The organism is Pseudolysinimonas sp. (assembly GCF_051954455.1).
Classification (GTDB): Bacteria; Actinomycetota; Actinomycetes; order Actinomycetales; family Microbacteriaceae; genus Pseudolysinimonas.
Genome location: NZ_JBQCHS010000003.1, coordinates 1 through 55521, shown reverse-complemented (window position 1 = coordinate 55521; position 55521 = coordinate 1). Strand labels below are relative to the sequence as shown.

Sequence of the window (55521 nt, the reverse complement as noted above, 5' to 3'; positions counted from 1 at the left end):
GCGGCGATCGCCGAGACCGTCGCGCAGATCCCGTTCGTCCAGGACTGCATGGCGAGCAACGATCCCGCCTGCCAACCCGATCTCCAGACCTTCGCCCTGGCGACCGCGAAACGCACCGGCGCGTCCTACGTCGTCCTGATCGACACGCAGCGCATCCGGCACACCCACCCGGTGCCGGGCCTCATCGGTCAGAAGGTGAGCGAGCCCATCGTGGCCTTGGACGGCAAGGTCCACCTCGGCACGGACAACGGCGCGACCGGCGTGAACGCCAACGCGCGCGTGCCGCTCTACTCGTCGGCCCGGGTGCTGATCGGGGAGGTCTCCGTCGGCATCACCGAGGTCTCGGTGTCTCGTCAATTGAGCGAGCAGCTGCCGGGATACGCGCTCTGGTTCGCGGTGATGTTCGCCATCGGGACGATCGCTTCGTTCGCTTTCGCCCGGTTCCTCAAACGACGCACCTTCGGCCTCGAACTGGACGAGATCGCACGACTCCTCCAAGAACGGGAGGCCACCCTGCACGGCATCCGCGAGGGAGTGGTCGCCGTCGACCCGTCAGGTCGATTGACCGTCGTGAACGACGAGGCCGAGCGACTGCTGACCCTCCCGGCGGGCGCCACCGGTCGGCGCGTCCACGACGTGGTTCCCGCCGGCGCGGTTCGGGACATCCTCGACGGATCGGATCCGCTCGTCGATGAGCTCCTGATGACGTCCGACCGCTGGATGATCGTCAACCGGATGCCGGTCATCCTCGACCGCCGCCCGCATGGGGTGGTCGTCACCGTCCAGGACCGGACGATGCTCGAGAGCCTGACGCGTGAGCTCGCCGGGGAGCGCAGCTTCACAGAATCGCTGCGCGCCCAGCAGCACGAGTTCTCCAATCGGCTGCACGCCATCGCCGGCCTCCTGGAACTGGGGCAGGCCGACGAAGCGCTCCGTTTCGTCCACGAGATCAGCGGCACGGCCGCCGACCTCGACAAGACGTTGCGTGAGCACATCGCGTCGCCCCAGATCGTCGGGCTGCTTCTCGGGAAGGCCGCGGAGGCCGGGGAGCGCGGGATCACGCTCTCCGTGGATCCCGACAGCCGACTTGGGCGCGCGCCCCACCACGTGCAGGCGCTCACGACCGTTCTCGGCAACCTGATCGACAACGCCTTCGACGCGCTCGCCGACACCGACGCCCCCCGGATCGTCGACCTCGATCTGGTGGAGACGCCCCAGTCGGTGTACGTGCGCGTCTCGGACAACGGACCGGGTGTGGATCCGGATGACGCCCCCCACGTGTTCCGCAACGGGTTCACCACCAAGCGGGGCTCGCGCGTGCGTCACAGCGGGCTGGGCCTCCACCTCGTGCGGACGACGGTCGAGCGCCTCGGCGGCACCGTCGAGCTCTCCGGCGGCACCGGCGCCACCTTCACCGTCGTGATCCCGACGAGCGACGAGGCCTCGCGGTGAACCGGCCCGAACTGACGGTGCTCGTCGTCGACGACGACTTCCGCGTCGCGGCGGTCCATCAGGCGTTCGTGGAGCGCGTCCCGGGCTTCCGGGTGGTCGGGCTCGCTCATACCGCGAAGCAGGCGCGGGAGCTCGCGGCGACGTTTCGACCGGACGTGGTCCTGATGGACGTGTACCTTCCCGACGGCGATGGGCTGAACGTCGTCCGGGACCTGCTCGCCTCGGCATACCCGCCGATCGCGCTCGTCATCTCGGCCGCGAACGACGTCGAGTCCGTCCGTACGGCTCTCCGTCTGGGTGCCGCGCACTATCTGGTGAAGCCGTTCACGTCCGCCGCGCTGGCTCAACGACTCCTCTCGATCGCCGAAGCGCACGGACATCTCGCGTCCTGGCCCGAGGATGCGACGCAGGACAACGTCGACGCGGTCTGGGGCCGCCTCCGCACTCCGTCGGAACGACCCGACATCGGACCATCGGGGCTGGCTCCGACCCTCCGGCTCGTGCTGGATGCGGTCGCGAGCAGCGACGGCATCTCGGCGTCGGAGATCGCCGCCGAGGTCGGTGTCAGTCGCGCAACGGCGCAGCGCTATCTCGCACAGCTGGAGTTGAGCGGTCTGGTGGACCTGCGGCTGCGCTACGGCGCCACCGGACGGCCCGAGCATCGCTACACGGCGCGGCGGGGCTGAGCGCCGGACCGCTCCCCGCATCCCGCCGGATCGAGTCAGGGCCGTCGCCCTCGCGACGCGGCCCGCGCTTCGAGGTCGATATTCGGAGCGGAGCCGCTCGCCGGATGCCCCCGCGCCCGCATTCTCGGCGATCCCACGAGTTCCGAATCAATTTCAATCCGATTCCGACCCGACGGCGAACTCCCACCACGGAGTCGATCGACAAGTCAATCTCCACACCGAGAAGAGGACACACTCACCATGAATAAGATGTCTCGCACCATCGCCGGCGTCGCCGCCGCGGCGCTCCTGGTCGGAGGCGTCGGCTTCTCCGCCGTCGCCGCCAACGCGGCGCCCGCGCAGCACTCCGCCGCCAGCAAGTCGATCCCGGCGCCCGCCGCCGCGGTGCCGCAGCTGTACGGCGGCAACACCGCCGTCGCGCTCGACAAGGGCTTCACCGACGCGCTGACCCAGCTCGGCCTGACCCCGGGTGTGACCGGCACGGCGACCCTGAACAACGGCTCGGTCGCCTTCCCGATCACCGGCGGCAGCGTCGTGTACTGGAACCCGAAGTCGAAGTACCGCCCGTACGTGCAGGGCATCATCGAGCACGACGGATCCGGCCTCTCGCTCACGGCGGGCGGCACCACGGTCGACCTGAGCAACTTCACCATCAACCCGGGCAACTCGAAGCTCTACGGTGACGTCTCGGTCAACGGCAAGGTCGCGGCCACGCAGGCCTACCTGTTCGACCTTCACGGCCAGACGCTGAAGCCGCTCAAGGTGGACGGCAACAACGCCATCCTCACCGGCACCACGGTGCACATCTCGCCCGACGCGGCCGCCCTGCTGAACAAGACGTTCAACACGGACAAGGTCCCGAGCGAGCTGCTCGTGGGCGTCGCGACCATCACGGCGCAGATCGCCCAGTAATCCGATCCGCGAGGGGGTCGTGACGCATCGCGTCGCGGCTCCCTCGCGGTCTCCGCATCGAAGGGGGTAATGCGATGACGAGCACGGAGCTCGCGGTGATCGGCGGCTCGGGTCTCGTCCGGCTGTTCGACGGGCCGGCGGAGCGCGTCGACGTCCACACCCCCTACGGATCCGTCACCGCGACGGTCGGCGAGTTCGCCGGACGCCGCACGGCCTTCCTCCCCCGCCACGGCGACGGCCACACCGTCGCCCCGCACCTCATCGCCTACCGCGCCAACATCTGGGCTCTCGCCTCGCTCGGGGTGCGCGTCATTCTCTCCAGCTCGGCGGTCGGGAGCCTCACCCCCGACCTCCCGCCCGGCACCCTCGCGCTCACCGACCAGATCATCGATCGCACCACCGGGCGCGCCTCCACCTTCTTCGACCGCGGCGAGGTCCACCACCTGCCCGCCGCCGATCCGTTCGACCCCGCGCTGCACGTCCTCGCCCTCGAGGCGCTGCGCGCCGCCGGCGAGGACGTCCGCCCCTCCGCCACCGTGGTCGTCATCGACGGACCGCGGTTCGCCACCCGCGCCGAGTCGCGCTGGCACGCGGCGATGGGCGGCGAGCTCGTCAACATGACCATGGCCCCCGAGGTGTTCCTCGCGTCGGAGCTCGGCCTCGGCACGGTCAACCTGGCCTTCGTCACCGACATGGACGCCGGGATCGACAGCGGCGACCCGGACGCCGCCAGCCAGTCGCTCGTCTTCGAGCGGCTCGCCGCCGCGCAGCCGCGCATCGTCGCAGCGCTCGCCACCATCGCCGGCGCGATCCCGCCCGGCCACCGCGCCCCGCAGCACATCCCCGCGGACGCGATCGCCACCGTCCTCGGGAGGACCTCATGACCCGGATGCTCATCACCGGCGGCGGCGGCTTCATCGGCGGCGCGATCGTCGCCGAGGCGCTCGCCGCCGGGCACGAGGTGCGGGTTCTCGACTCGTTCCGGCGCGACGTGCACGACGGGGTCGCCCCCGTCGACGAGCGGGCCGAGCTCGTCGTCGGCGACGTGCGCGACGCCGAGACGGTCGACCGGGCCCTCGGCGGCGTCGACGTCGTCGTGCACGAGGCGGCCAAGGTCGGGCTCGGCGTCGACTTCTCGGACGCGCCCGACTACACGGGCAGCAACGTGCACGGCACCGCGGTGCTGCTCGCCGCGCTGGCCGCGCACCACGTCGAGCGGCTCGTGCTCGCGTCGTCGATGGTGGTCTACGGCGAGGGCGCGTTCACGGGGCGCTCGGGCCGCACCCGCCCCCTCGCGCGCCAGCCCGACGACCTCGCCGCCGGCCGGTTCGACCCGGTCGGGGAGAACGGCGAGCGCCTCGAGCCCGCGCTGATCGACGAGGACGACCCGGTCGATCCGCGCAACGTCTACGCCCTCACCAAGCTCGCGCAGGAGCATCTCGCCGCCGCGTGGGCCCGCTCGTCCGGCGGCCGCGCGATCGCGCTGCGGTACCACAACGTCTACGGGCCGCTCATGCCGCGCGACACCCCCTACGCCGGGGTCGCGTCGCTGTTCCGCTCCGCGCTCGCGCGCGGGGAGGCGCCGCGGGTGTTCGAGGACGGCGCGCAGCGACGCGACTTCGTGCACGTGCGCGACGTGGCCGGCGCGAACCTCGCGGCCATCGCGGCGACCGAGCGCGCGGATGCCGGGTCGTTCCGGGCCTACAACGTCGGCAGCGGCACGGTCCACACCATCCTCGACGTCGCCTCCGCTCTCAGCCGGGAGACGGGTGGCCCGGCACCGATGGTGACCGGTGAGTACCGCCTGGGCGATGTCCGCCATATCACCGCGTCGTCGGCGCGTGCGGCGCGCGAGCTCGGCTGGACCGCGCGGATCGGCTTCGACGACGGAATGCGCGAGTTCGCCGCGGCCCCGCTCCGCGGCGCGAGTGCGGCGGCGACGCGATGAGCGCCGCGCGCGTCGATCTCGTGCTCCCCTGCCTGAACGAGGCGGAGGCGCTCCCCGGCGTCCTCGCCTCCGTGCCGCCCGGGATCCGCCCGATCGTCGTCGACAACGGCTCGACCGACGGCTCGCGCGACATCGCCCGGAGCCTCGGTGCCGAGGTCGTGACGGAGACCCGACGCGGCTTCGGTGCCGCGGCGCACGCGGGCCTCGTCGCCGCGACGGCGCCGCTCGTCGCGTTCTGCGACGCCGACGGGTCGATGGATCCGCGCGAGCTCCTCCCGATGGCCGAGCTCGTCGAGACCGGCCGGGCCGACCTCGTCATGGCGCGGCGCCGCCCCCAGGGCGCGGGATCGTGGCCCCTGCACGCCCGGCTCGGCAACGCCGTCCTCGCCGGCCAGCTCTCCCGCCGCATCGGCGTGCGGCTGCACGACTTGGGGCCGATGCGCGTCGCGCGGCGCGACGCCCTCCTCGGCCTCGACCTGCAGGACCGCCGCAGCGGCTACCCGCTCGAGATGGTCCTCAAGGCCGGCGCCGCCGGCTGGCGCATCGTCGAGTGCGACGGCTCGTACGTACCGCGCATCGGCAGGTCCAAGGTGACCGGGACGGTCCGCGGGACCGTCACCGCGGTCCTCGACATGAGCCGCCGGCTCCGGGAGGCATGATGACCGACCTCGTGGTGATCGCCAAGGAGTGCCTGCCGGGGCGGGTCAAGACCCGTCTCCACCCGCCGTTCTCGCTCGAGGAGGCGGCGGAGCTCGCCGCCGCGAGCCTCGACGACACGCTTGACACGCTGGCCGACCTGCCGTTCGAACGCCGGATCATCGCCTTCGACGGCACGACCCCGCCGCCGCTCGCCCGCGGCTGGGAGGTCGTGCCGCAGTGCGCGGGCGGGCTCGACGAGCGTCTCGCCGCGGTCTTCGACGCGATCGACGGTCCGACCGTCCTCGTCGGGATGGACACCCCGCAGGTCGAAGCCGGCGTGCTCTCCGCCGCGCTGCCCGACTGGCCGGACGACACCGACGCCGTGTTCGGCCCGGCGGTCGACGGCGGGTTCTGGGCGCTGGGGATGCGGGAGGCGCGCGGCGACCTGATCCGCGGCGTGCCGATGTCGCAGAGCGACACCGGGGTCCGGCAGCTCGCGCGGCTGACCGCCGCGGGACTGCGCGTGCGGCTCCTGCCGCCGCTCCTCGACGTCGACGACATCGGATCGGCGCGTCGCGTCGCCGAGGCGGCTCCCGACGGCCGCTTCGCCGCCACCCTGCGCCGGTTCGACCGGCCCGCTCTGGTGGGTGCGGCATGAGCCAGCTGATCGCCTCCTTCGGCGCCGGCGGCGGCGAGCCTTACGCGCGCGCCCTCGAGGCGCAGGGGGGCACCCTCTACCTTCACGCCCTCGACGGCAGCGTCGCGGCGATGGACGTCGCGCGCTGGAGCGCCGACGCCGACGCGACCGACCTGCGGCTGCTGCGGATGATGCGCGGCCCTGTCCTCGACATCGGCTGCGGCCCCGGACGCATGGTCAAGGCGTCGCTCGAGCTGGGCCGGCAGGCGCTCGGCATCGACGTCTCCCCCACCGTGGTGCGCCGCGCCCGCGCGGCGGGGCTGCCCGTGCTCGAGCTCTCGGTCTTCGACGAGCTGCCCGACGAGGGCGCCTGGCGCACCGTGCTCCTCATCGACGGCAACATCGGCATCGGCGGGGACCCCGCGGCCCTGCTCCGGCGATGCCGCGAGCTCCTGCACCCCCGGGGCGAGATCGTGGTGGAGACGCACCCGAGCGCGGGCCGCGAGCGGGCGTTCCAGGGCTCCGTGACGGGCGACGACGGACGTCGGAGCGGCGTCTTCCCCTGGGCCGAGATCGGCGCCGTGCCGCTCGCGCGGGTCGCGCGCGAGAAGGGGCTGCGGACCGTTCAGTCCTGGTCGGCGGACGGCCGGACCTTCTGCCGCCTGCGGATCAGCCGGTAGGCCACGAGCGCCGCGGCCGTCAGCGCGGCGACCACGATCCACATCGCGCCGAGCCGCATCCCGTAGTCGGGCGTCAGCAGCGTCGCCGTCCCCTTCCCGAGGCTCTGCGACACGATCTCGGGCACCACGATCAGCGTGAACACCGAGCCGACGACGATCCCGCCCTGCACGATCGCGATCGCCCCGGTGCCGACCCGGCGCCCGGCGATCCGCCGCATCGCCAGGTCGACGGCGAAGACGCCCGGGGCGATGAGGGCGTCGTGGATCACGACGGCCGCCGCCAGCCAGCTCGCGAGGCCGAGGATCCTCACCCACGCGACCGTGTCGACGAGGATCCACGCCCCGAGGACCGCGATCGCGATCCCGGCGAGCACGAGGACGACGCGCCAGATGCGCATTCCGCGGGTCATGAGCGGGTCACCTCGATCGTGCCGAGCCACTTCGTCTGGAGGGCGCCCGGTCGCGCCGGGGCGATGATCCGCGCCGGGTAGCCGTGGTCCATGTCGAGGACCTCGCCGTTGAGGTGCAGCGCGACCAGGGTCCGGTCGTCGTCGATGAACTGCGCCGACATCTCCGAGCGCCGCGAGCTGCCGCGGACCTCCATGCTGCTGATCCGCACCCCCTCGCCCGGCCGGCGCCCGACCTCGGCGAGCAGATCCTTGAGCCGTACGCCCCGCCACGACGCCATCTGGCTCCACCCCTCGACGCAGGCGATCGGCAGGTCGACCGCGTGCTGGGGCATCGCGAGCAGCTCGTCGTAGCGGAACAGGCGCTCGACGCCGCTGCTCCCCCGGACGGCGAGCCGCCAGTCGTCGCCGACGAGGTCGTCGGTGATCTTCGCCGCGGCCGCGGTGCGGTTCACCGGCAGACCGCTCGGGCCGATCCCCGTGGTCCGCGGCGCGAAGACGTTCAGCGGCGCGAGGGCGCGGAAGGACTGGCCCGCGGTCAGGCCCACGACGCCGGCCACCCCGGCGATCGTCGTGATGAGGAACGCGCGGCGCGAGACGCGCGGCTCGGCGGTCGGCGTCGCGTCGATCCAGCGGATCACCCGACCCGTCACGCCGCGCGGCGCGTCGCCCGGCGCGACCGAGTCGCGGGGCACCCGCGCGCCGTCGTCCGACTCCTCCATGACCGGCCGGGGCTCCCCGGCCGCGTCGACCGTGCGATGCTTCGTCCAGTGCTCGGCGATGAGGGGGAGCTTGAAGCCGATGTGGATCACGAGCGAGCCGATGATGACGTACGCAAGCGCGTAATGCGTCTGCCGGAACGGGAACGGCCAGGGGTACCACTCGTAGGTGTTGAGGAGGCCGGTGACGATCTGCACGAGCGATGCGGCGACGAAGACGGCGATCGAGGCCCGCTCCACGAGATCGATCGGACCCCGCACGGGCGGGAAGACGAACAGTCGCGGGTAGACGACGTAGAGCTTGCCGAGCAGCAGGGGGAAGCAGGCGATCCCCGCCGCGACGTGGATCCCCTGCGTCCACGCGTACAGGGTGGCCGGGCTCGTCGGGAAGACCATGCCCGGGATCGGGTTCTGCAGGAAGTGGCTGTAGAGCCCGGTGCCGAAGCAGATCAGGAACGCCGCGCCGAGCAGCCGCCCCACCACCACGGCCAGCCGCGGGTGCCGCGGCGGCGACTGCAGCGCACGCCGCATCTCGTACAACAGCCGGCGCACGGGCCCTCCCTCGGTCGAGAGGTGTTCGGAGCCCCCACCCGTCGGGCTTGCTGCTCCGAACCCCCCGCATGACTCCGCCCTCGCGCCGCGCTGTGGTCCCCGTCGTGCTCGCGGGCGCGACGGTCGCCGCCATGACCGCGGTGACGGCGGTGATGGTCGGCGGATTCGGCTACCTCCAGCCGGCGACGCGGCCGACGTTCGCGGTCGCGATCGGGCTCCTGTGGGCGCTGTTCGCGCTCGCGGTGGTGCTGCTGCGGGCCGCACCGGTGCGCGCGGCGATGGTCGTGATCCTCGTCGGATCGGCGGCGATCGGCGGCGCGGCGATGGCCGGCCCGCCGGACACGAGCACCGACTCCGCCCGATACGCCTGGGACGGGATCGTGCAGAACGCCGGCATCTCGCCGTACGCGCACGTGCCGCAGTCCGACGTCCTGTCAGGGCTGCGGACCGACTGGCTCTTCCCGCAGCCGACGACCGGTCCGGACGGCAGCCCGCGCTGCACGCTGCCCCGCACGCACCTGATCACGACCGAGCCGTCCGGCGACGCGCTGTGCACCGCCATCAATCGCGCCGGCGTCCCGACCATCTACCCCGCCGGCGCCGAGCTCTTCTTCGCGGGGGTGCGCGCGGTGACCGGGTCCGGGCCCGCGTACTGGCCGCTGCAGTTGACCGGACTGCTCCTCATGACCGGCGTCACCGTGATGCTGCTCCTCGGGCTCCGCCGACGCGGCCTCGACCCGCGCTGGGCGGCGCTGTGGGCCCTGTGCCCGCTCGTCGCGTCGGAGACCGTCACCAACTCGCACATCGACGCGCTGGGGGCGCTGTTCGCGCTCGCCGCCGCGTTCTTCGTCTCGGCGGGCCGGCGCTGGCGCGGCGGGATCCTCCTCGGCGCCGCGATCGCGGTGAAGCTGATCCCGGTGCTCGCGGCACCGGCGCTGCTCCGCCGGCAGCCGTGGAAGGTCGTGATCTCCGCGGTCGCGACCTTCGCGGTCCTCTACATCCCGTACGTGCTGCTCAGCGGGGTCGCCGTGCTCGGCTACCTCCCCGGCTACCTCTCGGAGGAGGGCTACGACGACGGCAGCCGATTCGTGCTGCTGTCGACCGTGTTCCCCGGGCGGACCACGATCATCGTCGCGGCCGTGCTGCTCGCGATCGTGGCCGTGCTCGTCGTCGTGTTCGCCGACCCCGCCCGCCCGTGGCTCGGACAGGTGGTCATGATCGGGGCGACCCTCGTGATCGTCAGCCCCCGCTACCCCTGGTACGCCCTGCTGCTCATCCCGTTCGTCGCGATGTCGGGGCGCTGGGAGTGGATGCTCGTGCCGCTCGCGCTGAGCGTCCGGGTCGTCGCGACGCAGGCCGCGGCGTCGCGCGTCGCCCTGCTGATCGCGGTGCTGGGGATCGTCGTGGGCGCCCTCGTGCGTCGGCGGGGAGACCGGGATTCTGCGCGACCAGCCGAGGGCGGCGAACCGCGCCGCTACAGGCTCTCGCTCTCGCGACCGCCGACGAGACGCGAGACGTAGGGCGTCGCGGGAGCCGCGCGCAGCACCGCGAGCGACCCGCGCTGGGTCACGCGGCCGGCCTCGAGCACGACGACGTCGTCGGCGAGCGCCTCCAGGTCGCGCCGGCTGTGCGTCACCACCACGACCGGGATGTCGAGCCCCCGCAGGCGCTCCCCGAGCTCCCGCCGGAGCCCGTCGCGGAGCTCGACGTCGAGCGCGGCCATGGGCTCGTCGAGCAGCAGCACGTCCGGCTCGGCCGCGAGGGCGCGGGCGACGGCGACGCGCTGCGCCTGCCCGCCCGACAGCTCGTGCGGGTAGCGGTCGGCCAGGTCGGCGAGGCCGAGCAGCTGGAGCAGCTCCGCGGCGCGGACGCGCGCCCGGCGGCGGCCGATCCGCAGGCGCTGGGCGAAGGCGACGTTGTCGCGCACGTCGAGATGCCGGAACAGCAGGAGGTCCTGGAAGACGACGCCGACGCCGCGCCGCTCGGGCGGCAGCCCCATGAGCTCGCGCGGGCCGACGCGGAGCGAGCCGTCGGCGGGCACCAGCCCCGCCATCGCCCCGAGGATCGACGACTTGCCCGCGCCGTTCGGCCCGACGAGACCCAGCGGACGGCCGGGCCGGACGTCGAACGCGGCCGCGATGCGTGCCGCGCCCCGCTCGAGCGCGAGGTCGGCGACGAGTGCGGCGCTCATCCTCGCACCCCCGGCAGCCAGCGATCGCGCAGGGCGAGGAGCACCGCCACGGAGACGACGAGCAGCACGAGCGCGAGGGCGATGGCCTCGTCGGGGTCGGACTCCAGTGCGAGGTAGCTCGCGATCGGGAGGGTGCGGGTCACGCCCGGGAAGCTGCCGGCGAAGGTGATCGTCGCGCCGAACTCGCCGAGCGCGCGCGCGAAGCAGAGCACCGCGCCCGCCGCGATGCCGGGGGCCACCGCCGGCGCCGTCACCAGCCGGAGAACCTGGAACGGTGACGCGCCCAGAGTGGCGGCCGCGTCCTCCGCCCGCCGGTCTGAGGCGCGCAGCGCCCCCTCGACCGCGAACACCAGGAAGGGCATCGCCACGAAGGTCTGCGCGATCACGACGGCCGGCGTGGTGAACGGCAGCGTGACGCCGAGGGCGGCGAGGGGGCGGCCGAGAACGCCGTTGCGCCCGAGGAGCATCAGGAGCGCGATGCCACCGACGACGGGCGGCAGGACAAGCGGGATCGTCACGGCCGCGCGCAGCAGCCGCCGGGGCATCGTGGGCCACGCCTCGGCACGCGCGAGGACGATCGCCAGCGGCACGCCGAGCACGAGCGACAGCGCCGTCGAGACCGCGCCGGTCGAGAGCGACAGCCAGAGCGCCTGTCCGACCTCGGGGCGCGCGACCAGCGCACCGAGCGATCCCCACGGGGCGCGGAGGAGGACGGCGACGAGCGGCAGCACCAGCAGCGCAAGGCCCAGTGCGGCCAGGGCCCCGACGACGAGCGGGGGGCGCCGGCGGCGCAGCGGACGCCGGCCGCGGCTACGGGGCGGGGCCGAAGCCGGCATCCCTCAGCGCCTTCGTTCCGACCGGACTGCGGACGTAGGCGACGAACGCCCGCGCCGCGGCGGGGTTCGGCGCCTTCTCGAGCACGGCGATCGGGTAGTCGTTGACGACCGCCGTCGCCTCCGGCACATCGACCGTCGCGACCTCCCCGTGGGCGGACCGGGCGTCGGTCACGTAGACGAGCCCGGCGTCGGCCTCGTCGAGCTCGACCTTCGACAGCACCTGCTTGACGTCCTGCTCCAGGCTCACGGGCCGGACGGCGACGCCCGCCTTCTGGAGGAGCGTCTGCGCGGCGGACCCGCAGGGCACGGTCATGTCGCAGAGCACCACCTTGAGGCCGGGCCTCGACAGGTCCGCGAGCGACTCCACGTGCGCGGGATTCCCCTTCGGCACCACGAGCTCGAGCACGTTGGTGGCGAACACGGTCGGCCGCGCGGCGAGCCCCGCCTTCGTGACGGTCATCATCGGCGCGCCCGCCGCGGAGGCGAACACGTCGACGGGCGCGCCCTGCACGATCTGCTGGGCGAGCGCCCCGCTGCCGCCGTAGGTCGTCGAGACGGTGACGCCCGGGTGCCGCTTCTCGAACCCGGCGCCGAGGGCGTCGAAGGTCTCGGTGAGCGAGGCCGCGGCGAGGACGGTCACCGTCCCGGAGAGCGGCGCGGCGGTGCGGCTCGACGACGGGGGCGGGCCCCCGGTGGAGCACCCCGCGAGAGCCAGGAGCGCGGCGGCGGCGAGCGCGGCGGATCGGGCGATGCGGATGGTCAGACCTCCCCCGGCAGGTCGACGACGACGGTCGTCGCCTTGACGGTCGCGGAGGCGAGCATGCCCGGCTCGAGGCCGAGCTCGTCGGCGGCCTCGCGGGTCATGAGCGACACCACGCGGAACGGCCCCGCCTGCAGGTCGACCTGCGCCATGACACCGTCCTTCGTCACGGCGGTCACGAGCCCGACGAAGCGGTTGCGCGCGGAGGTGCGTGCCGCGGGGAAGGCCTCGGCCATCGCCGCGCGCGTCGGGTTCTCGACGAGGAGAGGGAGCAGGTCGACCCCGTCGACGGTGTGATGCGACCCGTCCTTGCGGATGCGCAGCCGGCCGCTGTCGCCCCATCGGCGGACGGTGTCGTCGCTGACCCCGAGCAGGGCGGCGGCCTGGGCGATGCGGAACTCGGCCATTCACGCCCCCTCCTGCCGCGTCCGCGGCGCTTCCAGCTCACTTTATCCGTGGATGCGGCGAGCGCGTTCCGGGTCCGCGCGGAAGAATCGAGTGCGTGCCGGTCGACCCGCAGTCCCCCCGATTCCTGCGTCAGCGGACGCTGACCGGATTCGGCGACACGGCGCAGGCGCGCCTGGCCGCCGCGCACGTGGTCGTCATCGGTGCCGGCGGGCTCGGCAGCGCGGTCCTCCCCGCGCTCGCGGCGGCGGGCGTCGGCCGGATCACGATCGTCGACGACGACCTCGTGGAGGCCTCCAACCTCCATCGTCAGACGATCCACGGCGTCGCCGACGTCGGCCGGTCGAAGGCGGAGTCGGCCGCCGCGTCCCTGGCGCTGCTCGCCCCGGAGGCCGAGGTGCGCGTCTTCGTGGGGCGGTTCGACGCCGCCGGCGCGGCGGATCTGCTCGACGGTGCCGACCTGCTGGTCGACGGGAGCGACACCTCCGCCACCCGCTACCTGGCCGACGACGCGGCGGCCGAGGCGGGGATCCCGCTCGTGTGGGGGTCCGCGCTCGGGTGGGCCGGTCAGGTCGGGGTCTCCTCGGAGGCGGCGGGCATCGGCTATCGCGACCTCTACCCGCACGAGGATCCGGCCGACGATCTCAGCTGCGAGATCGTCGGCGTGCTGCCCACGGTGTGCGCAGTGATCGGCGGCCTCATGGCGACGGAGGCGCTCAAGCTGCTCTCCGGTCTCGGCGACCCGCTCGTCGGGCGGGCGCAGATGTACGACGCGCGCACCGGGTCGATCCGGGAGGTCGTCTACCGCCGTGCAGGCGCACGCCCGACCGCGGCGGTGCGACACGAGGCCGCCGCCGGCGACGGCGGGGACGACGTCGATCCGGCGCAGCTCGAGGCGGTCCTGGTGCGCGACGGTGCGCTCCTGCTCGACGTGCGCGAGCCGGAGGAGGCGGTCGACGCGCCGCTGGCCGGCTCGGTGCTGATCCCCCTCGGCGAGCTGGAGCGGCGCGCCGGCGAGCTGAGCCCGGAGCGCCCGATCGTGGTGGCGTGCCAGCGCGGCATCCGGTCGCGGCGGGCCGTCGAGCTGCTCCGGGCCGGCGGATTCCGGGCGCGCCAGCTCGCGGGCGGCGTCGACGCCCTGCGCCGGAGCGGCCGCTGATGGCCCGGACGCCGGTCGAGGTCCACGCGGCACGGGTCGCCGCCGCCCTCGCGCCGCTGCGCCGCCGCGGCTCCGAGCTCCTCCCCCTCGCGGACGCGCTCGGCCGGGTGACCGCCGCGGCCGTCGCGTCCCCGATCGATCTGCCGCCGTTCCGCAATTCGCAGATGGACGGATTCGCGGCCCGCGCCGCCGAGCTGCCGGGCGAGCTGCCGATCGCCGACGCGATCCCCGCCGCCCCCGGCACCCCCGCGGCCCTCGCGCCGGGCACCGTCGCCCGCATCATGACGGGCGCCCCCGTCCCCGGGGGTGCGGACGCCGTGATCCCGGTCGAGGAGGCGCACGTCGCGGGCGACCGGGCGGACCTCCCCGCCGCGCAGGCCGGCCGCTACATCCGCGAACGCGGGTCGGACCTGCCGGCCGGCGCCGCGATCCTCCCGGCGTCGACCCGACTGGGTTCGCGCCACCTCGCCGCGCTCGCCGCCGCGGGGCTCGCGGAGGTCGACGTCCTCACCCGGGTCCGGATCGCCGTCGTCAGCACCGGCAGCGAGCTCGTCGAGCCGGGCGCCGAGCTCGGCCCGGGCCGGATCCCCGACGCCAACGGCGTCGCCCTCGAGGCCGCCGCCCGCGCCGCCGGCGCCGAGGTGGCGCACCGCGGCCGCGTCGCCGACGCCCCGGACGACCTCGTCGCGCTGCTCGACGCCGCCGTCGCGGCCGGCGCCGAGCTGATCGTGACGAGCGGCGGCATCTCGATGGGCGACTACGAGGTCGTGCGCGAGGTGCTCGAGCCGCGCGGGGCCGTCGTCGACGTGCTCGCGATGCAGCCGGGCGGGCCGCAGGCGCTCGGCGCATGGGCGGGCGTGCCCGTGGTCTGCTTCCCCGGCAACCCGGTGTCCAGCCAGCTGAGCTTCGAGATCCTGCTGGCGCCGACCCTCCGCGAGATCGCCGGGATCCCCGCGCCGCGACGGGGGCCGGCGCCGCTCGCCCACGACCTCGTGTCCGTCGCGGGCCGGCGGCAGTACCTGCGCGGGCGCCGCCGCGACGACGGCGCGGTGGAGACGGTGGCCGGCCCGGGCTCGCACCTGGTCGCCGCGCTCGCGGCCTCCGACGTCCTGATCGTGATCCCGGAGGAGACGACCGCGGTGCGCGCCGGTGAGAGTGTGGAGACATGGGATTTGTGAGCGGCCGGGAATCGGCGAGCGGCCCGGAATCGGCGAGTCGGCTGACGCACCTCGATGACGAGGGCCGCGCCCGGATGGTCGACGTCGGCGCGAAGCCCGTCACGCGCCGCGTCGCGGTCGCGGAGGGCGTGCTCGAGACCACGGCCGAGGTGATCGCGCTCATCCGCGACGGCCGGATGCCGAAGGGCGACGTGCTGGCGACCGCGCGGATCGCCGGCATCGGCGGCGCCAAGCGCACGAGCGAGCTCATCCCGCTCGCCCACCTGCTGCCGTTGGACCAGGTCGTCGTCGACCTCGCGCTCGAGGACGCATCGGTGCGGATCCGCGCCGAGGTCGCGGTGACCGCGCGGACCGGCGTCGAGATGGAGGCGCTCACCGCCGTCGCGGTGGCCGGGCTCGCCCTGCACGACATGGTCAAGGCGGTCGACCCGGACTGCGTGCTCGGCGGCATCCGGCTGGTGTCGAAGACGGGCGGCAAGAGCGACCGATCGGCGGCCGTGGACGCCGGCGCCGCGATCGTCGTCGTCGCGTCCACCCGGGCGGCCTCGGGCGAGCGCGAGGACGCGACGGGCCCCCTGATCGCCGACTGGCTCGCGGAGCGCGGGCTCCGGGCGGAGGTCGTCGTCACCCCCGACGCCGACGTCCTCGCCGCGCTCCGGGCCGCCGTCGCCCGGCGCCCGGCCGTGATCCTCACGACGGGCGGGACGGGGCCGTCGCCGACCGACCGCACCCCGGAGTCCACGCGCGCCGTCGTCGATCGGGAGCTGCCCGGCGTGGCCGAGGCGATCCGGGCGGCCGGGCGCACGTCGGTCCCGACCGCCGACCTCTCCCGCGCCACCGCGGGGCTCGCCGGGCGCACGGTGGTCGTGAACCTGCCCGGCTCCCGCGGCGGCGTCCGCGACGGGCTCGGGGTGCTCGCGGAGCTGCTGCCGCACCTCCTCGATCAGGTGGAGGGCGGCGACCATGGCTGAATCGCTCGCCCGGCTCGTCGACGGGCCGATCGACCGGGCCGAGCTCGAGGCGTTCGCCGCGACCGACGCGGACGGCGCCGTCGTCGTCTTCGAGGGCGTCATCCGCGACCACGACCACGGCTCGGCGGTCACCGCGCTCGACTACTCGGCGCACCCGGACGCGGAGCGCTTCCTCCGCGACATCTGCGCGCGCGTCGCGAGCGGGAGCGGCCTCCGCGTCGCCGCCGCGCACCGGATCGGGCACCTCGTCGTCGGCGACGTGGCGCTCGTCGCGGTCGTCGCCGCCGCCCATCGCGCGGAGGCGTTCGCGACCTGCGCGGAGCTCGTCGACGCGATCAAGTCGGGGGCGCCGATCTGGAAGCGGCAGCTGCTCGCCGACGGTGCGACGGAGTGGGTCGGGCTCTAGCCGCGGCTCATCCGCCCGCGAACGGCGGGAGGACGTCGACGCGGGCGTCGAGGGCGACGTCGCGATCCCGGGTGACCACCCCGTCCACGAGCAGCGACCCGCGGTCGAGCACGTGCGCCATGACGTCGCCGTAGCGCCGGACGAGCTCGTCCCGCAGCTCCCCCGCGGTCGCGGCGGTGATCGGCTCCTCCGCGCGTCCGGCCGCGTCGGCGGCCGCCGCGAAGTAGCGCACGAGGACCTCAGCCACCGATCGCCCCCATCGTGCGGACCGGGCGGCGGTAGCCGGGGTCGTCGACGCCGTGGCCGCGGGGCTTGCCCCACATGGCGCGCCGCCACGCCGCCTCGAGCTCGTCGTCGCTGCCGCCGGAGCGCAGCAGGCCGCGCAGGTCGGTCTCGTCGTCGGCGAACAAACAAGAGCGGACGGTGCCCTCGGCGGTCACCCGCGTGCGGTCGCAGGCCGCGCAGAAGCTCCGGGTCATGGAGGCGATGACGCCCACGGTGCCGGGGCCGCCGTCGACCCGCCAGAGCTCGGCGGGCGCGCCCGGGTCGTCGCGACCGGCGGGCTCCAGTGCGAACCGGGTGCCGAGCACGTCGAGGAGCTCCTGGGCCGGGACCATCGCGTCGACGGTCCAGACCCCGTCGGCGTCGAGCGGCATCTGCTCGATGAAGCGGAGCCGGACGTCGCGATCGAGCGCCCACGCGAGCAGCTCCGGCGCGTCGTCGAGCGTCTCGCGCATGAGGACCGCGTTGACCTTGACCGGGGTGAGCCCGGCGGCGAGCGCGGCGTCGATCCCGGCGAGCACCGCGGGCAGGCGGTCGCGGCGGGAGAGCGCGGCGAAGTGCTCGCGGTCGATCGTGTCGAGCGACACGTTCACGCGGGTGAGCCCGGCGTCGACGAGCGCGGCCGCGCGGCGGTCGAGCCCGATGCCGTTCGTCGTGAGCGCGAGCGGGATGCCCGGCGCGGCCTCGGCGCTCCGCCGGACCACCTCCACCAGGTCCCCGCGGGTGAGGGGCTCCCCGCCCGTGAAGCGCACCTCGGTGAGGCCGAGGCGGTGCACGGCGATCCCGACGAGCCGGGCGACCTCGCTCGCGCTCAGCAGCTCGTCGCGCGGGATGACGGGCAGGCCCTCCGCCGGCATGCAGTAGGTGCAGCGCAGCGAGCACGCCGTGGTGAGCGAGATCCGCAGATCGCGCGCGATGCGCCCGAACCGGTCGCTCAGCCCGCCCATCCCCACACCCTACGTTCGGAGCCGGCGCCCGGCCGGCTCAGACCCGGATCCGCCGGGTGTCGTAGCCGGTCGCGCCGTCCGGCAGCACGTCGGCGATCGCCGCGGTCTGCACCTCGCCGTCGGCGCCGATCGCCCGGACCGCGAGCACGTGATCCCCGGGCTCCGGGCGCCAGCGCAGCCGCCACTGCACCCAGGTGTCGGCGGAGATCGCCGTCGCCAGCTCGGCCGGCAGCCAGGGCCCGTCGTCGACCCGGACCTCGACGGCCTCGACCCCGACGTGCTGGTGCCAGGCCACCCCGGCGGCGAGGTACCCGTCGCCGTCGGGGCGCGCCACGTCGATGCGCGACTCCAGCTTGACCGGCCCGCGCTCGGCCCATCCCTGACCGGTCCAGTAGGCCGTCGCGCGGTCGAACCGGGTGACCTCCAGCTTCACGACCCACTTCGTCGCGGACACGTACCCGTACAGACCCGGCACGACCATCCGGACCGGGAAGCCGTGCTCGAGCGGCAGGGGTTCCCCGTTCATGCCCACGGCGAGGATCGCGGCGCGGTCGGGGTCGGTCAGGGCCTCGAGCGGAGTCCCGGCCGTGAAGCCGTCCTGGCTGGTCGAGAGCACCATGTCGGCGTCCGGGGACGGCTGGGCGCGTGCGAGCAGGTGCCGGATCGGATACCCGAGCCAGCGCGCGTTGCCGATCAGGTCGCCGCCGACCTCGTTCGACACGCAGACGAGCGTGGTGTCGCTCTCCTCGAGCGGCAGCGCCAGCAGCTCGGCCCAGCTGACCGTGATCTCGCGTCGCACCATGCCCGTGATGCGGAGCGTCCATCGGGCGGGGTCGATCTGCGGGATCTGCAGGGCCGTGTCGATGCGGTAGAACGCGGAGTTCGGTGTGACGACGGGCGCCAGTCCCCGGATGCGGAGGTCGGCCTCGGCGGGAGGCGCCGGGAGCGCGGTGGCAGGCCGCGGCAGACGCAGCGCCGCCCGGGCCGCGACGACCGTGCGGCTCCCCGCGGTGAGGACGAGGCCGCCGACGCCGGCCGCCGCGCCGAGCACCGCGATGCCCGCGGCGCGCAGGAGGAAGCCGCGGCGCGTGGGACCGGTGAGGGCGGCGGGCCCTTCGCGGCGCTCCTCGCCCGACTCCTCACCGGGCTCCCGGCCGGTCTCGGCCCGCGGGATGGCGACGACGAGGGTGCGCAGCAGACCGATGACGACGATCGCCGACACCACCGCAGGCGCCGCGTCCAGCGGCCCGGCCGCGTGCCGGGTGAGCGCCGCGACCACGGCGATCAGCCCGAGCGCGGCGACGACGATCGTGCCGACGGGCGGCCGCCGGACCTCGAGCACGCCCGCGAGCACCGAGAGCGCGGCGACGACGACGCCGACCGCGATGAGCAGAGCGGGCTTGTCGCCCGTGCCGAACACGTCGATGACGAGGTGCTTCGCCCAGCCGGGCGCGAGGTCGACGAGGGCCGAGCCCACGGCCACCACCGGTCCCGCCGTCGGCGCGACGAGAGCGGCGACGAGCTGTCCCGCCCCCACCGCGGCTCCGGCGGAGACCACGCCGGCGACGGCGCCGCTCAGCTGACGGCGGGCGGACGCGGACGGCACCTCCGGAGGATATGCCGCGGAGCCGTGCGGTCGCTCAGGCGGAGGGGCGGAGCGCCCGGATCCCGCGCACGTCGAGGCGCGACTCCCGGATGTCGAGCATCACCACCGTGCAGTGCGGGCACCGGGCGACGCCGCCGCGGTCGTCGAGCGTCACCACGAGCTCCGCGATCACGCTCTCCGCGCCGCAGCCCGCGCACTCCGCCCGCATCGTCGTCGGGTCACCGGCGAGCAGATCGCCGAGCACGCCCGCGAGCGCATTGCCGTCGAGGTCGGTCATCAGCTGCCTCCGAATCGCTCGGTGCGGATGTCGCCGGCGGCGTGGCCGAGCTCCTGCAGCCACGCGGCGACCTGCTCGACGAACCCGGTCGGTCCGCAGACGAAGACCCGCGGCCGCTCCTCCGCCGGGACGGCCACGGCCTCCAGGCGCTCCCGGGTCAGTCGGCCGGGCGCGGCCTCGTCGACGCTCAGGGCGCGCCGCGTATAGACGTAGTCGACCCGCAGCGGCGAGGCCGCAGCTGCCGCGGCGAGCTCGTCGCGGTAGAACACGTCGTCCGGGGTCCGCACGGAGTAGAGCAGCCGGAACGGGGCGCCGTCGCCCGCCGTCGCGTGGGCGCGCGCCATCGCGACGAGCGGGACCACGCCCGACCCGCCGCCGACGAGCTGCACGGGCCGCGGGTCGCCGGGCCGCCAGACGAAGTAGCCGCCGAGCGGACCGTGCACCTCGAGCTGATCACCGGGGAGGACGTCGTCGACCAGGTACGGCGACACCTCCCCGTCCGGCACCCGGTCGACCGCGAGCTCGATGCGGGATCCCGGGCCGGCCGAGGCGATCGAGTAGGACCGCGTGGCCTGGTACCCGTCCGGCGCGGTCAGCCGGACGTCGAGGTGCTGCCCCGCGTCGTTCCCGGGCCAGTCCGGGACCTCGATCACGAGCCGACGCGCCGTCGCGGTCTCCGGCCGCGCGTCGACGACGGTGCCGACGCGCCAGGCCGCCGTCACGAGTAGCGCTCCTCCGTCCAGGGGTCGCCGTGCAGGTGGTAGCCGTTCTGCTCCCAGAACCCGGGCTCGTCGTCCTCCATCATCCGGAGGCCGTGGATCCACTTCGCGCTCTTCCAGAAGTACAGGTGCGGCACCAGCAGGCGGGCCGGGCCGCCGTGCTCGGGCTCCAGCGGCTCGCCGTCGGCCTCGACCGCGATCCACGCCTGCCCGTCCAGCAGCTCGTCGAGCGGAACGTTGGTCGTGTACCCGCCGTAGCTGTGGGCCATCACGAAGTCCCGCGTCGTCTCGACCTCGGCGAAGACCGCATCGAGCGGCACGCCGCGCCACGCCATCCCGAGCTTCGACCAGTGGGTCACGCAGTGGATGTCGACCGTGACGTCCTCGACGCCGAGGGCGAGCAGCTCGTCCCAGCTCCAGGTGTGCTCCGCGGTCTCGGTCACGACGCGGAGCCGCCAGTCCTCCGTGTCGATCTCGGGGGTCGGGCCGGCCGACAGCACCGGCCAGTCGCCCACCAGGGTCTGGCCGGGCGGGAGGTGGGGGTCGGCATCCCGGCGGCGGCCGGTGAATCCGCGGGTCACGATCGCCATGCGCCGACCGTAGCGCGAGCGCGGGACGGTGTCGACGGCGGGCGGCACCCGGCGGCCGCTCAGCTGCGCCGTCGGCGCCGCCGGCCGTCGGCGCGGGGCAGACGGACGACGATGCGGGTGCCGTCCGGGCCGGTCTCGGCGACCGCGACCGAGCCGCCCGCGCGCTCGACGCCGTCGCGGACGAGGGCGAGCCCGATCCCGAATCCGGGGCGCGCCCCCGCCTCGGTGCCGCGGGCGAAGCGCTCGAACACCGCGGCCGGATCGATTCCCCGGATGCCGGGGCCGTGGTCACGGACCGAGAGCACCGCGGCGGCCCCCTCGACGTGGACGTCCACCTCGACGAGAGAGCCGTCGGACGAGAACTTGAGAGCGTTGTCCACCAGGGCGACGACGCAGCGGTGGACCGTGGCGCTGGGCATCTCGACGACGGGATCGCCGGTGCTCGTCAGCGAGATCTCGATCCCCCGATCCGCCGCGAGCAGCCGGAGGGACTCGACGGCGAGCGCCACCGTCGGCACGAGCGGCACCGGATCCGCCGCGACCGGACCCTGCTCGGCGGCATCGAGGAGGTCGTTGACGATCCGGACCAGGGTCGCCGTGTCGCGCCTCAGCTCGACGACGACGGTCGCCGACGGATCGCCCTCCGGCAGCCCGCGCTGGAGCTTCTGCAGTCGCGCGTCGAGCACCGCCAGAGGGGTGCGGAGCTCGTGGCTCGCGTTCGCGACGAAGGCGCGCTGCGAACGCAACGCGTCGCCGAGCGGCCGGACGGCCCGTCGGGTCGCGAACCGGCTCAGCACCGCGGCGAGGATCACGGCGATCGCGCCGATGACGACCGCGGCCTCGATGAGGTCGAGCCCGCCGATGTCGATCGTCGCCTCCCGGTGGCTGAGCAGACGGGCGGGCTCGATGTGGTCGAGGACGAACGCGAACGCCGCGACCACCACGCCGGCGACCAGAATCGTCGCCGCCAGGGTGATCTGCCACCCCACGCTGCGCGACGCCCGGCGGACCGCCCGCTCGTCCGGGTCCGGCGACGGCCGCCTCACAGCTGCCCCAGGCGGTAGCCCTGCCCGCGCACGGTCGTGATGATGTCGGGGTCGGTCTTCCGCCGCACGTAGTGCACGTAGGTGTCGACGTTGCCGGGCAGGTCGCCCGCGTCGAACACGGCGCGCAGGATCTGCTCGCGCGTGAAGGTGCGCTGCGGATGGGTCGCGAAGAGCCGCAGGAGCTCGTTCTCGCGCCCGGTGAGGATCCGGCGGCCGTCGTACGGGGAGTAGACGCTGCGGCTCTCGGGGAAGAACTCCCAGGCGCCGATGCGGAGCATCGCCCCCTCCCCCGAGAGCACCCGGCGGATCGAGCGGAGGCGGGCGAACAGCTCGTCGAACTCGAACGGCTTCACGAGGTAGTCGTTCGCGCCCGCGTCGAGGCCGCGCACCTTGTCGGGGACCGCGCCGAGCGCCGTGAGCATCAGCACGGGGGTCGTGACACCCCGGGCGCGGAGGGACTCCACGACGTCGACGCCGTCCGCCCCCGGGAGCCGACGGTCGATGACGAGCGCGTCGAACGGCTCGTCCCGCGCCGTCTCGAAGCCGGTCCGCGCGTCGGAGCGGAGCGTGACGGCGTAGACCTCCTCGAGGACGTCGCGCAGGAGCGGGCCGAGCTCGCCGTCGTCCTCGACCAGGAGGAGCCGTGGTCGCGTGTCGGTCATGAGGGCCTCCCTGCGCACATCCTGGTGCGTGTCGGTCTAGGACTCCGCCACCGACGCCCGGAGAGCCGGCGCGCTCCGGCGGTACCGGACCTGCATCCACGCGATCCCGACCACGATGAGCACCGCCCCGATGCCGCTGATGACGGGGGTTCCGAGCGCGAGCCCACCGCGCGCGCGGTCGACCGCGAGCCAGTCCGCGAACGATGCGCCCAGGGGCCGGGTGAGGACGTAGGCCCACCAGAACGCGGCGGTGGCCGGCAGGTGCAGGCGGTAGGCGACTCCCGGGATCGCGAACAGGACGGCGAAGACGATCCCCGATCCGAGGTAGCCGAGTCGGAACGTCGTGGCCGTGAGATCGCCGAGGGCCGTCCCGAGGGCGAAGGTCGCGAGGACGGTGGCCCAGTAGAACAGCTCCCGCCGTCCGGTGGTGATCGAGTGCACCGAGATCGTCCCCTCGACCCGGCGCCAGAGCACGAACACCACGACGAGCGCGGCCGCGAAGGCGGTGGTCGAGACGAGGTAGGGCACGCCGATCACGATGTGGGTCACGTCCGCGACCATCGTCCCGAACACGGCGACCATGCTGACGAACAGCCAGTAGCGCCACGGCACGTACCGCCGGGCCGTGAACTGGACGAGGAAGCAGGCGACGAAGACGACGGCCGCCGCGAGGACCACCGGCACCGGGTCGAGCGTCTTCACCAGGAAGTCGGAGGCGGTCTCGCCGACCCCGGTGGTCAGGAGCTTCACGACCCAGAACAGTGCGGTGAGCTCCGGGACGCGGAGGAGACGGTCGGACGCGCGGATCACGATCGGGACGCCGCCGAGACGGCCGCCCGTGAGCGCGCGCGGCGGACCAGGGCGGTGATCAGGATCGGGGCGACCGAGACGACGACGATGCCCAGCGTGATCCACTCGACGTTGCCGGCGACCCAGGGGATCGAGCCGAGGAAGTAGCCGGCGGCGCCGAGGAGGGCCGCCCAGACGACGGCGCCGACGGCGTTCCAGACCGAGAAGAGCCCGTGCGGAACCGTGGAGGCCCCGATCGCGGGCGAGATGTAGGTCCGGACGATCGGCACGAAACGGGCGAGCACGATCGCGCCGCGCCCCCAGCGGGCGAAGAACCGATCGGCCTCCTCGAGGTAGCGCGTCTTGAACAGCCGCGCATCCGGCCGGAAGAGCCGGCGCCCGAAGCGGCGGCCGATCGCGAAGCCCAGCTCCGCACCCAGCACGGCGGCGACGGCCGCGATCGCGATGACCGCGAACCACGGCACGTGGAGCGGGGCCGCGATCAGCGCCGCCGCGAACACGAGGCTGTCGCCCGGCAGGAACGGGAACAGCAGACCGTTCTCGACGAAGACCATCGCCCCGATGGCGACGAGGGCGATCGGACCGATCGACACGAGGAGGGAGGTGAAACTCACGCATCGACCCTCGACGACGCGTTCAGATCCGCCGCCAAGATTCCTCGCAGACGCCCGTCGCGACGGGTCTACCGCGGGCGCACCGGCCGCATGCGGAGCGGCCGCAGGAACGCCACCAGCACCGCCGCCGTGATCGCCCCGGCGCACATGATCGCCGCCAGCACCACGATCTGGAACCGCCCCGCCTCCAGCGGCGAGACGCCGCCGAAGATGGCCCCCACGAAGGCACCAGGCAGCGTGACCAGCCCGGTGGTCTTCGTCTGATCGACGGTGGGGATGAGCGCGCCGTAGACCGCGTCGCGCGCGATCCGCCGCGTCGCCTCACGCGGTGTCGCGCCGAGAGCGAACCACCCCTCGATCTCGTCCCAGCCGTCGTCGGCCAGTTCGAGCAGGCGGCGGCCCGAGATCGTGGCGATGCTCATGGCGTTGCCGATCACGATCCCGCCGATCGCGAGGGCGTAGCGGGCGGTGAGGTCGAGCGAGCCCGTCGCGAAGACCACCCCGAGCGCCACGAGGACACCCGCGCCCATGGCGACGCCCACCGGTCCGAGCCGCGCTCTCCCCCCGAGGCGCCGGGCCGAGACCGACACCGCCACCCCGAACATGACGAGGAGCGCGAGCGCGACCCAGCGCGGGTCGGTGATGACGCCCGACAGGATGACGCTCAGCAGCGCCAGCTGCACGAGGCCGCGGAGGATGGCCAGCAGCGGGGCCCACGGGTGCGGCGACCGCGTGGCGATCAGCACGCCGAGGGTCACGACCATCAGCACGACCACCCCGACGAGCGTCCGCACCAGCGTCGCGACATCCACGCCGCGAGACTAGATCAGCGGCCCCCGGGAGAATGACGTCGTGACCCTGACAACCGACCGCGCGCGCCGGCTCCGCACCACCGGCTTCGTGCTCGAGTTCATCACCCTGGGCTGGAACGTCGTCGGCGTCGTCGTGCTCGCGGCCCTCGCCCTGCGGAGCTCGTCGACCGCGCTCGCCGGATTCGGGCTCGACTCGCTCATCGAGATCGGCGCGAGTCTGGTGGTGGTGTGGGAGCTGTCGGGATCGGGCGAGCGACGCCGCCGCATCGCCGAGCGCGCCATCGGGGTCGCGTTCGTGCTGCTCGCGGTCTACCTCCTCGTGCAGTCCGCGATCGCGCTCGCGACCGCGCACCGCCCCGACGGGAGCGTCGGCGGCATCATCTGGACGGCGGTCACCGCGGTCCTGATGTTCGCGCTCGCCGGCCTCAAGGCGCGGACCGGACGGGAGCTGGACAACCCGGTGCTCCGCGCCGAGGGCCGGGTCACGCTCGTCGACGGGATCCTCGCGGTCGCCGTGCTGCTCGGGGTGCTGCTCGACACCGTGCTCGGCTGGTGGTGGGCCGACGCCGTCGCGGGGCTGGTCATCGTCTTCTACGCGGCGCGGGAGGCGCTCCACCTGCTCCGGTCGCCACGCGCCTGATCGAGGTCAGGCGTCGACCGCGAGGCGCAGGCCCGGCGTGCCGATGATCCCGCCGTCGCGGTCGACGGCGAGCACCTCGATCGGCAGCGCCGCCGTCAGCTCGTCGCACGTCGCACGACCTCCCGCGAGGATCGCGGTCGCGACGACGTCGGCCGTCACGATGTCGTCGGCGACGACCGTGACCTGATCGAGGTCCGGCCGCGGGCCCCACACGTGCTCGCCGCGCTCCGCGACACCCGAGGTCGCGACCGCCCGGTGCGGTGCCGCGAGCTCGACGGCCGTCAGCAGCCGGGTGCGATCGGCGGGGTCCGCGATCCCGATCGCCTCGCGATGCCCGGTCGCCCGCCGAACGAGGATGTCGCCGCCGCAGCCGAGCGCCCACGAGGCGAGGGCGCCGTCGAGCACGTCGCCGGCGTCCCGGATCGCGAGCGCCTTGACGATCCCGGAGAGGTCGATCACGCCGTCGGGGCGGTGCGGCGTGAACGCGCCGCGGGTGAGCTCCCGCCACTCGATCGATCGCACGTAGGCGTCGAGGAGCTCGGGGCTCGCCTCGGGGAGACCGAGCCGGCCGTCCGCGATCCGGCGGAGCTCGCTCTTCGGCCGGTACAGGCTGAACCGCTCGTCGTACGCGGCGAACACGCCCTCGACCGCGGCGCGCACCCCCGTGTCGATCCCGCCGTCGGCGTGGATCGACACCGTGGTGCCCATGGTCGTGAAGACGTGCGCGGACATCTACGCGGCCTGGTCGAGCGCCGACTGCAGCGACGTGAGGTAGCCCTCGCTCGTGTAGGTGGCGCCGGAGATCATGCTGACCTTCGCGGACTGCGCCTGCAGCACCTCCTGCTTGAGCATGGGCGCGGCCTGGCTGTTGATGCGCTGCGACCGGCCGTCGTAGGCCTGCAGGGTCGGGGTGGTCACGTCGGTGATCTTCCCACCGGAGACGGTGACGGCGACCTGGATCTCGCCGTACTGGGTCTGCACCGACTTGCCGGTGTAGCTGCCGTCCTTGAGGCCCGATCCCGACGACGACGCGCTCGAGGAGGAGGAAGAGGACGACGACCCCGACGTCCCGGTGCCGGACGAGACCCCGCTCGCGCCGCCGCTCGCGGTGCCGGAGGTGGCGGTCGTCGCCGTCGGGTGACCGAGCGCCGCGGCGCCGATCTGCCAGCCGACGACGAGGACGGCGACGGAGGCGAGCACGCCCCCCAGGGTTCCGCGGACGCTCACAGCTCGAACCTCTCCCGATGGATGTGGGCCGCGGACGCTCCGCGGCGGTGGGCCTCGTGCTCCACGGCCTCCGACCACGCGTCGGGACCGCAGATGTAGACCTCGGATTCGGCGAGCGCCGGGAAGGCGGTCGCCATCGAGACGCCCCGACGCACGTCGGTGGCGGAGAGCCAGCTCGACCGGGCCGTCGCGCGGTGGCCGATCGACACCCATGCGCTCCATCCCCGGGCCGCGCACAGGTCGTGCACCTCGTCCCAGAGGAACAGCGACGCGGGATCCGTCGCGCGGACGATGACCGACACCTGGCCGGGGCCGGCGTCCAGCCGCTCGAGCAGCGCCCGCGCCGGCGTCACGCCGATACCCGCCGCGAACACGGCCACGCGCTCCCGCCCGCGCGCGGCGTCGGTGAAGATGCCGTACGGGCCCTCGAACGAGACGGGCGTCCCGGGGCGGAGCGCCGCCGCCAGACGGCGCGTGCCGTCGCCGGCCTCGCGAACCGTGATGCGCGCCGTGCGCTGCGTGGGCGCCGACGACAGCGAGAGCGGATGCGCGTGCCACCAGGTGCGGCCGGTCCAGAAGCGCCAGGTGAAGAACTGGCCGCCCTGTGCGCCGAGCCGGTCGAGACCGCGGCCGCGGAGGTGGATCGAGACCGCGTCGGGCGCGATCCGCTCGACGCGATCCACGACGACCCGATGGCGCAGGCTCTGCACCACCGGCTCGACGAACCGGAACGCCACGACGGCACCGAGCGCGACGACGTAGAGCGCGATCCAGTAGACGCGCTGGGGCGTGCTGGCCGCGAAGACCGTGCCCTGGCTGAACTGGTGCGGGAGCGCGGTCAGGACCGCCGCATAGGAGAGCAGGTGGATGACGTGCCACACCTCGTACCGCAGCTTCCGGCGCACGGCGACGAGGGACGTCACGATGACGGCGACGAAGAGCCCGATCGCGACGTACGCGAGGGGCATGTCCTGCGCCCCGATCAGCGAGGTGGTCTCCGCGATGATGTTCGTCCGGTCGGTCCAGGCGTAGCCGAGGGTCAGCAGGACGCCATGGGCGAGCAGCAGGTAGAAGGCCGGCTTGCCGAGTTGCCGGTGCACCGCGAGCGCGCGGTCGTGGCCGATGGTGCGGTCGATCGCCGGGATGCGGGCGGCGAGCAGCAGCATGACGAGCACGAGGTCGCTGCCGATCAGGCCCGCGACGATGCCGCCCGCCGTCAGAACGGCGCCCACTCCGTTCAGCGCGACCCCGTGCGTGAGGTACATCGCGACGGCCAGGGACGCGCTGAGCCACGCGCCGACGGTCAGGAGGTCGGCGCGGCGGAGCCGGCGGCGGTGACGCGCGGCGCGCTCGGCGGCCCGGGCGGCGGGGGGCGCCGACGGGGCGGGGGCGGTGAGCACGGTGGCCATGACGACATGGTCGTCAGGCCGCCTTGGCCATCCCTATGAGCGAAGCGCCCGCGAGACGAGAGGCTTCACATCTGCGGGATGCGCACCTCGACGGCGAATCCCGGATGCCGGTTCTCGGCGCGCACCGACCCTCCGGCCGCTCGCGCGAGGGCCGCCACGAGCGCGAGGCCGAGGCCGCTGCCCTCGCGGCGCCGATCCTCGTCGGGCCGCGAGAAGCGCTCGAAGGCGACGGGCAGGAAGTCGTCGGGCACCCCGGGGCCGTCGTCCTCGACGCGCAGCAGGAGCTCCCCGTCGCCGTCGGCGACGACGACCGTGACGACCCCGTCGTCGCCCACCGCGCGGGCGGCGTTGGAGAGCAGGTTGTCGACGATGCGCGACACCGAGATCGCGCCGATCGCGTACCTCGCGCCCGGCGCCGCGACGGCGACCCGGTCCTCGATGCGCACTCGGCGGTCCGCGACGAGGGTGCGGGCTCGGTCGACGGCGTCGAGGGCCTCGGCGGCCACCGCCTCCCCGTCGGCGCTCTCGGCGGCCGTATCCGCGTCGTCGAGCCGCGACAGCTCGAGCAGGTTGGTCGCCAGCTCGCCGAGGCGCCGGGCGGACCGCTCGGCGGACGCGAGTCCGGATGCCAGCTGCGCCGGGTCGTCGCGGTGCCGGCGCGTCAGCTCGAGCTCGGCCTCGAGGCCGGCGAGCGGGGTCCGGAGCTCGTGCGCGGCGTCCGACACCATCCGGCGCTCGCGTCGCGCCGCGGAGCGGACCCGCGAGACCAGGTCGTTGAGCGTCGCCGCGAGCCGCGCGAGCTCGTCGTCGTTGCCGCCGACCGGGAGGAGGTCGTCGTCCTGCAGCGTCTCGGCGTGACGGCGCAGCTCCTCCACCGGGCGCAGCGCGCCCCGCACGAGGACGGTCGAGGCGAGGACGAGCACGGCGAGCAGACCGATGCCCATGAGCACGAAGACGACGTCGATCCCCTCGACCGCCGACCGGCTGCTCGAGACGTCGCGGGCGGCCCAGAGCGACCAGTCGCCCTGCGACGTCCGCACCACCCGGCCGACGACGACGTAGGACCGCCCCTCGTCGTCGTCGAGGGTGAACGGCACGGAGGACGGCGTCCTCGGCAGCGCCTGCCGGACGTCGTGCGGCGCCGTGTCGCGCACCTCGCGTCCCGACGGGTCGCGGATCACGATGAGCAGGCCGTTGGAGACCGAGTCCGGCTGCTCGCCCGGGTTGCGCTGGAGGTCGACCGCGAACGGCGCCAGGTCGGTCTGCGCGAGCTGCACCGCGCTGTCGAACAGCAGCCGCGTGATCTCGACCCGGGCGACGATGAGCGCGACGGCGACGACGATCGCTCCGACGACCGCGGTGCCGAGCACGAGCCGGGTGCGGATCCGGAGACGGCTCACGGCGTGCTCTCCACGATGCGGTACCCCTGCCCGCGCACCGTCTCGATCGCGGCGGTCGCGTGCGCCGCCTCCAGCTTGCGGCGCACGTAGCGCACGTACTGATCCACGATGTTCGCGTCGATGTGGCGCGTGCCCCAGACCTCGTCGAGGATCTCGGGACGGGTGACCACCTCGGGCGCCCTCGTGAGCAGCACGCGCAGCAGGCCGTTCTCGCGGATCGTCAGCAGGACCGGGTGACCGGCGACCTCGAGCCGCCCCGAGGCGAGGTCGAGCGCCACGTCGCCGAGCTCGAGACGCGTGCGCGGCCGGCTGCCGTGCCGGCGCAGGAGGGCGCGGATGCGGGCGCTGAACTCGGGCAGCGCGAACGGCTTGGTGAGATAGTCGTCCGCCCCGGAGTCGAGCCCCTTCACGCGGTCGTCGATCGCGTCGCGGGCCGTGAGCATGAGGATCGGGAAGGTCAGCTCCCTCGCGCGGATCTGGCGGCACACCTCGAAGCCGCTGGCCCCCGGCAGCATCACGTCGACGGCGGCCGCGTCGAACTCCGTCTCGCCGACCGCGATGAGCGCGCGGATCCCGTCCTCGCAGACCACCGGCTCGTGCCCGTCGTCGCGGAGCGCCCGCGCGACGACCTGCGCCATCGTCGGGTCGTCCTCCACGACGAGCACGCGCGCCACGATCAGGCCCCGAGACCCGCCGTGCCGAGCAGGCGGCCGACGAGGAACGTCGCGGCGAGCGCCAGAGCCCCGCCGATCACCACGCGGAGGGTGGCCCGGAGGGGGCGACTGCCGCCGATGCGGGCGCTGATCGCGCCGGTGAGCACGAGGGCGACGAGGACGGCGGCGAAGCAGACCGGGATCCGCGCCGCCTCGGGGGGCAGGAGGATCGCGACCATCGGCAGGATCGCGCCGATCAGGAAGGCGAGGGCCGAGGCCGCCGCGGCGGCCCACGGGTTGGCGACGTCGTCCTGATCGATGTTGAGCTCGACCTCGAGGTGGGCGGCGAGCGCGTCGTGCGCCGTGAGCTCCTCGGCGACGGTGCGCGCCGTCTCTTCGCTCAGGCCCTTCGCGCGGTAGAGCTCGGTGAGCTCCGCGAGCTCCTGCTCCGGCATCGCGGCGAGCTCGCCGCGCTCCTTCTCGATGAGCGCGTGGGTGGTGTCGCGCGAGCTGCTGACCGAGACGTACTCGCCGAGCGCCATCGAGATCGCCCCGCCGACGAGGGCCGCCGATCCGGCGGCGATGATGGCGGGCAGCGACGTCGTAGCCCCGGCGACGCCGACGACGACGGCTGCGACCGAGACGATGCCGTCGTTCGCGCCGAGGACGCCGGCGCGGAGCCGGTTCAGGCGGTCGGCGGTGCCCCGCGCGTGCGGCTCATCGGCGTGGACGGGAGGAGAGGTGGTCATGATCGTGACAGTACGTGCGGGAGGCCGATTAAGGACAGCCGAAGCAGTGTGAGGTCTCACATCCTCGGCCGCGCGCCGACGGAGGGCTCAGCCGGTCGGTGCGGTACCGCCCGGGCCCGTCGGGCCGGGGCCGCCCCCACCCCCGCCGGGGGCGCCGCCGCCGGGGCCACCGCCACCGGGGTCCCCGCCACCCGGACCGCCGCCACCCGGACCACCGCCCCCGTTGCCACCGCCGTTGCCGTTCCCGCCGCCGGGTCCGGCCGGCGGCGTCGCCCCGCCGCCCGAGCCGCCTCCGCTGCTCGGCGGGGCCTGACGCTGCCCGACGAGCGTGGGATCCGGTGACGGGAACGCACCGCCCGCGAAGCCCGGCTGCGCGTCGATCGCCCGCGCGAGTCCGCGGAAGATCAGGTTGCGCAGACTCGCCGCGAGGGTGCCGCCGACCGAGATCTTGCGCAGCTGCTGCGGCTCGACGCCGCCGCCCGGCCCGATGATGTTGCCGACCCAGAGCGCGGTCGATGCCGCCGTCGAGGAGCCGACGGTCCAGGTCTGATGCGACGAGTCGGTCGTGCCCGTCTTGCCCATGTACGTCGTGCCGTCCTGGGGATTGGCGAGCACCGCGGTCCCGCCCTTCGTGAACACCTGCTGCATGGCGTACGCCGCGGTGTGCACGACCTCCGGCGTCAGCAGCGGGGACGCCGCGCATTTCGCGTCCTGCCCCGGGAGACGCGCACCGTCGCGGGTGACGACCGCGTCGACGATGGTCGGCGAGCAGAACGTGCCGCCGGCCGCGATCGCCGCGTACGCCGCCGCCTGGGTGATCGGGGCGATCGTCTGACAGGCGCCGATGACACAGGCGGGGAGCGTCTTCAGCGGGTCGGCGGCGTCGCCGCGCGAGTTGTGCACCCCGAGCGACTCGGCGATCGCCTTCGTCGAGCACTGGTCGATCCGCTGCGCCATCTGCATGAAGACCGTGTTGACCGACCGGGCGGTGCCCTGCGTCACGGTCATCGGTCCGACCTCGTTCGCCTCGTCGTTCGTGACCTTGAAGCCGGCGCCGACGTTGGGCGAGCACGACGCGAGGAACCGGCTCTGCTGGTACTGCGTGACGCTCGCGTTGACGACGTCGTTGAGGTGGTGCCCGGCCGCGAGGTAGGCGAGGAGCGTGTAGGGCTTGAAGCTGGAGCCCGGCTGGTATCCGCCTCCGCCGCCGTGCGCCGCGTCCTCCGCGAGGTTGATGGCCGTCGTCGGGCGGGTGCGCGCCAGGTCGTACGCGCTCAGGGCGGTGTCGGTCGGACGGTTGTCGAAGTCCTTGTTCTGGACCTCCATGAGGATCCGGCCCGTGCCCGGCTGGACCGTCGCGGCTGCGGCGCCGAGCGCGAAGCGCGACTCGGTCGGCGGGGCGATGCCCTTGATCGTCGCGTTGCCGGCGTCCTGCATCGCCGGCTGGATGGAGACGTAGACCTTGTAGCCGCCCTCGCGCCAGTGGGCCTGGGCCTCCTTGGGGGTGCTGCCGATCGAGGCCACCTCGCCGTTCCGCACGCTCGTGTCGACGAGGTCGCAGATGAACTGGTAGCCGGGCGTCGCGTACAGGCAGCCCTGCGCGGGCGACGACGGCTTGACGTACCGCGCGTCGACCTTCGTGGCGAGCGCCGCTCGCTCCTCGGCGGGGGTGATGTAGCCCTCGTCGCGCATGAAACCGAGGATCACGTCGCGCCGCTCCTGATTGGCGGCATAGTTCGCGGGGGTGCTCAGGTTGCGCGTGCTCGGGTTCTGCACGATCGCGATGATGCTCGCCGCCTGCGCGATGGTGAGGTCGGCCGCCGACACGCTGAAGTACTGGTGCGCCGCCGCCTCCACCCCGTAGGTGTTGCCGCCCATCCCCACGATGTTGAGGTAGGCGGCGAGGATCTGCTGCTTGGAATACTTCTTCTCGAGCCCGATCGCGAGCTTCATCTCCTGGACCTTGCGGCCGAGGTCCGGGGCGATCACGGCCTGCATGTCGGCCGCGCGCTGCTTCGGGCTCACCCCGGGCCGGTTCGCGGCCTCCTGCAGGCGCAGCTGCCGGACGAGCTGCATCGTGATCGTCGAGGCGCCGCTGCTCGAGGTCCCGGCGGCCTGACCGACGGCCGCACGGGCGACGGACGGGACGTCGATGCCGCCGTGATCGTAGAAGCGGCGGTCCTCCCCGGCGATCGCCGCCTCCCGGACGTTGTCGCCCATCCGATCCAGCGGCACCGACTGGCGGTTCTGGTCGTAGAGCGTGGCGATGTGGAGGTCGGAGCCGTCGGCCTTCTTCGCCAGGATCTCGTTGGCCTCGTACTGCGGCGTGAGCTCGATGTAGTCGGGGAGCGCGTCGAAGGCGCCGACCGCGCTGTTCGTGGTGACGCCGGCTACCGCGACGGTGGGACCGATCATCACGGCGACGAGGGCGCCCGCGAGAGCGCTCAGGCCGATGAGGCCCGCGGCCGCCCCGAGGCCCTCGACGAGCGCCCGGACGGGACCGCGGCCAGCGCTCATCGCGGTGGCTCGATGAGGGCGGACGGCGCGAGCGGTGCCGTGAGGGGCATGGTGAGCGCGAGGGTCTCCTCGGGGCCGCCGCCATCCGCCGCGGGCGCGGCGGGAGCCGGGGTCCAGGCGGTCGGGATGGTGCCGAGCTCCGCGATCACGGCCGTCGCGGTGGGGCGCGCCTCGGCGGCCCTGTCGGTCATCGCGCGGAGCAGCGACCTCCACCGCCCGTCGAGCGAGCGCGGGATGTCGGGATCGCGGGTGAGGCGCGCGACCGCCGACTCCATCGCCGTGCCCGGGTACTCGCGCTGGCCGGTGAGGCACTCGAGCAGCACGAGGCCGAGCGAGTAGACGTCGGCCGACGGTCCGACGCGCTCGCCCCGGGCCTGCTCCGGGCTCATGTAGCGGGCCGTGCCGATGACGACGCCGGTCGCCGTGATGCGGGTGTCGTCGACGAGCCGGGCGATGCCGAGGTCCGTGAGCTTCGCCGAGACGCCGGTCGCCTCGGTGCCGGTGAGGAGGATGTTGCTGGGCGACACGTCGCGGTGCACCACGCCGCGATCGTGGATGTAGGCGAGGGCTGCCGCGATCTGGCGGCCGATCTCCGCGGCCGCATCCGGTCGGATCGCGCCCCGGTCGAGCAGGGATCGCAGGTCGCTCCCGTCGACGTACTCCAGCACGAGCGCGCCGCGGCCGTCGGCGCTCGGCACGGCGTCGAAGAGGGTCACGAGGTTCGGGTGGGACAGTCCCGCGAGCAGTCGCACCTCGGCCTCTTGACGGCGGAGGTCGTCGGCCGAGTCGCCGTCGCGGAAGATCTTGACCGCCACGCGACGGCCGAGCAGCTCGTCCCAGGCGAGGAAGACGTCGGCCATGCCGCCGCTGCCGAGCCGCGACTCGAGCCGGTAGCGATCGGCGACGGGAGCGGAGCCCGCGTCCGACCACGAGAGCGTCACGTCGGTCCTCCCCTCGCTCATCACCCGACCGGTGGGGGCCCGTGATCCCCGATCGGCCGACCCTCCGGTCCGATTCACGGTAATGAGCAGCTGTGAGGACCTTCTCATGCCGAAGGTCCCACGGCGTCGATCCATGCCTCTGACGCGCTCGCCGCACACGCAGAGGCCCGGAATCACGCGATGCTGAGCGCCACCTGAATGATCGTCATCGGCGCTCGCGCCCGAACGAGGGGCGGTGACGCCGCCGATCGGCCCCGGATAATGGCCGCATGTCGTCCGCCTCCGCTGCGGTGCGCCGACCGGGCTGGTCGGTGCGCTCACGGATCCTCGCGACGATCCTCGCGGCCGCGCTGATGGGGCTCGTCGCCGCCGGCGTCGTGTCATACGAGCTGCAGCGGGCTCGGATGGTCAGCGACGTCGACGCGCGCCTGTCGTCGGAGCTCGCGGAGGCCCGTCGTCTGGTCGCCGCGCAGCACGGCATCGCCTCCACCGGGCAGGCGCTGCGGCGGGTGCTCTCCATCGCGGTCCCTCCGGAGGACGGGGGCACCGTCGGCATCCTCGACGGGAGGACCGCCTACACCTCCGGGGTCTCGGAGGCGGTGCGACCCGAGCGGCTGCCGGGCTTCGCTGCCCGCGTGTTCCGCGAGACGGCCGACGGCTCCGTCCGCCAAGGCACCTACCTGCACGACGGGGTCCCCTACCGCTACCTCGCCGTTCCCGTCACCGTGGCGGCGGATCCCGCGCGCGGTGTCTTCGCCGTCGTCATCGACCAGAGCCGGCGGCTCGCTCCCCTCGACTCGACCTTCCGCGTCTACGCGATCATCTCGCTGGGGGCCCTTCTCGTCATCGGCGTCCTCGGCTGGCTCGTGGCCGGCCGGCTCCTCGCCCCCATCCGCGGACTCAACCGGATGGCCCAGCGCATCACGGCGGACGACCTCGGCGAGCGGATCCCGGTGACCGGCGACGATGACGTGTCGACCCTGACGGGCACCGTCAACTCGATGCTCGACCGCATCCAGGAGGGCGTGGAGCAGCGCCGGGCCCTGCTGGAGGACGTGCGGCACGAGCTCAAGGCCCCGCTCAGCGTGATCCGCGGCGAGCTCGAACTGCTGGTCGCGGGCGACGAACAGATCGTCGCCGACGCGCGCCGCATCGGCATCGAGGAGGTCGACCGGATGACGGCGCTCGTCGACGGCCTGACCGACCTCACCGACGTGCAGACCTCGGTGTTCCAGCCGGCGACCGTCGACCTCGGGGCGCTCACCGACGACATGTTGGCGCGTTGCTCCGCGCTCGGCGGGCGGCCGTGGCGGATCTCGACCCGAGCGGCCGCGAGCTGGACCCTCGACCGCGAGCGCATCATCCAGGCCTGGCTCCAGCTCGCGCAGAACGCCGACAAGTACTCGCCGGCGGGCCGGCCGATCGAGCTCGGCAGCTCCGTCACCGACGGCGAGGCGTGGATGTGGGTGGCCGACCAGGGCACACCGATCCCGCTCGAGGAGCGTGCGGCCGTCTTCGAGCGCTTCGTGCGCGGCCGCGGCTCGGCCTCCTCGAACGGCTCCGGCCTCGGGCTCGCCATCGTCTCGGCCATCGCCGCCGCGCACGGCGGCCGGGTCGAACTCGAGGCGGACACCGGCGGCAACACCTTCTCGCTCGTCATCCCCGCCGGAACGGAGACGCCATGACCTCGATCCTCATCGCGGAGGACGACGACCGCCTCGCCGCGCTCCTGCTGCGCTCGCTCGGCGGAGCCGGATTCCTCACCGAGCGCGTCGCGGACGGCCTCGCGGCTCGCACCGCGATGCTCTCGGGGCGGTTCGACCTGGTGCTGCTGGATGTCGGGCTCCCGCTCATGAGCGGGCTCGAGGTGCTCGCGGACGTGCGCCCGAGCATGCCGGAGCTGGCGATCATCCTGGTGACGGCCGACAACATCCCGTCGCACATCGTCGGCGGCCTCAACACCGGGGCCGACGACTACGTCACCAAGCCGATCCGGTTCGACGAGCTGCTCGCCCGGATCAACGCGCGGCTGCGGCTCGCGCGCGTGCACGAGAACCGGGTGACCTCGGGTGGCATGACGCTCGACCTCGTGGCCCGCGCGGTCACGACCCCGCGCGGGCTCGTCGACCTGCCCACGCGCGAGTTCGAGCTGCTCGAGTACCTGATGCGGCGCCCGGAGCGCGTGGTCGGGCGCGGAGAGCTCATGCGCGAGATCTGGGGCTACGAGACGGAGCGGAGCTCGAACGTCGTCGACGTCTACGTGGGCTACCTGCGGCAGAAGCTCGGCGCCGACGCGATCGAGACGGTGCGCGGCGCCGGATACCGCATTCGGAGCTGACTACTGCGAGTCGTCGTCGCCGGACGTCGACGACTTCCCGTTGCCCTTGCCGGCGTTGCCCTTGCCGGCGCCATTGTGCTTGCCGTTGTCACCGGGTCCGACCGGCTGGGCCGGGGCGGGGTCGACCATGACGGGGGTCGTCGGGCCGGTGGGGCTGGACTCCGCGGGCGAGGTCGCCGTGGGGGCCGAAGGCGCCTGCGACGCGGTCGCGGTCGGCGCCGACGCGGAGTCGGCGGGCGAGGCGGGCGTCGTGTCGGATGCGGTGCCCGCATTCGTGGGCATCGGCGCACTCGTGTCCGCCGCGGCGGGCTCCGGGCCGGAGGATCCGGTCGGCGTCGTCGCGGCGGCGCGCGCCTGATCGGCGCGGACCTCGATCGGCTGCTCGCCGAGCTTCAGCCCCGCCTGGTCGGTCGGCTGACCGACGACGACCACCGCGGCCGCCGTCGCGATCGCCAGCGCGGCGATCGCGGTCGACACGGCTCCGTACTTCACGCGGGTCATCCTCTCATCGCCCACGCGTCACCTCCTGGGTCTTGACAGACGGCGATCACATGCGGGCGAGCCGCGCACGGAGGAAGGTGTAGCCGCCGAACAGGATCAGGCCGATGCCGACCACGACGAGCAGCAGGACGCCGAACGGCAGCGCTGTGAGGGCGCGCAGCGCGCCGTCGAGACCGCTCGCCTCCCCCGGATCGAGCTTGACCGCCGCGACGACGAACAGCACCCCGACGATGGCGACGGCGATGCCCTTCGCGACGTACCCGACGGTGCCGAGCACGACGACGAGACGCCGGCCGAGGCCGTCGCCGACCGGATCGAGGTCCTCGAGGAAGCCGCGCCGCACGCCCTTCACCACGAGTCCGACCCCGACCGCCGCGGCCGCGATCCCGACGAGCCCGAGCAGCACCTGCCCACCCGGCAGCTGCAGGATCGTCGAGCTCGCCGCCTGCGTCGAGGTGCGGGCGTCGCTCCGGCTGCCCAGCGCGAACGTGAGCGCGGTGACGCCGAGGGCGGCGTAGGCCACGGCCTTGGCCAGCGACTCCGCGCTCCGCGCCCACCGCGAGCGGAGCCGGGAGCCGACGCCGGGGACGGCCTCCGCCACGAGCCACACGGCGAGCGCGAAGAAGCCCACGACGAGCGCCCAGATCACGACCATCCCCCCGGGCAGCGCGGCGACCTGCGCGATCGCGCCGGTCTGATCCGACTCGGCCGGGTCGTTCAGGGCCACCCGGATCGCGAGGTAGCCGATCAGCACGTGCACGACCGCGCTCGCGCCGTAGCCGATGCGCGCGAGCGCGTGGAGCGCCCGGGAGTCCCCCGCCGTCTCGGCCGCGCGCCGCGCGGTCCGCTGCGCCGACATCAGGTGCCGTCCCGCTGCGGAGCGGACATCGCGCCCGGGAGGGGCTCGTCGGCCACCCGGACGGTGCGTCGCGTGTCGATCGCGATGACGATCCCGACGATGACGAGCGACAGGGCGAGCGACCCCGTCACGTCGGAGAACCAGTGGTAGCCGAGGTAGAGCCGGCTGAACACCTGGGAGAGGATCGCGACCACCGCGACGCCCGTGAAGAGCGCCGTGACGGGTGGCCGCGAGATCCGGCTCGCGAGGAGGAAGGCCGTGAGCAGGAAGAAGTCCGACATCCCGAGCACATGACCGGACGGGAACGAGAAGGTGTGGTCGGCCCCGAACAGCATCGTGGCGACCGGCGGCCGCGGGTGCCGCACGATCGGCGCCAGCACCTGGGCGAGGACGACGCCCGAGGTCATCCCGCAGAACAGGAGGATCGGGCGCCAGAGGTGCCGGGTCAGCGCGATCCACACGATAAGCACGACGGCCACGAGGATGGGCATCCCGATGGGACCGAACACGACCGCGAGCACGATCATCACGGGTGTGGTGCTCGCCTCGCGGAGGGTGAGGAACCAGCGCTCGACCGGCCGGTCGAGCAGCTCCGGCCCGGAGTGGGTGGTCACCCCGACGAGGAGCACCGTGGACCCGACCGCGCCCACGACGATGAGGAGGCCGGAGAGCCGGTAGAGCGAACGGCGCTGCTCGGGTGACCGGCGGCGGACCTCGACGATGAACCGCTCGCGCCACGGCGTCGGCCGCTCGAGGGCGGTGGCGGCGGTCATCCGTCCTCCCGGGGCACGCGGACGACGAGGCCGCCGTGCTCGACCTCGGCGACGAAGCCGACCGCATCCCCCATCGGGTCGCCGTCGAGCTCGATCCGCTCGGGCGCCCCGAGCTTCACCTCGAGCGAGGACGCACGGACGTAGTTGACCGCGTCGACCTCCGAGCCGGTGCGCCGGCGGCCGCCGATCCGGGCCAGCACGCCGTTCTGCCACAGCACCTTGCGGAACGCCTGGAGCCAGCCGCGCAGGTTCGAGGGCTTGATGAAGACCGCGTCGAGGATCCCGTCGTCGACCGCTGCGGTGGGGAGCAGGAGCACGTTCGCGGTGAGGGTGCCGCAGTTGCCCACGATCGCGGTGTGGGCGTAGACCCGGCGCGGCCGGCCGCCGTCGACGCGGTACCACATGTTGATCCGGTTGCTGTGGCGGAGGGTGGTGACGAGAGCGCGGGCGTAGGCGACCCAGCCGAAGCGCGCCTTCAGCTCCTCGTCGGTCGAGGACAGCATGTCGGCGTCGAGGCCGACCCCCGCCATGACCAGGAACGCGCGGGTCTCCTCCGAGCCGTCGGGGCGTCGGATGCGGGCGCGGGCGAGGTCGATGCGCCGGTCCTCCCCCTCGAACGCCGCCGTGACGGCGTGCTCGGCGTCGTCGAGGGTCAGGTCGAGGTTGCGCGCGAGCAGATTGCCGGTGCCGCTCGGAAGGAGTCCGAGCGCCGCCGACGATCCGGCGACGACCTCGGCGACCTCGCGGATCGTCCCGTCGCCGCCGGCGGCGATGACGAGGTCCGCACCGGCGTCGACGGCCTGCTGGGCGGGACCACGACCGGGGTCGTCGACGGTGGTGGCGAACCACAGGGTCTCGCTCCGGCCGGCGCGCGCCGCGATGCGGTCGACGACCTCGCGCAGCGCGTCGAGGTCGACCTTCACCGGGTTGTAGACGACGGCGGCCGCGCGGCCGGTCGGGCTGGCGGGACCGGCGCCGTGGGGTCGGGCGTCGATCGCTTCGTCGAGGGTCATGGCCTGCCGTCGGGGTCGTGAGTCACGGGCACCCGACGGTAGTGGGACGGGATGAGGCGAATCTCACGCAGGTGCGGCGGCGGCCCCGCGGAACGCCGGCGACCGGCCGCGGACACCTCGATCCGGCCGGAATTCCGGCGACCTGAGTGCCGGCTGGGAGTCCCACCCGGCCCCGGTCCCCGCGCGCGATCAGGCGTCGCCGCCGCGTGCGCGGCCCGCCCACTTGCTTCCGAGCCGCCGGGGCACCACGATCTGATCGTGGGACGTCTGGTGTACGGGGCGCGCGGGATGCAGATCGAGATCGACGATCGGCTGCTCGCGCATGTGCAGGCGGTGATGCTCGCCAAGCTGCGGCGCCGCGAGCCGTTCCCGCTCAGCTGGGTCGAGCCGGCCTCGGACGGCAGCGGGCGCCGCGTCGTCTGGGTGAACGAGACCCTCGAGCTCGCCTTCGAGTACGCCGGATCCCGGGCCATCGAGCTCGACCGCGACATGCTCGAGGACATGACCAGTCGGGCGAACTCGGTGGCTGGTCTCAACCTCGGCGACAACGCTCACAATCCCAAGCCGGCCGCGAAGGTCTCCCCGGTCAGCTGAATGCGTGATTTGGCTGAGTACCCGCTCCCTGCCTGCCCGGGGCGTGTCAGCCTGCTCGCATGAAAGAGGTCAGCTACGTCGGCGACTCCTTCATCACCGGGGATCAGATCGCCGACGTGGTGATCGACTACGGCGTCGCGCTCGCGAACGCGGGGCACGCCGACCGGGTGTGCGTGCCGGGGATCGGGCGCGACGGCGAGGCGGAGTTCGACCTCCTCATCGGGCCCGCCAGCCAGCTCAGCGCGGCCCGGGTGCACCACACGGGGCCGGAGCTCGAGGACCCGGAGTTCGTCGCGGACGTCCGCGAGCGCATCGGCCGGCAGCAGGCGACGTGGGGAGCGACCGAGTCGGGCTCGGCCCTCGATTGGGACATCTGACCCCGACGCCGGGCGGCGCTCAGCTCCCGCTGTAGCGCATCGCGACCGGGCACTCGAAGATGCGCGGGGCCGCGTGCCCGACGACGTTGAGGTGCTGGATGACGCGCTTCCACGCGCTCGGCAGGCTCGTCTCCGTGTACGGCACGGCATGCTGGATGGTGTGCTCGCGCACGATCTCGCGGGCACGGGCCAGGTGCGGGCGCGGCATGTTCGGGAAGAGGTGGTGCTCGACCTGGTGGTTCAGGCCGCCCATGAGCGCCGTCATCCACCAGCCGCCCGTGATGTTGCGCGAGGTGAGCACCTGCTTGGAGAAGAAGTCGAGCTTCGCGTCGCGGGAGACGAACGCCATGCCGATGTGATTCGGTGCGAAGGTCGCGCCCATGTAGATGCCGAAGACGGCGAGCTGCACGCCCAAGAAGGCGAATGCCATGCCGAGCGGCAGCACGAGGAACACCGCCGAGATGAGGATGCCGAAGCGCACCGCGAGCACGGTGAGCTCGAGCGCGCGGCCCTCCACCTTGCGCCGCTCGACGAGCGAGGCGATGGAGCGGAAGTGCAGGTTGACGCCCTCGAACGCGAGCAGCGGGAAGAAGAGGTAGCCCTGGATCCGGGTGAACGCCGCGAACAGCCCGCGGCGCGAGGCGGCGGTCTCCTGGTGGAAGGAGACCGTGTCCGGGTCGATGTCCGGGTCCTTGCCGAGACGGTTCGGGTTGGCGTGGTGACGGGTGTGCTTCGTCATCCACCACTGGTAGCTCATGCCCACCATCGCCGTCGCGAAGATGCGGCCGAGGCGGTCGTTTGCGGGGCCGGAGGCGAGCACCTGTCGGTGCGCGGCCTCGTGCGAGAAGAACGCGAACTGCGTGAAGATCAGCCCGAGCGCCGCCGCGATGAGCAGCTGGAACCAGGAGTCGCCGAGCAGAATGAAGCCGGTGATCGCGCCGCCCAGGCCGGCGAACAGGCCGCCGACGAGGAGGCCGTAGAACCAGCGGCTGCGGCGGAGCAGGCCGGTCTCGCGGACGACCCGCGACATCGCGGCGAAGTTGGGTCCGGCGACGGGCGCCGAGACGGTACGCGTGAACGAGGAGGAGGACATCCGTCTCCTGAAGTCGAGATCCGACTTCTCAATCGGAGGAACTGGGCGAGCGCCCGTGGTGCAGATGTCCTGAGCCTAGGGCCGCGGGCTGGGCAGTGCCCCCCAGACCACCGCGGGAAGTGTGAGAGCCGTCACAGGGGAGCCGACGGCTGCGCGGTCAGAGCGCGAGGGTCAACTCGTCGAGATCGCCGGCCAGATCGCGGCCGCCGCGAGGCAGCATCGGGTGGAGCGTGAAGGTCACTCCCGTGCGGATGAGCATCCCCACGTACTGCACCGCACCCTTGCCGTAGACGAGCCAGCGCTCGCGGTCCACGTTGATGAGCCGGTACACGCCCCGGCGGCCGGCGAACTCCACCTCGGCGGTCTGCGCCTGCGGCAGGTCGATCATCGTCATGCTTCGATGCTGCCCCTGCCCGGTGGCCCGGGCATCGGTCCCGGGGTGGATCCTTCGGTACTCCTGGGGGAGTAGTCAGGCGGCGGTCGTCACGCGGTGGCGGCGGCCGAGGCGTCCTAGCGCTCCACGGGGTGCGCATCGCGCTGCTGCATGGCCGTGCCGCGCAGCAGCGTCCAGGTGTACAGCGCGTCGGCGACGATGTGCAGCGCCGTACCGACGAGCACGACCGTCAGCCCGATCCCGGACAGGACGGCGTTGTGCCGGTCGATGGCGGCGAACAGCAGGATGAGCGGCATCCCGACCATGAGGATCGCGGTGCGCACCCGCCCGATCCACCGCACCGGGATCGCGCGGTCGCGACTGCGCACGAACACGACGATGCCGAACACGAGGTCCGGCACCATGATCGCGATCAGCAGCCACCACGGCAGGTAGCCGCCGACGACCATGGCGACCGCGATGACGATCTGACTGAGCCGGTCGGCGATCGCGTCGAGCTTGCGGCCGAGTTCCGACACCTGGTGGAACCGCCGCGCGACGTACCCGTCGACCCAGTCGGTCGCGCCGAGCGCCGCCGCGGCGATGAGGGCCCCGAGCGGGGAGTCGAGCGGCAGCAGCAGGATCACGAACAGCGGCGCGAAGATCACCAGGCGCGCGAGCGAGATCACGTTCGGCGCCGTGACGATGCGGTCGCTGGCCGGGGTGATCACCCCCGTATCCTTCCGCACCCGATCGACCACCGCCGCCCCCGGTTCGTTCTTCCCCTGTTCACCGATCGGGTGTCTGATGTGGGTGTGACCTATTCGGGGGGTATGTCCGTGCCCAGATTCATCCGCTCTCTCACGGTCGGGGCCGCCGTCGGCGGGCTCGTCCTCGCCGGCGTCGCCGTGGCGGCGCCCGCGTCCGCCGCCGGCAGCACGTCCGTCGTCATCGACGAGGTCTACGGCGGCGGCGGCAACAGCGGCGCCACGCTCACCAACGACTTCATCGAGCTGAAGAACGTCGGCGCGAGCCCGGTCGACCTGTCGGGCTGGTCGGTCGAGTACCAGGCCGCCGCGACCGGCAGCTCGGGCGGGGCGACGGCGCTCACCGGGTCGATCGCCCCCGGGAAGACGTACCTGATCCAGGAGGCGAAGGGGTCCGGCGGCAGCACGGCGCTTCCGACCCCCGACGCGACCGGCACCCTCAACCTCGCCGGCACCGCCGGCATCGTGATCCTGCGGAACGGCGCGACGCAGATCGACCTCGTCGGCTACGGCGCGACCGCGAGCAGGTCCGAGACGAAGCCGGCGCCCGGCCTCGGCAACACGACGTCCGACTCCCGCGACGCCGCCGGGACCGACACCGACGACAACAGCAAGGACTTCACCGCCGGCGACCCGACCCCGACCGACCAGGCCGGTGACACCGTCGGCGGCACCACGCCGCCCGGAGGCGGCGGCACCCCGCCGACGCCCGGCGCCACCCGCATCCACGACATCCAGGGCGCCTCGTGGGTCTCGCCCCTGAACGGTCAGAAGGTCGAGAACGTCCCGGGCATCGTGACCGCGGTGCGCAGCTCCGGCTCGAGCCGCGGCTACTGGGTGCAGGACCCGACCCCGGACGCGGACCCCGCCACGAGCGAGGCGGTCTTCGTCTTCGGGAGCGCCACGGGCGTCGCCGTCGGCGACTCGGTGCTGTTCTCCGGCACGGTGAAGGACTACTACCCGCTGTCGAGCGGCGAGACGCGCGCCACGACGTCCAACCTCTCGACCACCGAGATCTCGAACGCGACCGTCTACGTCGTCTCGCACGGCAACGCGCTCCCCGCGCCGGTTCTCCTCACCCCGACGACGGTGCCGGACCTCTACGCGCCGGATCTCGGCGGCGGCAACATCGAGACCACCGGCATCCAGCCCGCCCGCTCGGCGCTGGACTTCTACGAGTCGATCGAGGGCATGCGCGCCGAGGTCGACGACGCCCGCGTCGTCGGGCCGTCGAACCAGTACGGCGAGAGCTACGTGACGACGAAGCCCGACCAGGCCGTGAGCATCCGCGGCGGCACCCTGCTGACGGGCGAGAACCGGACCCCGTCGGGGCGGCTCGAGGTCGTGCCGGTCGACGGCTCGAACCCCGAGGCGAACGTCGGCGACGTGTTCACCGGCCCGACGGTCGGGCCGATCGACTGGTCCACCTTCGGCGGCTACCTCATCGCCGCGACGCAGCTCGGCGACGTGGCCTCGCACGGTCTGACGCCGACCGTCGCGACCAAGCAGGCCGACGACCAGCTCTCGGTCGCCACCTACAACGTCGAGAATCTCGCCCCCGGCGACCCGGCGGACAAGTACACGCGCCTCGCGCAGGGCATCGTCACGAACCTCGCCGCGCCCGACGTCGTGACGGTCGAGGAGGTGCAGGACGACGACGGCGCCGCCGACTCCGGCACGGTCGCCGCCGACCAGACCCTCCAGAAGCTGACCGCGGCGATCGCGGCGGCGGGCGGGCCGTTCTACCAGTGGCGCGAGATCGACCCGGTGAACGACCAGGACGGCGGGCAGCCCGGCGGCAACATCCGCATCGTGTTCCTGTTCAACCCCGCGCGGGTCTCGTTCGTCGACTCCGGCTCGGCCGACGTCGACCGCTCGACCACCGGCACGACCGTCACGAAGGTCAAGGGCAAGCCCGCGCTGACGCTCTCGCCCGGGCGCATCGACCCGACGAGCGCGGCCTGGGACAGCAGCCGCAAGCCGCTCGTCGGCGAGTTCCGGTTCCGCGGGCAGGACGTCTTCGTGATCGGCAACCACTTCGACTCGAAGGGCGGCGACCAGAACGCCGACGGCCGGTTCCAGTACCCGCAGCGCTCCTCCGAGGTCCAGCGCCGGCAGCAGGCCACCGAGGTGAACGCGTTCGTGACGTCGCTGCTGAAGGCCGACAAGAAGGCGAAGGTCGTCGTCGCGGGAGACCTCAACGACTACCAGTTCAGCCCGGCGCTCGCGACGCTGACCGGCTCGGGCCGGAGCCGGATCCTCACCGACCTCATCACGACCCTGCCGCAGAACCAGCAGTACACCTACGTGTACAACGGCGTCTCGCAGGTGCTCGACCACATCCTCGTCACGGAGGGCGCCGGTCGCGTGCAGTACCAGGTCGTGCACCTCAACTCGGAGTTCGCGGACCAGGTGAGCGACCACGACCCGCAGCTCGTGCGCCTCACGGTCGCGCAGAAGCCGACCCTGCCGGTGTGCTCCCCCGACGCGCTCGCGGTGGGCTACAGCGACGCGCTGAACAAGGAGCAGGCCGGCGGGATCACGGTGGGCGGGCTCTCGTCGCTCGCCTACGACGCGCGGTCGCGGTCGTACGTCTCCGCGGTCGACAACAACGGCACCGACCCGTCGCGCATCTGGTTCATCGGCTCCCCCGCCCACCCGGGCGCGACGCGCGCGCCGCTCGTGCTGAAGAAGCCCGACGGCACCCCGTACACCGGGCAGACCGCCGACGACGAGGGCCTCGCGGTCCTGCCGAGCGGCGACTACCTGGTGAGCTCGGAGACCGAGCCGTCGATCCGGATCTTCGGGCGCGACGGCGTGCAGAAGGCGCAGCTGCCCGTGCCCGCGCGGTTCGCGGTGAGAGGGACGACGCCCGAGGGGCAGGCGACCTCGAACGCGACGCTCGAGGGGCTCACGATCTCGCCGGACGGGAGGACGATCATCGCGGCCATGGAGGGAGTCCTCTCGGGCGACACCTCGGCTGCTGCGGGCGGTGCGACGGACGCGACGATGCACCGCTTCCTCGTCTACACGGTCGACCGGACGGGCGCCTGGTCGCTCGTCAAGCAGATCGCGTACCGCGCGGAGGCCGGCCAGCGCATTCCCGAGGTCGCCGCGTACGGGAAGGACTCGCTCCTCGTCATGGAGGCGTCGTACAGCCCGGTGACCGGCAACGCGGTCTCGCTGTACGGCGTGACGAAGCTCTCGAAGGCCAAGGACGTCAGCGACGTCGCGGACCTCTCGACGTCACCCACGGACGCGGTCGCAAAGAAGCTCGTCGCGAACCTGCAGACCTGCCCGACCCTCGGAGCGACCCCGCTCGAGCCGCAGGCGAACCCGCTCCTCGACAACTTCGAGGGGATGGCGATCACCGGCAGCCTGAACGTGCTCGGCTTCCACGGCGCGGCGATCAGCCTGATCAGCGACGACAACTTCAGCCCCACGCAGCGCACGCGGGTGCTGAACCTCGTCGCGAAGCTCCCGTGACGCGTCCGCGGGTCGAGTAGTCGGCGGAGCCGACGTATCGAGAGCCTCCTTTGTGGAGGAGAGCACGGGACGGCACCGGCCCTGGCACTATGGCCCGGTGACCGATGATCTCGAGGGCGTCGTCGCTGCTCCGCCCGAGTTCGGGCTCCGCGCCCGGCTGCAGGCGGTTCTGCCCGGGTTGACGCCATCGATGGCGAAGCTCGCGATGTTCCTGCTCGAACATCCCGAGACCGCGGTCCACTCCTCGATCGCCGAGCTTGCCCGACTCGCGGGGGTCTCGAGCCCGACGGTCACCCGGTTCTGCCGCGTGATCGGATACGGCGGGTACGTCCAGCTGCGCGTCGGAGCGGCCGCAGACCTCGGCCGCTCTGTCGGCGAGAGCGGTTTCGCCCGCACGCCGGGGGCGATGGTCGACCCGTCGATGAGCGACCGAGAACTCCTGCGCACGTTCCTGTCGACCCACGTCAGCGCCCTGCAGGCGTCCGCCGATCTGGTGGATCTGCCGCGCTTCCGACGCGCGGCCGCCATGGTGGCGGAGAGCCGACACGTCGATGTCTACGGCGTCGGCGGATCGGCCTCGATCTCGGACGGGCTGGTCGACCGGCTGTATCAGATCGGCATCAATGCGCGGGCCTGGAGCGATCCGCAGCTGGGGATCATGAGCGCGTCGTGCTTGGACCCTCAGGCCGTCGCCATCGGGATCTCGAGCTCAGGGACGACCGCTGAGACCGTCGGGATGCTGGCGGTCGCGCGGTCCGCTGGGGCCCGAACGATCGCGATCACGAGTGACCCCGCGTCCGCGCTCGCGGCGCAGGCCGAGGTCGTCATCCGCACGGCGCCGCCGGACGACTACCTGGAGCTCGGGGCGATGACATCGTCGCACACCCAGGTCTTCGCGGCCGATCTGCTCTATGTCCTCACGTCCTGGCAGAACCCGGAACGATCCACCCGCTTCGCCGAGCGGACCTGGGCGGCGACGATCGGGCACCGAGACGCTCGGAAGCGCACCCGCAGCTGACCTCGCCGACTCTCGGGATCAGAGGGCCCGGCGGCGTCGGCGACGACGCGCGGAGACCAAGAGGAGTCCGCTCATCAGCATGATGGCCGACAGCGCCACGGAGCCCCATGACAGATCCGAGCCCGACGTCGCGAGGCGCCCACCCGTGGCCGCCGTGCTGGTGCCGGTCGAACCCGTGGCGGTGCCGGGCGCTGACGGTCCCCCGTCGCCGGGGCCCGTGCCGGTGCCGGTCGACGCTCCGCGCACCAGCTGGTACAGGACGCCCTCCGACGGATCGAGATGCCGGGTGAGATGCGATCCGGCGACCGCGGCCACGGCGGCCCGTGAGGGCGGCGTCGTTCGGAGGAGCTGGGAGGAGGCGGAGGTCGCGGTCAGATCGACCGGATCGCCGAGCGATCCGTCCGCACGACTCACCTCGCGCACCGCGGTGACCCCGTCCCCGACATCGAGCACGACGTCCTGCCCGGCTCCGAGTTCGTTGTTCACCACGAACAGGTAGTCGGTGCCGGTGGAGCGATCGACCAGGTGTGACACCACGAGGTCGCCGGCACTGCGCGGCTGCACGAAGTAGCCTGCCGGCACCGTCGGTTGCCCGTATGCGTTCCCGCTGAGGAAGACCTCCTTCGCGTCCAGCCTCATGAGCGTCGGTCCGAGTGCGTGGATCTCCGAATTGAGCTGCTGAACGGGTCCGTAAAGGTCGGTCTTCACCCCGTTCGGGTCGATGATCCCGTCGGTGAACTGCTCACTGCGATTCGTGGGCGTCCACCAGGCGAAGTAGGACAACTGCTTGTAGCCGTAGGCGAGCGCCATGTTCGCCTCGTAGCGGATCTCCTCGGCGTCCGGTCGGCGAAGCGCACCAGGGATGCCGATCGCCTGGAGGTAGGTGGCCGTCTTGATCCGATTCTGCAATCCGATCTCGCGCCCCGCATCGAGACCGGTGAAGAGCGACGTGAAGTCGGTCGATGAGGCTCCGAACGGGTACAGGTCGTACATCAGGTAGTCGGGCTCGTCGCCGGTCCGTTGGCCGGTCGCATCCAGCCAGCCCTGCATGGCGGCGCGGCTGCTGTCGACTCCGCCCAATGCCCCGTATGGGAGAAAATTGAGGTGCACGTAGTAGTCGGGAGCCGCCGTGCGGATGGCATTGAAGGCCGTCGCATACGCCGTCGCATTCGACGGTTCGTCGACGAGGAAGAACCCTCCCACGCCCGGCACGTCGGTGTAGCGCTGCGCCCACGCCGTCGCCTCCGCCGCCGTCATCGTGCCCGGGCTGACGGTATTGTCCTGCACGACGACCTTCATGCCGTACTTCGCGGCCAGGGCCGCCATCTTGAGGTTCTGCTCCGGTGCGGCGGTCTCGATCTGCGCGTTCTGCACGACGTCGATCCCGGCGTCGGCGAGATTGCGGTACTGCTCGTCAACGACATGGCCGATGGTGGGCGGCCAGAATGCCGTGATCTCGAAGCCGTCCCCGATGCGCTCGATGTGGTCCGCGACGGAGACGGGCACCGTGAGCCGCGTCGCACCCGTAGCCAGAACGATCGTCGCGGTGCCGGCAGCGACCCCGGTGATGGCACCGTCCGGGGCGACCGACGCGACCGCCGGGTCCGAGCTCGACACCGTGTAAGTACCGCTCGTGCCCGTCGCCTCGAACCAGGTGTCGTCCGTCGCCCCGGGCTGGAGCTCGAGTGCCGGCTTCACCTGGGTGACGCACTGACCGGCGACACCGAAAACCGCGAACTCCGAGAGCTGGACGAGATAGCCGTCGCCGCCATCGGGCCCGTTACGTGTGATGACGTGCATCCGCACGTAACGGGCGCTCGTGCCGGCGGGAGTGTCGAACGACTGCGGGGTCGTCTGCGCGCTCGGATTGCCGAGGCTCTCGCCGACGGTGCCCCACGTCGTCCCGTCGTCGGAGGTCTCGATGCGGTAGTCCCGGGGGAAGTCCTTCGAGCGGGGGAACACCACGACGCGGGCGAGGTCGGACGCGCATCGGAGGTCGACGGTCAAGGTGGCCTCCGTGGCGGGATCGCCGACTTTGGCATACGGGTCGGTGCTCCACCCGTCCGCGTTCCCGACGGTGCCGTTGACCGCGAAGGCCGCGCTCCAGGTCTCCCCCGGCTGCTCATAGCTCGACGACCCGCTCACGCGGGCACCGAGCGCGAGGTCCCGGGTGCCCGCCGGCTGGTAGTCGGCGAGAGGATCGGTGCCGGTGCCAGTTCCGCCGCCTCCGGGCGAGGTCCCGCCGCCGCTTCCTTCCGCGAACGCCGCGACCTCGGAGAGCTGCAGGATGCCACCCTCCCGGCTCTGCCGCTTGGTCACGTCGATCCGCACGCGGGATGCAGCGGCACCCTCCGTGAAGTCGATCACATCGGGCTTCGAGACGGTGGCCCCGGGGACGTCGGCGTGGGTGATGTCCTGGTGCGCGATCACCGCACCGGCGGCGTCGAGCAGCGACACGCTGTACTGCGTCGGGAAGTAGACGCCGTAGAAGCCCGCGTCTCCGCGCGGGAAGACGACCACGCGTTGAACGACCGCGGGTGCCGCGAGCTCGAGCTGGGCCCACCCGCCTGTCGCGACTCCCGTATCACCAGCCACCCAGAGGTTGAGGCCGGACGTGCCCGCATCGCCATCGACGAGCTTCGACGGCGGCCACTGCCCCTCGGAGCTGCTGGCCGTCGCAGTCGCCGATCGTGCGACGTCGACGGTATTCGCGGGCGCGTACGAGGTGACACTGGTCGGATCCTCCGGCCCGGAGGCGTATGCCGACGATCCGAGAATCACGGACGACGCCAATGCGGCGAGAACGACGGTGGTGAGAATCGACGTGCGGGTATGGACGCGCATGGTGCATCTCCCAGGTGACGACGCACCAGGCGCGGCGCGCAGTGCCGCCACCTTACATATTGTTTCTTTGCCCCGTCTATCCCCTGAAACAAAGTTTCACAGGCGTTGGGGTCTCACTTCTTCTTCTGCGACTTCTCCATCACGGGAGCCGTCCCCGCGGCCTTCTGCGCGGCGAACCACGCGCGCGCCTCCTCCTGACGCTCGCGCTCCGCACCGCTCGCGACGGGCGCCCGCAGGTGCTCCGGCTCGAAGGCGAACGCGTCGACGAGCTCCTGCGCGCGAGGGCGGAGCCGCGGCAGCAGCCGGTCGTCGATGTAGTCGGTGACGGCCTGCATGCGGGGGCCGGAGACGCGGCCGTGGATGAGGTACCAGGCGGCGTGCTTCTCGATGAGCCCGAGCCCGAACAGGTCGCGCAGCCAGGTCACGACCTTCTTCGTCTGCGGATCGGCGATCTTCGCGAGGCCGGCCGTGAAGGCCTCCCATTCGAGCAGCTCGGCATGCGCATAGGCCGCCTCGATGAGCTCGTTCTGGTTGGCGTTGAACAGCGCCGCCGCCTTCGCGGGCGAGAGCTTCGCGACGCCGCGCATGCGGCCGGCGATCTCGCCGACCATGGTCTCGACGCGGTCGGTGAGGAGGGCGCGCTGCGCGTCGGCGGAGCGGAGCCGTCCGATCGAGCGGGCCGTCGATCCCAGGTCGCCGATCCGCTGCCCGAACGCGCGCAGGCCCGAGCGGTTGATCGCCACCTCGCCGACCTGCGCGGCGACGAGCTTCGAGATGGCCGCCGCATCGGGCTTGGCGAAGCGGCGGGCGTAGTCGCTCAGCAGGCGCTTCGCGACGAGCTGGAGGAGCACGTTGTTGTCCCCCTCGAACGTCACGTAGATGTCGAGGTCGGCCCGCAGCTGCGCCACACGGTTCTCGGCGAGGAAGCCGTTGCCGCCCATCGCCTCCCGAGTCTCCTGAAGGATGTCGAGCGCCGTCCAGGTGGAGAACGGCTTGAGCGACGCGGCGAAGGTCTCGAGCTCCTGCCGGTCGGCGTCGGTGTCGTGCGCGCCGGAGAACACGTCGTGGAACTTGGCCAGCAGCTCCTCGTGCGCGAACGACATCGCGTACGTGGTCGCGATGCGCGGCAGCAAGCGACGCTGGTGGCGGCCGTAGTCGAGGAGGGTGACCTCCTCGCCCTCGGAGGTGTCGGAGAACTGGCGCCGCTGGTTCGCGTAGGTCACCGCGATCTGCAGCGCCATCTTGCTCGCCACCGTGGCGGAGCCGTCGAGCGAGACGCGGCCCTGCACGAGCGTGCCGATCATCGTGAAGAAGCGGCGCCCGGGGCTCGCGATCGGCGAGCTGTAGACGCCGTTCTCGTCGACGTCGCCGTAGCGGTTGAGCAGGTTGGTGCGCGGGACCCGGACGCCCGAGAAGTGCAGGCGGCCGTTGTCGATGCCGTTCAGGCCGCCCTTGAGGCCGTCGTCCTCGCCGCCGATGCCGGGCAGGAACTCCGCGCCGTCGCGCAGCGGCACGTAGAGCGCGTGGACGCCGTGGTTGACCCCCGCGACGATCAGCTGCGCGAACACGACGGCCGCCTTCGCGTCGATCGCGGCGTTGCCGATGTAGTCCTTCCACGCGGCGCGGAACGGGGTGTCGATGACGAACTCGTCGGCCTCGGGGTCGTAGGTCGCGGTCGTCGCGATCGAGGCGACGTCGGAGCCGTGCCCGGTCTCCGTCATCGCGAATGCGCCGGGCGTCGCGAGCGACATCGCGCCCGGCAGGAACGCGTCGTGGTGGCGCTCGGTGCCGAGGTGCATGATCGCGGCGCCGAACAGACCCCACTGCACGCCGGCCTTGATCTGGAGCGACGGGTCGCCGATGAGGAACTCCTCGAAGGAGGCGATGTTGCCGCCGTGGTCCTCCTCGCCGTCGAGGCGCTTCGGGAAGGCGCGGTGCACGGCCTTGTTCTCGACCAGCAGCTCGAGCTGGTGGAAGACGCGCTTGCGATGCTCCGGCATGGGGAGTCCCGGCTCGCGCTGGAACTCCGGCCGCTTCACGAGCTCGCGCGAGTGCCGCCGCGCCGCCGCCCAGCGCCCCATGAGCAGCTCGCCGAGCGCCGAGACGTCGATGCTGTCCGCGTTGCTGCCGGTCTCGACGCGATCCGCCACGTCCGTCATCACACACCTCCCGATGGTCTTCTCCGACGGTAAGCCGAGGCCCGCCGGCCGGCCGAAATCGTCGTCGGCAGCCACGAACGGCGGCGGGCGGCGGGTCCGAACGGGTTGGGGAACCCTACAAATGCCGGGGGCGGGCTTTATGGTCGCGCCATGAACGTCATGCTCATCTCCGGATTCTGGTGGGACGGCTCGCTCTGGCGCGAGGTCGAGCCGGCGCTGCGTGCGGCGGGGCACGAGGTGCGGACTCCGACGCTGCCGGGCCTCCGTGACGGCGACGATCCGTCCGCGGTCGGTATGCGGGAGTCGATCGACGCGGTGGTGGAGGAGGTCGACGCGGTCGACGCTCCCGTCGCGCTCGTCGGCCACTCCGGCGGCGGTCCCATCGCCTGGGCGGCGGCGGACGCGCGACCGGAGGCGGTCGCGCGCGTCGTGTTCGTCGACTCCTTCCCGCTGCCCGAGGGCGCCAACATCACCGACGAGTGGGAGCCCGCGGACGGAACGCTGCCGCTGCCAGCGTGGGAGGAGTTCCCGCCGAGCGATCTGCGCGACCTCGACGACGCGCTGCGGGCCGAGTTCCGCCGCCGGGCGCGACCCGAGCCGCTCGGCGTCGCCCGCGACCCGATGCACTACTCCGGCGACGCGGCCGTGCGGCGCGCGATCCCGGCCACCCTCATCGCGACCGGCTTCCCCGCCGACGACATCCGCGGCACGATCGCCGCCGGCCATCCGCTCGTCGCCGAGCTCGCGGAGCTGACCGCCGTCGACATCGTCGACCTCCCGACCGGGCACTGGCCCCAGCTCACGAAGCCGACCGAGCTCACCGAGCTGCTGCTCGCGATCCTCGGGCGCTGAGGCGGCTCGGCCGAGCTCGCGGCCCGGAGTGATCGTCGTGGGCGGGATCTATTGCGGTGCGCCGCCCGCCCGGATGATCTCCAGGAGAGCTCCCCGGAAGGCCGCGGTGTCGGCCGCGGAGGGGAAGAGATCGCGCTCGACGACCTGCGCTCGAGCGAGGGCGGCGTCGCCCTCGGGCGTGCGGGCGACGAGGATGCGGCGGCGATCGGTCGGATGCGGCTCGCGGCTGACGTAGCCGGCGCGCTCCAGCCGCTCCAGGGTGCGGGACATCGTCTGCGCCTCGACGCGAGCGGCCCGGGCGAGGTCGGCCTGAGCGAGTGGCCCGCCGTCGAGCAGGTGGAGCGCGACAAGGCCGGCGTGGGTGAGCCCCAGCCCATCGAGTGCGGCGTGCCAGCGGTTCTCGGTGGCGCGCGCGGCGGTCGCGAGGAGGCGACCGGTGGGCCAGGCGGCGAGAGGGTCATCCCCGAGATCCGCCGGCTGCGCCATCAGACCAGGGTAGTGCTAACGTTCGATTCATCAGCCGGCTGATGATCTAGAGGAGGATCCGGATGACGGACGCAGCGGCAGCCACACCCGATCGTCGGCGGTGGCTCGGCCTCGTCGTCGTGAGCGTGGCAGTCGCGCTCATCATCGTCGACTCCACGATCGTCAACGTCGCGATCCCCTCGGTCGTCCACGATCTGCACCTCGACTCCACCGCGGTGCAGTGGGTGCAGGAGTCGTACACCCTCGTGTTCGCGGCACTGCTGCTGGTGTTCGGGGCGCTCGCGGATCGGTTCGGGCGGCGGCGGCTCCTCATGATCGGGGTCGCGATCTTCGCGCTGTCGAGCGTCGGGGCGGCGCTCGCGCCGACGGGCGGCCTCCTCATCGCGACACGCTTCGTGCAGGGGGCGGGCGGCGCGATGATCCTGCCGACGACGCTCTCGATCCTCAACGCGACGTTCCGCGGGCGCGAGCGCGGGATCGCGTTCGCCGTGTGGGGCTCGACGATCGGCGGGATGGCGGCCATCGGGCCGATCCTGGGCGGCTGGCTGACCACCGACTTCTCGTGGCGCTGGGCCTTCGGCATCAACCTGCCGCTCGGGGCGCTGCTACTCGTCGGCGCGGCGCTGGTCGTGCAGCCGTCGCGCTCCCCGGGGCGCGCCGGCATCGACATCGTCGGCGGTCTCATCTCGGTGGTGCTGTTCACGGCGCTCGTCTACGGACTCATCGAAGGGCGGACGGTCGGCTGGTGGACCGTCGATCACCGTCCGCGCATCGGCGACTGGCGCTGGCCGCTCGACGTGTCGCCGATCCCGTTCGCGTTCGGGCTCGCCCTGCTCGCCCTCGTCGCATACGCGGCATGGGGATTCCATCGGCGTCGGGCCGGGCGCGACCCCATCATCGCGTTCGAGCTGTTCCGGATCGCGTCGTTCCGCAACGGCAACATCGCCGCGCTGATCGTCGCGCTCGGCGAGTTCGGCATCATCCTGTCGCTGCCGCTCTGGCTGCAGAACGTGCTCGGCTACGACGCGCTGCAGACCGGGCTCGTCCTGCTCGCGCTCGCGATCGGCTCGTTCCTCGCGTCGGGATTCGCGGCGACGGGCGGCGGCAGGCTGGGGCCGCTGCTCGTGGTCCGGATCGGCATCGCTGCGGAGATCGTGGGGCTCGTGATCGTCGGGCTCGTCATCGGGGTCGACACCCCATGGTGGGCGATCTGCGCGGGGCTCTTCGTCTACGGCTTCGGCGTCGGGCTCGCGACCGCGCAGCTGACCGGCGTCGTGCTCGCCGACGTGCCGGTCGAGCGGAGCGGGCAGGCGTCGGGCACGCAGTCGACCTCGCGGCAGGTCGGATCGGCGCTCGGGATCGCGATCCTCGGCACGATCCTCTTCGCGTCCCTCGGCGGCATCCTCGGCGCCCGGCTGCCGGACTCGATCCCGGCCGCACAGCGTGACGCGATCGTGAGCGCGGTGGTCGACAGCTCGGGCGGGGGGGGGACCGGCGGCGGGCGGCGGGGTGGGGGGGCCGCCGCCGCCCGGGCGCGGGGCCGGACACA

General features: G+C 73.0%; 57 protein-coding genes (1 of these 57 only partly in view). 22 read left to right on the top strand and 35 right to left on the bottom strand.

Annotated elements, in window-relative coordinates:
- The 8 genes from ACTHM3_RS01325 to ACTHM3_RS01290 form a co-directional block, all read left to right on the top strand.
- Positions 1 to 1452 carry the 3' portion of an ATP-binding protein gene (locus tag ACTHM3_RS01325; RefSeq protein ID WP_440404285.1) on the top strand. The gene continues 141 nt to the left of window position 1, outside the view, so 1452 of the gene's 1593 nt are visible here — the last part of the coding sequence; the start codon falls outside the window, past its left edge; its stop codon occupies positions 1450 to 1452.
- Entirely contained in the window at positions 1449 to 2138 is a 690-nt protein-coding gene (locus tag ACTHM3_RS01320; protein WP_440404284.1) for a response regulator, read from the top strand. Before ACTHM3_RS01325 ends, ACTHM3_RS01320 begins: the two co-directional genes overlap by 4 nt.
- A 249-nt stretch (positions 2139 to 2387) precedes the next feature.
- Positions 2388 to 3050 (top strand): hypothetical protein, encoded by a 663-nt coding sequence (locus tag ACTHM3_RS01315; protein WP_440404283.1) that lies wholly within the window; start codon positions 2388 to 2390, stop codon positions 3048 to 3050.
- 74 nt (positions 3051 to 3124) lie between these two features.
- On the top strand, positions 3125 to 3934 hold the full coding sequence (locus tag ACTHM3_RS01310) for an MTAP family purine nucleoside phosphorylase (protein ID WP_440404282.1): 810 nt from the start codon (positions 3125 to 3127) through the stop codon (positions 3932 to 3934).
- A complete protein-coding gene (locus tag ACTHM3_RS01305) occupies positions 3931 to 4998 on the top strand; it encodes an NAD-dependent epimerase/dehydratase family protein (RefSeq protein WP_440404281.1) in 1068 nt (355 codons plus the stop codon). The genes ACTHM3_RS01310 and ACTHM3_RS01305 overlap by 4 nt, the downstream gene beginning before the upstream one ends.
- Positions 4995 to 5657 carry a glycosyltransferase family 2 protein gene (locus tag ACTHM3_RS01300; protein WP_440404280.1) on the top strand — a complete coding sequence of 221 codons (663 nt, stop codon included), beginning with the start codon at positions 4995 to 4997 and terminating at the stop codon, positions 5655 to 5657. Before ACTHM3_RS01305 ends, ACTHM3_RS01300 begins: the two co-directional genes overlap by 4 nt.
- Positions 5657 to 6295, top strand: coding sequence for a TIGR04282 family arsenosugar biosynthesis glycosyltransferase (locus tag ACTHM3_RS01295; RefSeq protein WP_440404279.1), 639 nt, complete (start codon positions 5657 to 5659; stop codon positions 6293 to 6295). The genes ACTHM3_RS01300 and ACTHM3_RS01295 overlap by 1 nt, the downstream gene beginning before the upstream one ends.
- Complete coding sequence (locus ACTHM3_RS01290; RefSeq protein ID WP_440404278.1) at positions 6292 to 6954, top strand: class I SAM-dependent methyltransferase; 663 nt, start codon at positions 6292 to 6294, stop codon at positions 6952 to 6954. The genes ACTHM3_RS01295 and ACTHM3_RS01290 overlap by 4 nt, the downstream gene beginning before the upstream one ends.
- Here ACTHM3_RS01290 and ACTHM3_RS01285 read toward each other — a convergent pair.
- Positions 6900 to 7364: a hypothetical protein gene (locus ACTHM3_RS01285; RefSeq protein WP_440404277.1), complete on the bottom strand. Its 465-nt coding sequence runs from the start codon at positions 7362 to 7364 to the stop codon at positions 6900 to 6902. The genes ACTHM3_RS01290 and ACTHM3_RS01285 overlap by 55 nt on opposite strands.
- The gene (locus tag ACTHM3_RS01280; protein ID WP_440404276.1) at positions 7361 to 8632 is read right to left on the bottom strand and encodes a molybdopterin-dependent oxidoreductase; all 1272 of its coding nucleotides are present in this window, start codon (positions 8630 to 8632) and stop codon (positions 7361 to 7363) included. Before ACTHM3_RS01280 ends, ACTHM3_RS01285 begins: the two co-directional genes overlap by 4 nt.
- 68 nt (positions 8633 to 8700) lie before the next feature.
- On the opposite strand from ACTHM3_RS01280, the gene ACTHM3_RS01275 reads away from it, so the two are divergent.
- Positions 8701 to 10152: a glycosyltransferase family 87 protein gene (locus ACTHM3_RS01275; RefSeq protein WP_440404275.1), complete on the top strand. Its 1452-nt coding sequence runs from the start codon at positions 8701 to 8703 to the stop codon at positions 10150 to 10152.
- Here the strand turns inward: ACTHM3_RS01275 and ACTHM3_RS01270 are convergent.
- The 4 genes from ACTHM3_RS01270 to ACTHM3_RS01255 all read right to left on the bottom strand — a co-directional run bounded on the left by ACTHM3_RS01270 (position 10107) and on the right by ACTHM3_RS01255 (position 12826).
- Entirely contained in the window at positions 10107 to 10823 is a 717-nt protein-coding gene (locus ACTHM3_RS01270) for an ATP-binding cassette domain-containing protein (RefSeq protein ID WP_440404274.1), read from the bottom strand. The genes ACTHM3_RS01275 and ACTHM3_RS01270 overlap by 46 nt on opposite strands.
- Positions 10820 to 11659: an ABC transporter permease gene (locus ACTHM3_RS01265; protein ID WP_440404273.1), complete on the bottom strand. Its 840-nt coding sequence runs from the start codon at positions 11657 to 11659 to the stop codon at positions 10820 to 10822. Before ACTHM3_RS01265 ends, ACTHM3_RS01270 begins: the two co-directional genes overlap by 4 nt.
- Positions 11634 to 12299 (bottom strand): molybdate ABC transporter substrate-binding protein, encoded by a 666-nt coding sequence (modA, locus tag ACTHM3_RS01260; RefSeq protein WP_440404272.1) that lies wholly within the window; start codon positions 12297 to 12299, stop codon positions 11634 to 11636. Before modA ends, ACTHM3_RS01265 begins: the two co-directional genes overlap by 26 nt.
- 119 nt (positions 12300 to 12418) lie before the next feature.
- Positions 12419 to 12826, bottom strand: a complete 408-nt coding sequence (locus tag ACTHM3_RS01255; protein ID WP_440404271.1) for a TOBE domain-containing protein — start codon at positions 12824 to 12826, stop codon at positions 12419 to 12421.
- A gap of 95 nt (positions 12827 to 12921) precedes the next feature.
- Between ACTHM3_RS01255 and ACTHM3_RS01250 the strand changes: the two genes are divergently transcribed.
- Genes ACTHM3_RS01250 through ACTHM3_RS01235 form a run of 4 tightly spaced genes read left to right on the top strand, consistent with a single transcriptional unit; the run spans position 12922 to position 16538 of the window.
- The gene (locus ACTHM3_RS01250; RefSeq protein ID WP_440404270.1) at positions 12922 to 13983 is read left to right on the top strand and encodes a ThiF family adenylyltransferase; all 1062 of its coding nucleotides are present in this window, start codon (positions 12922 to 12924) and stop codon (positions 13981 to 13983) included.
- On the top strand, positions 13983 to 15161 hold the full coding sequence (locus tag ACTHM3_RS01245) for a molybdopterin molybdotransferase MoeA (RefSeq protein ID WP_440404269.1): 1179 nt from the start codon (positions 13983 to 13985) through the stop codon (positions 15159 to 15161). The genes ACTHM3_RS01250 and ACTHM3_RS01245 overlap by 1 nt, the downstream gene beginning before the upstream one ends.
- On the top strand, positions 15149 to 16132 hold the full coding sequence (gene moaCB, locus ACTHM3_RS01240; RefSeq protein WP_440404268.1) for a bifunctional molybdenum cofactor biosynthesis protein MoaC/MoaB: 984 nt from the start codon (positions 15149 to 15151) through the stop codon (positions 16130 to 16132). Before ACTHM3_RS01245 ends, moaCB begins: the two co-directional genes overlap by 13 nt.
- A complete protein-coding gene (locus tag ACTHM3_RS01235) occupies positions 16125 to 16538 on the top strand; it encodes a molybdenum cofactor biosynthesis protein MoaE (protein WP_440404267.1) in 414 nt (137 codons plus the stop codon). The genes moaCB and ACTHM3_RS01235 overlap by 8 nt, the downstream gene beginning before the upstream one ends.
- Before the next feature lie 7 nt (positions 16539 to 16545).
- On the opposite strand, the gene ACTHM3_RS01230 is transcribed toward ACTHM3_RS01235, so the two are convergent.
- The 11 genes from ACTHM3_RS01230 to ACTHM3_RS01180 all read right to left on the bottom strand — a co-directional run bounded on the left by ACTHM3_RS01230 (position 16546) and on the right by ACTHM3_RS01180 (position 24903).
- Entirely contained in the window at positions 16546 to 16785 is a 240-nt protein-coding gene (locus ACTHM3_RS01230) for a MoaD/ThiS family protein (protein ID WP_440404266.1), read from the bottom strand.
- The gene (moaA, locus tag ACTHM3_RS01225) at positions 16778 to 17767 is read right to left on the bottom strand and encodes a GTP 3',8-cyclase MoaA (RefSeq protein ID WP_440404265.1); all 990 of its coding nucleotides are present in this window, start codon (positions 17765 to 17767) and stop codon (positions 16778 to 16780) included. The genes ACTHM3_RS01230 and moaA overlap by 8 nt, the downstream gene beginning before the upstream one ends.
- Positions 17768 to 17804: 37 nt before the next feature.
- Positions 17805 to 19373 (bottom strand): molybdopterin-dependent oxidoreductase, encoded by a 1569-nt coding sequence (locus tag ACTHM3_RS01220; RefSeq protein ID WP_440404264.1) that lies wholly within the window; start codon positions 19371 to 19373, stop codon positions 17805 to 17807.
- A 34-nt stretch (positions 19374 to 19407) separates the two neighbouring features.
- Positions 19408 to 19650, bottom strand: coding sequence for a DUF6510 family protein (locus ACTHM3_RS01215; RefSeq protein WP_440404263.1), 243 nt, complete (start codon positions 19648 to 19650; stop codon positions 19408 to 19410).
- The gene (locus ACTHM3_RS01210) at positions 19650 to 20372 is read right to left on the bottom strand and encodes a ferredoxin reductase (RefSeq protein ID WP_440404262.1); all 723 of its coding nucleotides are present in this window, start codon (positions 20370 to 20372) and stop codon (positions 19650 to 19652) included. The genes ACTHM3_RS01215 and ACTHM3_RS01210 overlap by 1 nt, the downstream gene beginning before the upstream one ends.
- Positions 20369 to 20959, bottom strand: coding sequence for a sulfite oxidase-like oxidoreductase (locus tag ACTHM3_RS01205; protein ID WP_440404261.1), 591 nt, complete (start codon positions 20957 to 20959; stop codon positions 20369 to 20371). The genes ACTHM3_RS01210 and ACTHM3_RS01205 overlap by 4 nt, the downstream gene beginning before the upstream one ends.
- 59 nt (positions 20960 to 21018) lie before the next feature.
- Positions 21019 to 21948 carry a sensor histidine kinase gene (locus ACTHM3_RS01200; RefSeq protein ID WP_440404260.1) on the bottom strand — a complete coding sequence of 310 codons (930 nt, stop codon included), beginning with the start codon at positions 21946 to 21948 and terminating at the stop codon, positions 21019 to 21021.
- Positions 21949 to 22001: 53 nt separating this feature from the next.
- Positions 22002 to 22667, bottom strand: coding sequence for a response regulator transcription factor (locus ACTHM3_RS01195; RefSeq protein ID WP_440404259.1), 666 nt, complete (start codon positions 22665 to 22667; stop codon positions 22002 to 22004).
- 36 nt (positions 22668 to 22703) lie between these two features.
- Positions 22704 to 23477: a COG4705 family protein gene (locus ACTHM3_RS01190; protein ID WP_440404258.1), complete on the bottom strand. Its 774-nt coding sequence runs from the start codon at positions 23475 to 23477 to the stop codon at positions 22704 to 22706.
- A complete protein-coding gene (locus tag ACTHM3_RS01185) occupies positions 23474 to 24091 on the bottom strand; it encodes a DedA family protein (protein WP_440404257.1) in 618 nt (205 codons plus the stop codon). Before ACTHM3_RS01185 ends, ACTHM3_RS01190 begins: the two co-directional genes overlap by 4 nt.
- Positions 24092 to 24159: 68 nt before the next feature.
- Positions 24160 to 24903, bottom strand: coding sequence for an ABC transporter permease (locus ACTHM3_RS01180; RefSeq protein ID WP_440404256.1), 744 nt, complete (start codon positions 24901 to 24903; stop codon positions 24160 to 24162).
- A gap of 40 nt (positions 24904 to 24943) precedes the next feature.
- On the opposite strand from ACTHM3_RS01180, the gene ACTHM3_RS01175 reads away from it, so the two are divergent.
- Positions 24944 to 25543 (top strand): cation transporter, encoded by a 600-nt coding sequence (locus tag ACTHM3_RS01175; RefSeq protein ID WP_440404255.1) that lies wholly within the window; start codon positions 24944 to 24946, stop codon positions 25541 to 25543.
- A 6-nt stretch (positions 25544 to 25549) separates the two neighbouring features.
- Here the strand turns inward: ACTHM3_RS01175 and ACTHM3_RS01170 are convergent, their stop codons facing one another.
- The 8 genes from ACTHM3_RS01170 to ACTHM3_RS01135 all read right to left on the bottom strand — a co-directional run bounded on the left by ACTHM3_RS01170 (position 25550) and on the right by ACTHM3_RS01135 (position 34460).
- Complete coding sequence (locus tag ACTHM3_RS01170) at positions 25550 to 26275, bottom strand: FAD:protein FMN transferase (RefSeq protein ID WP_440404254.1); 726 nt, start codon at positions 26273 to 26275, stop codon at positions 25550 to 25552.
- Positions 26276 to 26770: an FMN-binding protein gene (locus tag ACTHM3_RS01165; RefSeq protein WP_440404253.1), complete on the bottom strand. Its 495-nt coding sequence runs from the start codon at positions 26768 to 26770 to the stop codon at positions 26276 to 26278.
- A complete protein-coding gene (locus tag ACTHM3_RS01160) occupies positions 26767 to 28179 on the bottom strand; it encodes a ferredoxin reductase family protein (RefSeq protein ID WP_440404252.1) in 1413 nt (470 codons plus the stop codon). The genes ACTHM3_RS01165 and ACTHM3_RS01160 overlap by 4 nt, the downstream gene beginning before the upstream one ends.
- A gap of 65 nt (positions 28180 to 28244) precedes the next feature.
- A complete protein-coding gene (locus ACTHM3_RS01155) occupies positions 28245 to 29579 on the bottom strand; it encodes an ATP-binding protein (protein WP_440404251.1) in 1335 nt (444 codons plus the stop codon).
- Positions 29576 to 30253, bottom strand: a complete 678-nt coding sequence (locus tag ACTHM3_RS01150) for a response regulator transcription factor (protein WP_440404250.1) — start codon at positions 30251 to 30253, stop codon at positions 29576 to 29578. Before ACTHM3_RS01150 ends, ACTHM3_RS01155 begins: the two co-directional genes overlap by 4 nt.
- A gap of 2 nt (positions 30254 to 30255) precedes the next feature.
- A complete protein-coding gene (locus tag ACTHM3_RS01145; protein WP_440404249.1) occupies positions 30256 to 30981 on the bottom strand; it encodes a VIT1/CCC1 transporter family protein in 726 nt (241 codons plus the stop codon).
- Between the two features lie 87 nt (positions 30982 to 31068).
- The gene (locus tag ACTHM3_RS01140; RefSeq protein ID WP_440404248.1) at positions 31069 to 33498 is read right to left on the bottom strand and encodes a transglycosylase domain-containing protein; all 2430 of its coding nucleotides are present in this window, start codon (positions 33496 to 33498) and stop codon (positions 31069 to 31071) included.
- Entirely contained in the window at positions 33495 to 34460 is a 966-nt protein-coding gene (locus tag ACTHM3_RS01135; RefSeq protein ID WP_440404247.1) for a serine/threonine-protein kinase, read from the bottom strand. Before ACTHM3_RS01135 ends, ACTHM3_RS01140 begins: the two co-directional genes overlap by 4 nt.
- A 248-nt stretch (positions 34461 to 34708) precedes the next feature.
- Between ACTHM3_RS01135 and ACTHM3_RS01130 the strand changes: the two genes are divergently transcribed.
- Both ACTHM3_RS01130 and ACTHM3_RS01125 read left to right on the top strand, forming a co-directional pair.
- Entirely contained in the window at positions 34709 to 36124 is a 1416-nt protein-coding gene (locus ACTHM3_RS01130; RefSeq protein WP_440404246.1) for a sensor histidine kinase, read from the top strand.
- The gene (locus ACTHM3_RS01125) at positions 36121 to 36777 is read left to right on the top strand and encodes a response regulator transcription factor (RefSeq protein WP_440404245.1); all 657 of its coding nucleotides are present in this window, start codon (positions 36121 to 36123) and stop codon (positions 36775 to 36777) included. The genes ACTHM3_RS01130 and ACTHM3_RS01125 overlap by 4 nt, the downstream gene beginning before the upstream one ends.
- Here ACTHM3_RS01125 and ACTHM3_RS01120 read toward each other — a convergent pair whose 3' ends face one another.
- The 4 genes from ACTHM3_RS01120 to ACTHM3_RS01105 are packed head-to-tail and all read right to left on the bottom strand — an operon-like array spanning position 36778 to position 39923.
- Complete coding sequence (locus ACTHM3_RS01120) at positions 36778 to 37269, bottom strand: hypothetical protein (protein WP_440404244.1); 492 nt, start codon at positions 37267 to 37269, stop codon at positions 36778 to 36780.
- 55 nt (positions 37270 to 37324) lie between these two features.
- On the bottom strand, positions 37325 to 38137 hold the full coding sequence (locus ACTHM3_RS01115; protein ID WP_440404243.1) for a DUF1206 domain-containing protein: 813 nt from the start codon (positions 38135 to 38137) through the stop codon (positions 37325 to 37327).
- Positions 38137 to 38910, bottom strand: a complete 774-nt coding sequence (locus tag ACTHM3_RS01110) for a phosphatase PAP2 family protein (RefSeq protein WP_440404242.1) — start codon at positions 38908 to 38910, stop codon at positions 38137 to 38139. The genes ACTHM3_RS01115 and ACTHM3_RS01110 overlap by 1 nt, the downstream gene beginning before the upstream one ends.
- On the bottom strand, positions 38907 to 39923 hold the full coding sequence (locus ACTHM3_RS01105; RefSeq protein ID WP_440404241.1) for a diacylglycerol/lipid kinase family protein: 1017 nt from the start codon (positions 39921 to 39923) through the stop codon (positions 38907 to 38909). Before ACTHM3_RS01105 ends, ACTHM3_RS01110 begins: the two co-directional genes overlap by 4 nt.
- A gap of 258 nt (positions 39924 to 40181) precedes the next feature.
- Between ACTHM3_RS01105 and ACTHM3_RS01100 the strand changes: the two genes are divergently transcribed.
- Both ACTHM3_RS01100 and ACTHM3_RS01095 read left to right on the top strand, forming a co-directional pair.
- Positions 40182 to 40517 (top strand): DUF7882 family protein, encoded by a 336-nt coding sequence (locus ACTHM3_RS01100; protein WP_440404240.1) that lies wholly within the window; start codon positions 40182 to 40184, stop codon positions 40515 to 40517.
- Positions 40518 to 40576: 59 nt separating this feature from the next.
- The gene (locus ACTHM3_RS01095; protein WP_440404239.1) at positions 40577 to 40894 is read left to right on the top strand and encodes a hypothetical protein; all 318 of its coding nucleotides are present in this window, start codon (positions 40577 to 40579) and stop codon (positions 40892 to 40894) included.
- 19 nt (positions 40895 to 40913) lie between these two features.
- Here the strand turns inward: ACTHM3_RS01095 and ACTHM3_RS01090 are convergent, their stop codons facing one another.
- The 3 genes from ACTHM3_RS01090 to ACTHM3_RS01080 all read right to left on the bottom strand — a co-directional run bounded on the left by ACTHM3_RS01090 (position 40914) and on the right by ACTHM3_RS01080 (position 43091).
- Positions 40914 to 41987 carry a fatty acid desaturase family protein gene (locus ACTHM3_RS01090; RefSeq protein WP_440404238.1) on the bottom strand — a complete coding sequence of 358 codons (1074 nt, stop codon included), beginning with the start codon at positions 41985 to 41987 and terminating at the stop codon, positions 40914 to 40916.
- A 157-nt stretch (positions 41988 to 42144) separates the two neighbouring features.
- On the bottom strand, positions 42145 to 42381 hold the full coding sequence (locus ACTHM3_RS01085) for a hypothetical protein (protein ID WP_440404237.1): 237 nt from the start codon (positions 42379 to 42381) through the stop codon (positions 42145 to 42147).
- Between the two features lie 116 nt (positions 42382 to 42497).
- Positions 42498 to 43091, bottom strand: a complete 594-nt coding sequence (locus tag ACTHM3_RS01080; RefSeq protein ID WP_440404236.1) for a CDP-alcohol phosphatidyltransferase family protein — start codon at positions 43089 to 43091, stop codon at positions 42498 to 42500.
- A 108-nt stretch (positions 43092 to 43199) separates the two neighbouring features.
- Here ACTHM3_RS01080 and ACTHM3_RS01075 point away from each other — a divergent pair, with 108 nt between their 5' ends.
- Both ACTHM3_RS01075 and ACTHM3_RS01070 read left to right on the top strand, forming a co-directional pair.
- Entirely contained in the window at positions 43200 to 46613 is a 3414-nt protein-coding gene (locus ACTHM3_RS01075; RefSeq protein ID WP_440404235.1) for an esterase-like activity of phytase family protein, read from the top strand.
- A 97-nt stretch (positions 46614 to 46710) separates the two neighbouring features.
- The gene (locus tag ACTHM3_RS01070) at positions 46711 to 47631 is read left to right on the top strand and encodes a MurR/RpiR family transcriptional regulator (protein WP_440404234.1); all 921 of its coding nucleotides are present in this window, start codon (positions 46711 to 46713) and stop codon (positions 47629 to 47631) included.
- Positions 47632 to 47649: 18 nt separating this feature from the next.
- On the opposite strand, the gene ACTHM3_RS01065 is transcribed toward ACTHM3_RS01070, so the two are convergent.
- Together ACTHM3_RS01065 and ACTHM3_RS01060 are read right to left on the bottom strand one after the other, a co-directional pair.
- Entirely contained in the window at positions 47650 to 50475 is a 2826-nt protein-coding gene (locus ACTHM3_RS01065) for a discoidin domain-containing protein (protein ID WP_440404233.1), read from the bottom strand.
- A 113-nt stretch (positions 50476 to 50588) separates the two neighbouring features.
- A complete protein-coding gene (locus ACTHM3_RS01060; protein WP_440404232.1) occupies positions 50589 to 52634 on the bottom strand; it encodes an acyl-CoA dehydrogenase family protein in 2046 nt (681 codons plus the stop codon).
- A 150-nt stretch (positions 52635 to 52784) separates the two neighbouring features.
- Between ACTHM3_RS01060 and ACTHM3_RS01055 the strand changes: the two genes are divergently transcribed.
- Complete coding sequence (locus tag ACTHM3_RS01055) at positions 52785 to 53486, top strand: alpha/beta fold hydrolase (protein ID WP_440404231.1); 702 nt, start codon at positions 52785 to 52787, stop codon at positions 53484 to 53486.
- A 48-nt stretch (positions 53487 to 53534) separates the two neighbouring features.
- On the opposite strand, the gene ACTHM3_RS01050 is transcribed toward ACTHM3_RS01055, so the two are convergent.
- Positions 53535 to 53972 (bottom strand): MarR family winged helix-turn-helix transcriptional regulator, encoded by a 438-nt coding sequence (locus ACTHM3_RS01050; RefSeq protein WP_440404230.1) that lies wholly within the window; start codon positions 53970 to 53972, stop codon positions 53535 to 53537.
- A gap of 62 nt (positions 53973 to 54034) precedes the next feature.
- Here ACTHM3_RS01050 and ACTHM3_RS01045 point away from each other — a divergent pair.
- On the top strand, positions 54035 to 55521 hold a 1487-nt coding region (locus ACTHM3_RS01045; RefSeq protein WP_440404229.1), incomplete at its 3' end, for an MFS transporter.

Excerpts from the sequence above, each read along its gene's own strand:
- ACTHM3_RS01315 (WP_440404283.1), top strand. The coding sequence starts at position 2,388 with ATGTCTCGCACCATCGCCGGCGTCGCCGCCGCGGCGCTCCTGGTCGGA.
- ACTHM3_RS01310 (WP_440404282.1), top strand. The coding sequence starts at position 3,125 with ATGACGAGCACGGAGCTCGCGGTGATCGGCGGCTCGGGTCTCGTCCGG.
- ACTHM3_RS01305 (WP_440404281.1), top strand. The coding sequence starts at position 3,931 with ATGACCCGGATGCTCATCACCGGCGGCGGCGGCTTCATCGGCGGCGCG.
- ACTHM3_RS01300 (WP_440404280.1), top strand. The coding sequence starts at position 4,995 with ATGAGCGCCGCGCGCGTCGATCTCGTGCTCCCCTGCCTGAACGAGGCG.
- ACTHM3_RS01295 (WP_440404279.1), top strand. The coding sequence starts at position 5,657 with ATGACCGACCTCGTGGTGATCGCCAAGGAGTGCCTGCCGGGGCGGGTC.
- ACTHM3_RS01290 (WP_440404278.1), top strand. The coding sequence starts at position 6,292 with ATGAGCCAGCTGATCGCCTCCTTCGGCGCCGGCGGCGGCGAGCCTTAC.
- ACTHM3_RS01285 (WP_440404277.1), bottom strand. The coding sequence starts at position 7,364 with ATGACCCGCGGAATGCGCATCTGGCGCGTCGTCCTCGTGCTCGCCGGG.
- ACTHM3_RS01275 (WP_440404275.1), top strand. The coding sequence starts at position 8,701 with ATGACTCCGCCCTCGCGCCGCGCTGTGGTCCCCGTCGTGCTCGCGGGC.
- ACTHM3_RS01270 (WP_440404274.1), bottom strand. The coding sequence starts at position 10,823 with ATGAGCGCCGCACTCGTCGCCGACCTCGCGCTCGAGCGGGGCGCGGCA.
- ACTHM3_RS01265 (WP_440404273.1), bottom strand. The coding sequence starts at position 11,659 with ATGCCGGCTTCGGCCCCGCCCCGTAGCCGCGGCCGGCGTCCGCTGCGC.
- ACTHM3_RS01255 (WP_440404271.1), bottom strand. The coding sequence starts at position 12,826 with ATGGCCGAGTTCCGCATCGCCCAGGCCGCCGCCCTGCTCGGGGTCAGC.
- ACTHM3_RS01245 (WP_440404269.1), top strand. The coding sequence starts at position 13,983 with ATGGCCCGGACGCCGGTCGAGGTCCACGCGGCACGGGTCGCCGCCGCC.
- moaCB (WP_440404268.1), top strand. The coding sequence starts at position 15,149 with ATGGGATTTGTGAGCGGCCGGGAATCGGCGAGCGGCCCGGAATCGGCG.
- ACTHM3_RS01235 (WP_440404267.1), top strand. The coding sequence starts at position 16,125 with ATGGCTGAATCGCTCGCCCGGCTCGTCGACGGGCCGATCGACCGGGCC.
- moaA (WP_440404265.1), bottom strand. The coding sequence starts at position 17,767 with ATGGGCGGGCTGAGCGACCGGTTCGGGCGCATCGCGCGCGATCTGCGG.
- ACTHM3_RS01215 (WP_440404263.1), bottom strand. The coding sequence starts at position 19,650 with ATGACCGACCTCGACGGCAATGCGCTCGCGGGCGTGCTCGGCGATCTG.
- ACTHM3_RS01205 (WP_440404261.1), bottom strand. The coding sequence starts at position 20,959 with ATGGCGATCGTGACCCGCGGATTCACCGGCCGCCGCCGGGATGCCGAC.
- ACTHM3_RS01195 (WP_440404259.1), bottom strand. The coding sequence starts at position 22,667 with ATGACCGACACGCGACCACGGCTCCTCCTGGTCGAGGACGACGGCGAG.
- ACTHM3_RS01170 (WP_440404254.1), bottom strand. The coding sequence starts at position 26,275 with ATGTCCGCGCACGTCTTCACGACCATGGGCACCACGGTGTCGATCCAC.
- ACTHM3_RS01160 (WP_440404252.1), bottom strand. The coding sequence starts at position 28,179 with ATGGCCACCGTGCTCACCGCCCCCGCCCCGTCGGCGCCCCCCGCCGCC.
- ACTHM3_RS01145 (WP_440404249.1), bottom strand. The coding sequence starts at position 30,981 with ATGACCACCTCTCCTCCCGTCCACGCCGATGAGCCGCACGCGCGGGGC.
- ACTHM3_RS01140 (WP_440404248.1), bottom strand. The coding sequence starts at position 33,498 with ATGAGCGCTGGCCGCGGTCCCGTCCGGGCGCTCGTCGAGGGCCTCGGG.
- ACTHM3_RS01135 (WP_440404247.1), bottom strand. The coding sequence starts at position 34,460 with ATGAGCGAGGGGAGGACCGACGTGACGCTCTCGTGGTCGGACGCGGGC.
- ACTHM3_RS01130 (WP_440404246.1), top strand. The coding sequence starts at position 34,709 with ATGTCGTCCGCCTCCGCTGCGGTGCGCCGACCGGGCTGGTCGGTGCGC.
- ACTHM3_RS01125 (WP_440404245.1), top strand. The coding sequence starts at position 36,121 with ATGACCTCGATCCTCATCGCGGAGGACGACGACCGCCTCGCCGCGCTC.
- ACTHM3_RS01115 (WP_440404243.1), bottom strand. The coding sequence starts at position 38,137 with ATGTCGGCGCAGCGGACCGCGCGGCGCGCGGCCGAGACGGCGGGGGAC.
- ACTHM3_RS01110 (WP_440404242.1), bottom strand. The coding sequence starts at position 38,910 with ATGACCGCCGCCACCGCCCTCGAGCGGCCGACGCCGTGGCGCGAGCGG.
- ACTHM3_RS01105 (WP_440404241.1), bottom strand. The coding sequence starts at position 39,923 with ATGACCCTCGACGAAGCGATCGACGCCCGACCCCACGGCGCCGGTCCC.
- ACTHM3_RS01095 (WP_440404239.1), top strand. The coding sequence starts at position 40,577 with ATGAAAGAGGTCAGCTACGTCGGCGACTCCTTCATCACCGGGGATCAG.
- ACTHM3_RS01090 (WP_440404238.1), bottom strand. The coding sequence starts at position 41,987 with ATGTCCTCCTCCTCGTTCACGCGTACCGTCTCGGCGCCCGTCGCCGGA.
- ACTHM3_RS01085 (WP_440404237.1), bottom strand. The coding sequence starts at position 42,381 with ATGACGATGATCGACCTGCCGCAGGCGCAGACCGCCGAGGTGGAGTTC.
- ACTHM3_RS01065 (WP_440404233.1), bottom strand. The coding sequence starts at position 50,475 with ATGCGCGTCCATACCCGCACGTCGATTCTCACCACCGTCGTTCTCGCC.
- ACTHM3_RS01060 (WP_440404232.1), bottom strand. The coding sequence starts at position 52,634 with ATGACGGACGTGGCGGATCGCGTCGAGACCGGCAGCAACGCGGACAGC.
- ACTHM3_RS01055 (WP_440404231.1), top strand. The coding sequence starts at position 52,785 with ATGAACGTCATGCTCATCTCCGGATTCTGGTGGGACGGCTCGCTCTGG.
- ACTHM3_RS01050 (WP_440404230.1), bottom strand. The coding sequence starts at position 53,972 with ATGGCGCAGCCGGCGGATCTCGGGGATGACCCTCTCGCCGCCTGGCCC.